Below are 57671 nucleotides of genomic sequence, written 5' to 3'. Positions count from 1 at the left end.
CGTTGACCGGCGCGGACTACGTTATCATTTCCATTCAGGTCGGCGGTTTGGACGCGTATGAGCTGGATATCGAAATTCCGCGCAAATACGGAGTAGAGCAGTGCGTTGGCGATACGCTCGGACCCGGAGGCGTGTTTCGCGGACTGCGGCACCTCGCGGTCATTTCCGATATTTGCAAAGAGCTGGAAGAGGTAAGTCCGAACGCCGTTATTCTTCAATACACGAATCCGATGGTCATCATTTGCCGCGCGCTTCAGGCTTCTTCGCCGATCCGCACTATCGGATTGTGCCATTCGGTCCAAGGCACGTCCGAAATGCTTGCCCGGTTCATCGGCGCGCCTTACGAGGAAATCAAGTATTGGGTGGCGGGCATCAATCATATGTCGTGGTTCCTGCAATTCGAATGGAACGGAAAAGACGCATACCCGCTGCTTCGAGAGAAGATGAGCGATCCGTCCGTATACGGGGAAGAACCGACCCGGTTCGAGTTGTTCCGCCATTTCGGATATTTCGTAACGGAATCGAGCGGCCACGCTTCGGAATACGTTCCGTACTTCAGGAAACGGCCGGAGCTGCTGGAAGATCTCGTCAACCGGTTCTCGAAGGACCACAACGCGTGGTTCGACTTCGGCCGGACGGGCGGATATTTGCGCCACTGCAAGGAGGAAGTGAAGAAGTATTTCGATTGGTTCGAGGAGCAGCTCAAACCGGAAACGGCGATAAACTTATGCCGGTCGCACGAATACGGCGCGCAAATCATTCACGGCATCGAAACGAACACTCCGTACCGCATCAACGGCAACGTCGCCAATAACGGCGTCATTACCAACCTGCCATATGACGCTTGCGTCGAGGTGCCTTGCCTGATCGACAGCACCGGCATTCATCCGTGCCATGTCGGCGCGCTGCCTCCTCAGCTGGCAGCATTAATCCAGACGAACTTGAACGTCCAGGAATTGGCGGCGCAGGGCCATATTCTCCGGGACCGGTCGTTAATCAAGCAGGCTATTAAGATGGATCCGCTTACGGCAGCCGTCTGTTCCTTGGACGAGATCGACCGGATGGTCGACGAACTGTTTGACGCACAGGCGCAGTGGCTTCCGCAGTTTAGTTCATAGCGAATTGCCGGATCCGGCCGCCGGTCACGCAATTGCCACAATATTCATCGTTTCGCCATAACTCCGGCTCCGCCGTTCGTATAAAATGGAATTAGAAAAATAAGGATGCGGAGAGAACGGTTGTTACTTTCTTCAGAGCGGAGTGTGTGGCGATGAAAAAAGCGGAACGGTTCGAAAAAGAGAAAAAACTGGAGGAGGCGCTTCGGAGTTCGGCGGGGCCCGATGTGGACAAGAGGGTGTCCGAAGACGCGGCGCGCACCATTGTCGGCGAGCGGCAGCTGCATCATTGGTTGGACGAGGCGTTCGCGGAATGCGAGAAAACCGGCGGCTTCGACGACCTGAAGGGTAAAGGGAAGCCGGTCGAGGTTCAGACAGGGAACGGGTTATACGGAATATTGAAAAATGCGAACGTGCTGCCGCAGTGGCTGCAGCTTCAGCACGAAATCCGCGACCGTCTCGTGCAGTTGGACGACTTGCTCGAGCTTGGGGTGGCAAACGGCATTGACAAGGAATTGGCGGAAGTCAACAAGAAGATTTCCAAATATAACGGCATCGTGCCGTCTCCGTTGTTCCAGAAGATGAAAGTATCCAAGGAAACATTGAAGACGCAGCTGCAGCAATGGATGTAATTCCCATCCGGCCTGGGTCTTGAAACGGTGGAGCGTGCGCGGGAATTGTGATACACTCGGTAGAACGACTTTCAAGAATCGGGCGGTTTTGCCCGCAGGGAGGGAGTCAACCGGTTTGTATAACGATTTCTTGCAGCTCAAGTCGCTCGAAGGCGAATTGAAATTGTCCCATAAGAAGAACGATTTCGGTCTCACCGTTTCAACGAAAGAACTGGTATACCAGAAGCCGCATGTGAATTACTATATCAAGCTCGAGGATATCGTAAGCATTATCCCTTACGAGACGGTCGGGCGGCCTGTGCGGATTGTGGCCAGCCGAAACTCGAACAACGAGATCGTGAACATGAACATCGGCCAAGATCGTTACCGCATCTTCACGAAAGGCGCCACTATGCACAGCCGGAGCGGAATATTCCGGATGGGGCCGACGGAGTTCGTTCTTCCCGTTCTCGCGGAGCTGCTGCATTTCATAGCTCATTACGGACAGTTGAAAACATTTTAATAAGAGTAAGCGGTATGCCTCTGTTGTCGCGGCATGCCGCTTTTTTATTTGCTTCTTTCTTGGAATATATGTCCAAATCGTGAAAGTACAATTATACTATAATTAACTACTGCTTAGGGGATAGAAGATATGCAATCAACGCTTGGAATATCTATGGTTTCTTTTTTCACTGTTACTCTATTGTGTCCTATACTGATCTGGGGGCTGCGGACGTTAAAGCTCACCCAGCCTATTCGCGCCGAATTGCCCGCCGACCACCAAGCCAAACGGGGAACGCCTCTAATGGCGGGGCTAATTCTATTCATCGGCGTATTCGCAACCACCATGTTAAAACCCGATCCGCTGACCATATTCCTGAACGTAACATTTATTCTGTTCAGTGTGATCGGATTTTTAGACGACTTCAAGAAGGCATACTTCCAAGACCCCTCCGGCGTGTCGGGAAGAACGAAGCTGATCCTTCAATTTGCATTTACCGGTGTGCTTTTGTGGTATCTAATAAATACATATTCCCTAAGTCCGAATATTTCCGTATTTCGCGATTTCGATTTGCAGCTGCCTCTAGCCCTTTATTTCATCGTCATGACATTATTTATTGTCGGTTCCGCCAATGCGATTAATTTCACGGACGGATTGGACGGCTTGCTGATCGTTGTTGCGATTCCGACATTTTTCTTCTTCTTTGTCATTTCAGAAAAAATCGGCGTTCAGATGTTCTCTTTGGTCATGATCGGCTGTTTGCTCGGACTGCTCCTTTATAACATTTATCCGGCAAGGGCGTTTATGGGAGACACCGGGTCGCTGGCTATCGGTGGCTCGTTGTCTTTCATGGCCGTTATCGAGAAGGTGGAAATACTCATTCCGGTCTTGTTTTCCATTTATTTGGCGGAACAGCTTTCGGTAATATTGCAGGTATGGTACTACAGAAAGACAAAGCTGCGGCTCTTTAGAATGGCTCCGATCCACTTCCATTTCAGTTTAAAATACGGCTGGTCCGAAAATAAAATAGTGATCGTATTCGGCCTCTTCTCTTGGGCGTCGGCGCTATTTTGCTGGATCATATGGAGATTTATACTAACATAAACTTTACGGGGTGACGCAGGTGATCATATGGATTAACGGCGCTTTCGGATCCGGAAAAACACAAACTTCCTATGAATTACATAGAAGAATCCCTGATTCCTTCGTATTTGATCCTGAAAATGCAGGCTACTATATTAGAAAAAACATCCCCCAGCAAGCGAAAAAGGACGATTTCCAAGACTTCCCCATGTGGCGCGAGTTCAACTATTCCATGATAAAATACATTGACAGCGAATATACCGGAACGATTATTGTGCCTATGACCGTAGTAAATCCTCAATATTTCGATGAAATCGCGGGCAGGCTGAGAAATGACGGAGTGACGGTTCATCATTTTGCATTGTGCGCCTCAAAGGAAACATTGCTAAGAAGATTGCGCAGCAGGGGTGACGGAGAAAGCTCATGGGCCGCGCAGCAGATTGACCGATGCATTGAGGGATTGTCGAACGAGATTTTCAGGCATCATCTGGACACGGAACATACGTCGATCGAATCCAATGCGGAAACAATAGCGTCCATGTTGAATATTAGCTTGCAGCCTGATGACAGAGGAATCGTTAAGAAAAAGATTGATCGATGGAAAACACAGATGCAGCATGTCCGTTTTTTCGGTTAGATTACAACAGTTCTGGAGGTGTGTCCGATGCAGCCAACCCTTGAAGACCTGCGCAAAGAACGCTTTCTCATTGTTAACGCCGACGATTTCGGCATGTGCAAAGCCGCGAACGATGCGGTCGCTCATCTGCTTCGCGAGGAGCTGATTTCTTCCGCAACGTTGATGACGCCGTGCCCGTGGGCGCCCGATGCCGCTTCGTTGTCGCGGGCTCACCCGGAGTGGGATATCGGCGTTCATTGGACGCTGACAAGCGAGTGGGGCGGTTACAAGTGGGGACCGGCGGCGCATGGAGCCAATGTCGGTTCGTTAGTCGACGGATTGGGTTACTTTCACGCTCAATCGGAAACCGTGGAGCGGAATGCCGATCCGGAGCAAATTCGCGTCGAGTTAAGAAGCCAAGTGGAGCGGTTTGAGCGGTTGGGATTGAAGCCTACGCACGCGGACAACCATATGGGCAGCATGTACGGTTTGCACACCGGTCGCGATTTTCTGCTTATCGCTCTCGAGCTGTGCGCCGAATACGGGTTGCCGTTTCGACTGCCCCGCCGTGCGGCGGCAAACCCCGATGTTCCCGAAGCGCTTAGAGCATTGGCGGCTCGTGCGGTAGCCGCAGCCGATCGTCTCGGCGTCGCAATTATCGACGAATTGGAAAACCCGCCATACGGGAAACAGCCGGGGGAGACGTATGACGACGTAAAGAATGACTTTGCGCGGCGGCTGAGCGGGCTTGGGCCTGGTGTGACGGAGCTAATCATTCACCCCGCTTTGCCGACGGAGGAGCTTCAAGCGATTACGCCCGACTGGGAGAAACGGTATTGGGATTTTCAATTGTTCGGCGATCCGGACATTCGAGGCGTCTTGCGCAGCGAGGGTATCCGGATGATCGGCTGGAGAACGCTGCAGTCGGTTCAACGCAGAGGCATATGATGCGAAGCGCAACCACAGAGCGAGTAAAGGGGGAGTATTTTCATGGGCGGTACACTGGACATTTGCAAAAACAGACTGCTCGAGCTCGGCATTGTTCCGGTGCATGCTCAACAGAAAAAGGGTCCATTCGCCGCGGCCATTATCGAGATCGAAGCGGTTCGTCCCGACGGCTCCGGTTCAAGGTATGTCTATAAAGAACCTCCGGCGGACCGCAAGTTCGAAATAGAGCTATTTCAGGCATTGGGCGGGAATATATCGGAATGGGCGCCGAAGGTCATCGCGTGTTTCACAGATGATCCTAAGGCGCTTCTTACCGAGTATGCCGGAGAGCCCGTATTGAACCAATATCGAACCTCCGAACGCGAAGAACAGAAGCGATGGCTGCGAAAAATCGTGCGCCGGCTCGCACGGCTTCATGCGGCGACGGCGCCGCACGCTTCCGGATGGTTGAAGTCGGGTGTGCTGCAGCCTTATCCGTTCAGCATGCAATGGCCAGAATGGGCGGGTAACCAGCTTCTCCGTCTGCATGAACGCCGGTTTCCGCTCGACACCGTTGCATTTCATAAGGAAACGATGGCGATCGCCGAATCATTTTATCCGTATTACGCCCCGTCTCTCCGCTGCCCGCTTGTGTTAACGCATGGGGATATGCATTTGGGGAACATTGTGGTAGATGAACGCCGCCTCACTTTCATCGATTGGGAATGGAGCAATGCGGCGACGCCGGTCAGAGATATCGCAATTCTTGTGCAAGACGTGGAAGACGATGAACTCGCGGATTACGCTTTAAGGATGTATATCGAAGAACTTCTGTCTCACGGGTATGAATCGGGCGCCGGCGATTTGATGCACGATTATTACCGGTCATTGCTTGACAATACGATCATGATGGCCGCTTGGGATATTGAACTGTTCTTTATGGGCGAGAAGAGCGAGCAGGAACTGGCGCGTTCCTTAACCGTCAAACGGATGCGCATCAAATCCTCTTGGGAACGGATTTGCGCTCCGGCCCCCGGCAATTTGCTTGAGTAACGGCAGGTTGTGTATACTGCAAACATACTGACACGGCAATGCTAAGAAAGTGGGTATTACTAACGTGAAACGCAATGCGAAGCATACGGCAACGATTTCGCTCGGCGTCATGGGGGCCGGTTTTTTGGCGACGTTCCCCATTGCCGGAACCCCATACGGAGTCGTATTGCAAAGCGGCTTCGAAGCGGGCTTGGCGGGCGGCTTGGCCGACTGGTTCGCGGTCACCGCATTGTTCCGCCATCCTCTCGGGCTGCCGATCCCGCACACCGCTCTGTTGCCGAAAAACAGGGAAAAAGTGACGAATGCGCTCGTTAACGCCATTCAGACGAATCTATTACATAAAGAGAGCATAATTGAGAAGCTGCAGGGCGCGAAGATTGCGGAGCGGCTTCTTGTCGCGCTGCGCGACCGGCTGCAAACCGAGGAGGTCGCCGCGTGGATAGCGTCCGCCGCGGAATCGCTCATACGGCAAATCGACCCGGCCGCTGCGGCTGATGCGATCGCGCCGGCCGTTAGAAACGTTATCCGGGATATCGACGAGGCGCATTGGATCGATAAAGCGGCGAAAGCCGCCGTTGAACGGAAATATGAAGAACGGGCATTCGATTTCGCGCTGCTGCAAGCCGAGAAGTTCGTGGTGCGCGAAGACACGCGCGCGCGTATGGGCGCCATGGCCGCCGGAGCGATCGGCAATTTGCAGGTCGGCGGTTTGATGGGCTTTGCGGTCAACGCGTTCGCCGGCTTTATGAGCGAAGAGCGGCTTGGCGCCATGATTCAGGAATTTTTGCTCGCCACACTGTCCGATATGCGTCTCGACACGCATCCGTACAGGCAGGCCGCGCTGCAATCGATTCGCGAAACGCTGCTGGGTCTGCATGAAAACCGGAAAGCGGTCGATGAGGTTTCCGCTTGGAAGCATCGCATCGCAGAAAGCCCCGCTCTCGAGACGGCGCTGGCCGAATGGTTGGCGAAAGTCCAAATTTGGGCCGTTGAAAAGGCGGCCGATCCGCAATTTATCGAGGAGCGTGTGCTGCCTTTCTTGAGAAACGCATTGGATCGGACGTTGGAGCACCCCGATGCGGTGGACAAGCTCGACGGCATGCTGCGCAGACAAATTGCGCAGCTGGTCGAAAACAATCACGGCGCGATCGGGAAGCTGGTCAAGGAAAATGCGGACAAGCTCGACACCGAATCGCTTATTGCGATGATGGAGGAGCATATTGGGAAAGATTTGCAGTGGATTCGGGTCAACGGCGCGATTTGCGGTTTTGCGATCGGTCTCGTTCTCGGTGTCATTCAACTGCTCGTGTAGTCTGTTTCACTAATTCAATCAAGACTGTTTCTTTTAATAAAGCTGCAAGCGTCATTCGCTTCGGCTTTTATTTTTGCATGTATATCGAATAAGTTTTTCTTATGCCCATTTAGGAAAAAAATTGTACGCAACCGGATGTTTTCCTGTTATACTATTTTAAAAATTGCTGTTTCAATAACGTTAACAGTTGGACAACAGGAAGGAGAGGGCGTAATGGCAGTTTTGCCTAAGGTGAACGAACTCGGTTTTTTTGAAATTCGCCTTGAATCGATCGGGGGATTGGGCGCCAACTTGGCCGGCAAAATGCTCGCGGAATCGGGCGTCGTTGGAAGCGGATTCAACGGAGTGAGCTTTTCGTCATACGGTTCGGAGAAGAAAGGCTCTCCTGTAAAAGCGCACATTCGCTTTTGCGATACGGATGCTGAAATTCGCGATACGACGCCGGTTGAAAGACCTCATATCGTCGGCATTTTTCACGAAAATTTGTCGAAGACGGTGAACGTCGTCAGCGGAATCTACGAGGACAGCACTGTGTTAGTCAACTCCGCGAGGACTCCGGAACAGTTGAAGGAGAAGATGAAGCTTGTCGGCGGAACGGTCGCCGTGGTGGACGCCACAGGGATCGCTCTGGAGGAGAAGAACCGCGCGAATATGGCAATGCTCGGCGCATTGTTCCGCCTTTGCGATTTCTTGGACGCCGATCATATGAGAGGCGTTATCCGCAGGTCGCTCGAGAAGAAATACCCGCAGGCGGTGGAGCCGGCGCTTCGCACGTTCCAGCGCGGATATGACGAAGTGCAGTTCCAGACGTTCGACCTTCCCGAGGGAGTCACGATGCCGCTGCCGAAGCGTTGGGACATTCCGGTGCTCGGTTACGAGACGCAGCCCATCGGCGGTTTGGTCACAAACCCCGGAAACAGCATCCTGAAAGATTTGAGCATTTCCCGCAACGGCATGATGCCGCATTTCGACGACGATAAGTGCATCCATTGCGCGGCATGCGACACGGCTTGCCCGGACTTCTGCTTCGTCTGGGATGAGCAGCCGGACAAGAAAGGCCGACCTCAAATGTTCCTTCAAGGAATCGACTATCAATATTGCAAAGGCTGCTTGAAGTGCGTGATTGCATGCCCGACCGAAGCGTTAAGCGCAGAGAGGGAAACGGACGGATACGGCGAAGCGAACCGTGTGCCTCACAAGTTTAATTTGGCGCAGCACGCGTAAATCAATTTGATTGGGAGATCAAGGAGGCAACCGAAGGTTGTCCGCGAAACTAATGATTGAAAGCTAGGAGAGGTGAAATAAAATGGCAATCGAGTATGATAAGGAAGTAGCGCGCGGTACCGTCGAGCAGCGTATCGTGTATGAATCGGGCAACGAGATGGCTGCATACGCCGCTCACCAAATCAACTACCACATTATGGGTTACTTTCCGATTTCGCCTTCCACCGAGGTTGCACAATTCCTCGATTTAATGAAGGCGAACGGGCAGCACGACATCAAGCTGATCCCGGCGGACGGCGAGCACGGCTCCGCGGGTATTTGCTACGGCGCATCGACCGCGGGCGGACGCGTATTTAACGCAACTAGCGCGAACGGATATTTGTACATGCTGGAGCAGATGCCGGTTCAATCGGGTTCCCGTTTCCCTATGGTAATGAACCTGGTATGCCGCTCGGTCTCCGGGCCGCTTAACATTCACGGCGACCATTCCGATTTGTATTACGCGTTGAATACGGGCTGGCCGATTTTAATGTGCCGCGATCCGCAAGCCGTATACGACATGAACATTATGGCCATTAAGCTCGCCGAGCACCCTGACGTGCGTTTGCCGGTCATCGTCGCTTCCGACGGCTATTTCACATCTCACCAGAAGCGCCGCGTTCAGACGTTCGCGAATCGCGAAGACGTGCATGCTTTCGTCGGAGAGCATCCTCCCGAAGGATATCTGCACGTGTTGGATCGTGAAAATCCGATCACGGTCGGACCTTACATGAACGAGCCGGATTACATCAATAACTGCTACCAGCAAACCGTCGCCATGTATAAAGCCGGCGAAGTGTTTGAGGAAATCAGCAAGGAATATGCAAAGCTTACGGGCCGCGAGTACCCGACGCTTGATCTGTACCGTATGGAAGACGCGGAAGTCGTTCTGTTCGTGCTTAACTCCGCCTCCGAAATTACGAAGGTTGCCGTCGATCAGCTTCGCGAGCGCGGCGTCAAAGCTGGCTTGATCGCTCCGAACATCATCCGTCCGTTCCCTGCGAAGCAGATCGCCGAAGCGTTGAAGAACGCCAAAGCGATTGTAGTAGGCGACCGCGCGGATTCGTACGGCGGCCACGGCGGCAACATGACGCTCGAAGTGAAATCCGCATTGTTTACTCACGGCGTGAAAGACATTCATGTCATCTCCCGCGTTTACGGCCTCGGCGGCAAAGACTTCTATTTGGAAGACGCGCACGCATTGTTCGAGGTTGGTTTGGAAGCGATCCGTAAGGGCGGCGTGGAGAAGCCGTTCGATTACTACGGCCACACGGCGGGCGATCCGGACAAGGCGCCGAAGCGCGTTGTCGAACCGATGGCGTACGAAGACTTGAAAACCGGATTGATCACGGTTAATAAAGATGAAGAAAGCGGACAGTTGAAGGTGAAAGTCCCGCCGCTCCGCCAGTTGACGAAGAAGCCGAAGCGGTTGGCTCCGGGTCACGGCGCATGTCCGGGCTGCGGTATTTTCTCCGGATTGGAGCTGTTCTTCAAAGGCATCGAAGGCGATATCGTTGCGCTGTACCACACGGGCTGCGCGATGGTTGTAACGACCGGCTATCCGTATTCGTCCCATAAGGCGACGTACATCCATAACCTGTTCCAGAACGGCGCGGCAACGCTTTCCGGTGTCGTCGAGATGTTCTGGGAGCGCAAGCGCCGCGGCGAACTCGACAAGTACGGTCTGAAAGACGACTTCACGTTCGTCATGATCACAGGCGACGGCGGTATGGATATCGGCATGGGTCCCGCCATCGGCTCCGCACTGCGCAATCATAAGATGATTATTCTCGAATACGATAACGAAGGATATATGAACACGGGCGCTCAATTGTCGTACTCGACGCCGCTCGGTCACCGCACGTCGACGTCCAACGTCGGCAAGCATCAAGGCGGCAAGCTGTTCCACCATAAGGACACGGCGCAAATCATGGCCGCTACGAACATTCCGTACGTATTCACAGGCTCCGAGGCTCATCCGCAGGACCTGCTGAAGAAAGCGGCGAAGGCGCAATACTATGCGCAGAACGAAGGCATGGTTTACGGCAAGATTCTCATCACTTGCCCGTTGAACTGGCTTTCCGAGGAGAAAGACGGTCAGACGATCATCGACAATGCCGTTAACTCCTGTTTCTTCCCGCTGTACGAAGTGGAGAACGGCGTGACGACCATCACGTACAACCCGGAAGAGAAGAACAAGCGGGTGCCGCTAAGCGACTGGCTCAAGCAAATGGGCAAGACGAAGCATATGACGAAACCGGAATATACGGAAGCTTACAAGTCGTTCGAAGACGAAGTGGAGCGCCGCTGGAGCCGTCTGAAAGCGAAGCACGAAAATCCGTTCTTGTAATTCGGGGACCCAATGCCTTACGTATTAAGACATCGAACAACGGGGGAAATATCCGCCGCCACGCTTCGGAACGTGTACGATTTCGATTATTGGGGGGCCGAATGGTGGGCTCATCAAGACGAGGCCGAGCGTGCGGCGGCGGAACGCCCCGATTGGGAACCACTGCAGGTGCCGGACTCTCGCCTTAAGTTATTCAACGTAAAGTTAAACAATGATCCGAACCGCAGGCTGTTTATGGACGACCAAGGTTCTATCAGCGTCAACACCGGTTCCGCCCGCTAAAGGCGGAACTTTTTTTCAGCAAAATACTTAGCGAGGTTACGTATGAGTGTACAATCGTGGTATGACCGTTGTTCTCCATCGCGCGAAGATGAGTGGAACGCGGTGAGGGAACATGTCGAGAAAGAAGGTTATGGGGCGTTTCGCGCCCTCGTGGAACAATTCAAGGAAGCGATTAAGAAAGCCGGGGATCAAGATGCGGATGCTGTGACGGCGCATATTGAAATCGCCGAGCGCCTCTTTCCCGAGCCGGCGAAGTTTAGCCCTACATGGCAGAAGGTTTGGCAGGAACTGAAGGACACGATGTATTGGAAAGCTTATGTGTACCGGTCCGTCTCTGAAGGGGAGCGAACGGGCGAGTGGCAAATTTTGATGGACAACCCGTTCACGAACCAGGAGGTCGTCTGTTATCCGGGACTGACGTTCGATCAAGCGGCCGATCTGTTCGGATATTTCCGTCCGACGCTCGTCAATAACGAATATTTGCGCTTGCAGAAGGTCGAAACGTCGATTACGGTTCGCGGGGCGATATCCCGCAATTGATAGCGTTTGCAAAAAATGTGTTGCCGGGAAAGCTTCTGTAGTAATACAATGAAAACAGAAGCTGCGACAAGGCGGTGAAGCGAAGATGAATCAGTCGATCGTCTCTTTCTTCAACAATTTGCCTCCGAAACAATGCAACAAGTGCGGCGCGTACATGCAAGAGCAGGCGGACTGCTATTGGAACCATTGTTTCGACTGCATGGAGTTGCACCTTGTTCCAATGACGCTCGCTCCGAAGCACAGCGTCATTCGATTGCTGCCGGTACATTAAAACACTTTAACGCCCTTTGCGCCTTCGCAAAGGGTTATTTTTTCGTTTGTTGATCCCTCAAAGAGAGTGACCGTCGGATGGTTAAACTTGACAATTCCCAATTATGTGCATATACTCGTAATCATGAACAATCATTCCATGGAACCGTTATCCGGTACGGTCAATTACGCCGCAGAATGCACATGCCTAAATCTTCGGAAGGCGACCAGGTATATTACCGGCTTGTATGATGAATGCTTAAGGCCGGTCGGACTGCGGGCTACTCAATTGCCCGTGTTGATGGCGCTTGCGCAAGCAGGGTCCGTAACCATATCGAGACTTTCTGAGATCCTGCTGATGGACCGGACTACGCTGACTCGCGACCTCAAGCCATTGGAGAGACAAAAGTTGGTGTCTATAACAACTGGGGAGGATCGAAGACGACGATATATTTCACTGACGCCAGCGGGTGAAGATCTCCTTGCAAGCGCTCTCCCTTTATGGGAACAAGCGCAGTCACGCGTTCGCTCCTGCATTGGCGAGGATCGCGAGAAAGCATTGCTAGTACAATTGTCGGAGCTCGTCAAGTTGGTTCGGTAAGTTCAACAGAACTTGTTATCTATAAAAGGTGTATATACACTTAAAATGGAAGGTGAATGCTATGACCGATTTGAACCGGCATCCGACCGTACTTCGTTACTATGAGACATCGATGCAATCAGCTCCTGAGGATACCGTGGCGCTAGACTACGATTGGCTGCGGGATTTGTGCTTGGAAGCGGGAGCCGACGATGTTGGAGTCGTATCAATTGAACGTTCCGAATTGGACGATCAAAGGGGCGATATTTTATCGGTATTTCCCCATGCCAAGACTCTGATCAGTTTCGTCGCCAGAATGAATCGGGAACCGATCCGATCGCCGGCGAGATCCTTGTCCAACATTGAATTTCACCATACCGGCGACAGTGTATCCGAATCGGCGCATCGGATCGTACACGCTCTGGAAGATCAGGGGATACGGGCTCTGAACGTGGCCGTCGGTTTTCCGATGGAGATGGATAAGTTTCCGGGAAAGACTTGGGTGATGTCGCTTAAGCCTTTGGCTGTTGCGGCAGGTCTGGGACGCATGGGGATACACCGAAATGTGATTCATCCGAAATTCGGCAATTTCATCCTGCTCGGCGGCATCATGATAGATGCCCGGGTAAATAAAGAAGATCGTCCCATCGATTACAACCCTTGTCTGGAATGCAAGCTCTGTGTGGCGGCCTGCCCTGTAGGGGCGATCAGTCCGGACGGCCAATTTAACTTTTCCTCCTGCTACACGCATAATTATCGCGAATTCATGGGCGGCTTCAGCGATTTTGTGGAAACGGTCGTGAGCAGCAAAAATGCCAAACAATACCGCAGCAAGATGCCGATTAACGAAACGGTATCCTGGTGGCAAAGTTTAAGCTACGGCGCGAACTATAAAGCCGCTTATTGTATGGCGGTTTGCCCGGCAGGCGAAGATGTGATCGGTTCGTATCTGAAAGACAGAAAAACGTTCATCAACGATGTGGTCAGACCGCTGCAAGCAAAAGAAGAGACCGTCTATGTAACTCCTGGCTCCGAAGCGGAAACGTATGTCCAAAAGCGTTTTCCCCATAAATCGGTAAAGCGCGTCGGCAACGGTCTGAGACCGGGCTCGATCCGGAGCTTGATCAATTCATTGCCCTATGTATTCCAACCTGCGCATTCGACGGGCTTAGACTGCACTTATCATTTTATTTTTACCGGGGATGAACCGGGAAAGACGACCATAGAAATTCGCGACCGTACGATCCGGATTTGCGACGGCTTGCACGGCAAGCCAGACATCCGAATTACAGCGGACAGTAAAACTTGGCTGGGAATCGCGGCGAAGGAACGAAGCGCGGCGGCGGCATTGCTGAAAAGAAAACTACGGGTCAAAGGGAACCCCATATTGTTGAAGAGATTCGAAAAATGCTTCAGATTTTAAATGTGCATATACACTATCAACCGGAAGGCGAGCCGCTATAGTCTTCCTACAGAAGCGGAATGGCAGTATGCATGCAAGGCGGGAACTGCCGGTTACCGGAATGGAGTGCTTGATAAAATAGCCTGGTATAAGGATAACTCTGTTTATTGCCTCTCATAGCGATATTTATGTATAATATGGTTATGATAATGCTATCGGAGGTGTTGATGTTTGAAGATAAAGCCATCAGCAGCCATTAGAAACAATTACAACGAGATTGCTGAATTCTGCAAGGAAACCGGCGAACCCGTTTACCTGACCAAAAATGGCGAGGGTGACCTCGTTGTCATGGATATCGAAGCTTTCACAAGACGTGAAAGCATGTTGAAACTCAGAGAGCAACTTGTCGCAGCAGAAGAAGATCGATTGAACGGAAAGCAAGGTTTTTCCGTTGAAGAAACTGTATCATTGATGCAAAAAGCAGTTCATGAGGTTATCGATGCTAAACGAAAATAAACGTCATGCTGTGATTGTGTCAGAAAGAGCTGCCGCAATGTTGGTCGCTCATGCGCGTTTTCTTGCGAATGTAAGTGAAGAGGCTGCTCATAATTTAATAAGTGATTTTCGTGTGGCGGCAACAACATTGGAAACCATGCCGGATCGAAACCCTTGGGTTATTGACTCGTCGTTACCATTTAACAAATACCGCAAGTTATTTTTTGGAAAGCGCTACCTGATCATTTATCAAATCAAAAACGATAATGTATATGTCGATTTTATTTTGGACTGCAGACAAGAGTATAGATGGCTTCTTTAAACAGGTGCAATATTTTATCTCTGGGGACTTCTCCATGTTGGATTAGGTATAACGATGATTTCAGGTCTGCTGTCGGATGGAATTCCCCTGGGCGACAAAAGCGATAGTGTGATGTTATTCAAGCGAATTATCGTTTTCGAGGAAGAAACAGCGCGATCACCAAACCGACTAACATGCCTAAAGCTGCAAGATAAATGGCCGTCCGCTCGCCCGAAGCCATAGCTTCAAGCAGCGAGTCGCCTGTCTTTCCCTGAATATTGGAGTTGGCAATAGCGATTAGGACGGCAAGGCCGACCGCGTTGCCGATGTTTAAAGTGGTCGACGCCATGCCGGATGCTACGCCTTGTTCTTCCTCCGATACGCCGCTTGATGCGGCAATCCACATGCCGGTCCAAGTAATACCCTGGCCGATGCCTGAAATAATAAGACCAGGTACGATGATAAGATAGCTGCTGCCGGTGTAGGCGCCCAAAGGAATCAGCATCGTCCCGACGATCCCGATAATCATGCCGATAAATAAAGTGCTGCGCGTCTGCAAACGGGTAGCAAGACGTTCTCCGAGTTGAGTGCCTGTCGCTATCGCCAATGAAGGAATGATGAAGGCAAGACCGGTTTGCAGAGCGCTGTATCCGTGAATGTTTTGAAATAGGATTGTCAGGAAATACGGCAATGCGCCGAATGTTCCCATGAAGATGAAAGTGACGGTCATGCCGATCACCAGACTTCGGTTACGAAATAGATGCACTGACATCAGCGGATCGACGGTACGGGTTTCAATAAGGGCAAAGATGGACAGGAGCGCCACGGAGAGTATGGCAGATATAATAATGTTAAGTGAACCCCAGCCGATTTCAGGTCCTTGTACGAGAACATAAACAAGGAGAGTAGCGCCTGCCGTCACCGTAAGAGCACCCGGTAAATCAAAATGGCGCTTCCCATGCCTGATCTCGTCACGCGGAATGATGAGCATGGCGGCTAAAGCGACGGCGCCCGCCAGCGGTACATTGACATAGAAGACGGCCTCCCAACCAAAGGCATTGGTAAGCAACCCGCCCAGTATTGAGCCGATGGTCAGCCCGCTGGCGCCGGCACCGCCCCACACAGCAAGCGCTCGGTTTCGCCGAGGCCCTTCCTCAAACAGCCGATTGATCAGCGATAATGTAGCCGGAAACAGCAAGGCGGCGCCGATGCCTTGGATTGCACGGGCTATGATAATGATCATTGTGTCCCATGCGAGGCCGCCTAATAGAGACGAAACCGCGTAAAGGAACAATGCGCAAATAAACATTCTCTTTTGTCCCAATAAATCGGCGGCACGCCCTCCAAGAAGCAGAAATCCCCCGCAGAAAATCGTATAAGCGCTGACTACCCATTGCAGCGACTGTTCCGAAAATCCCAGGTCGCGGCCGATCTCCGGCAACGCCACGAAGACGATATTGATATCAAGCGAGTAGATGAGCTGTGCCGTTGCAAGCAGAGCTAAACACCACCCCATAACACGCCGCTCGCCGGCAACCGTTCCCGATGCGTTGGATTGAAGGCGCGCGTTTGGATCCGTAGACATGGATAACATCTCCCAACATTTCAAATAATTTTGAAATGATTATATTTCAAAAACATTTGAAATGTCAATGCGTAAATGTTATATTCGATTTATGAGACAGCATAATGAATATGAAGTGATGGCCCAGGCGGCAAAAGTACTTAGCGATCCGATTCGGTTGAAAATATTGGCGCTTCTTAAAGAGGGAAGGCAGGACAGGTATCAGGCGCCTGTCTGTTCGGCATATTCGAATGCGGTTTGTCCTGAAGACCTCAAGCTGGGATTAGATGACATTTCGTCATCGAAGTTATCTTATCACTTGAAGGAATTGAAGGAGGCTGGATTTATTCAGGAGTGCAGAGAGGGAAAACGCATTTATTATGTTTTAAAGCCTGATCGATTCAAAAGCTTAATAGAACAGCTCAACTATTTATATTAAGCGAATCTCGTCGCAAGCAATAAGCATATTTCCAATTTGCGGAATACAATTATTCGCTTCCCGGTATATTAAAAAATGCGTTAGAATGGGGATCAAGACCGACATTCGGATTCCCAATGAACGAGAAGCCTGTTGCCATCATAGGCGCTAGTCGAGGGATGTTCGGGCCGGTTCGAAGCCATATGCATCTCAGAGATGTTCTTTTTGGTTGCAACGCAGCGCCGCTCAGCAGGCCAGAGGTTTACATAAACCTAGCCTCTACAAAGATAGATGCGAATGGCAATGTCACGGATGAAACGACGCTAACGTATCTCAAGACGGCGGTTGAAGAATTGACAAATAAAGTCTCGCCAAGAAATAGGTGAAGAAAAAGCGATGAGGATAGCGGTTCGTCCCCTTTGCTCCACCAATGCAAACAACCGATCCAATTTAGGGTCGGTTGTTTGCATTTGGTCAGCTTGTCATCAGGGAATTCGACTTGAACTTATTTGCTCCGCCAATAAATGCTGCAGTTGCTCTTCTGCCGCTGCTAATAACACAGACATTGAGCAGCGTGCCTCATAACTGTTTTCTCCAAGAATACGTTTAGCAATCTAACTCTCTGATGCCGGACCGCCGAGCGACCTTACTCAGATGGTTCCGTTCTTTTTAAGAACAGACTAATAACAAAAGCCGCGATTCCAATATATAGCGATAACCAAAATGCATTCTGAATGCCGCTGCTAAATCCGCTTATCTCTGTATCTTCCATTGACCGAACCTCGTTTCGAGTTCGAATTCGCCCTATATTGGAGACGCGATCATTCGCTTTTGTTGGTTGATCATTTTATCGATTGATGGTGCCGATTGAAGGAAAACAAGCTGTTGACCCCTCAGTCATGGGTGCATTTGCTGTGTTTCCGGTAACGAATAAGTCTGGCTGAATTTAACAAAAATAGATACAACTCACTGAAAGCAAGGAGCTGCGCTGCACAGTGGACTTACATTTCATATGGAAAGCGGCAGTTATCGTCTTTGGCGGCGTGCTGATCTTGCGCTTGGCCGGAAGAAAGTCGATTTCCCAACTGACGGTTGCCCAGACAGTCATGATGATCGCCGTAGGATCTTTAATCATTCAACCCGTAAGCGAACGCAATATTTGGATTACGATGGTAATCACTCTTTTGATGGTGATCACCCTTATTGGTATTGAGTATCTGGTTCTAAAAAATGACGCTCTCGAGACGCTTCTTTACGGAAAAGCAGTGTTGGTGGTCGAGAACGGGAAGTTAATCGAGAGCAATTTAAAAAAACTGCGGTTATCTGTAGATATGCTGGAAGTGCGGCTCCGGCAGCAGGGCATTCACATGATCAGCGACCTGCAGTGGGCCACCATAGAATCGAACGGACAGTTGGGGTATATGCTGAAGCCCGGCAAACAATATGCGACGAAAGAAGACATTGACATGCTGATGGCGGCGATTAAGGCGGGCATGCCCAATTTGTCCGTTCCCTCAGCGGAGTCCCGTACTGAGGGAACGGGACATCTTTTTGAGGAAGTCAAAAACAATCAACATGCAGAAGCGCCTCCAAACCGGCTGAAATGAGGATATAAAAATGAACGAGTTGATTAAGTATAAGCATGCGACTAAGGTTCTCGGTACATGGGTAATTTTTGGCGCAGCGATCGGTGCCGTTGTCGGCTCGGTGACTGCACTGCTATTGGAAACCAACGATTATTTGGGTACCGTCAGAGAAGAGAACGGATGGTTGATCGGACTGCTTCCTCTGGGCGGTATCGCAGTAGGGTTTATGTATATGAGGTTCGGAAAAGCCTTTATATACAATACGATGAGTGACAGCTTCCAGGGTAATAATCTCGTGATTGACGGGGTTCACGGCAAGAAGAAGGTTTTACGCAGAATGGGGCCCATTGCATATTTGGGAACGTTTATTACCGTTTTTTTAGGCGGGTCGACCGGCAGAGAAGGTGCCGCCGTCCAAATGGGAGCAAGTATTGCGGAAGCAGTCATCCAGTGGTTAAAAGTGAAAGCGGCGGACACGAAAATTTTGCTCATGAGCGGAATCAGCGCCGGATTCGGCGCGGCTTTCGGGACTCCTATAACGGGTGCGGTGTTCGGAATAGAGATGGCCGCCTTGGGGAAATTGAAGTTTGAAGCGGTCGTTCCTTGTCTCATAGCTAGCTTTGTCGGTCATTATGTAACGGAGAAAGTTTGGGGAGTCGAACATGAGAAGCTCGTCATCCAGACAGTTCCGGAGCATTCGCTGATTGTCTTTGCGAAAGTCGTGCTTGTATCCGTCTTATTCGGTTTGTTAAGCGTCGCATATTGCCAGCTCAGACATGCGATTCAAAAATATTCGGAGCGCCTGTTTAACAAAAACCATATGAAAAGAGCATTTGTCGGCGGGTTAATCATCGTCGGATTGACTTTATTAGCCGGTTCCCAAGATTATAACGGCCGCGGTCTGCAGATGCTTGAGCAATCCTTTAAAGAAGACGTTCCGCCTTACGCTTTCATGGCCAAGCTTGTTTTCACGGCAGTTACGCTTGGTTCGGGTTTTGTCGGAGGCGAAGCGATCCCATTATTTTTTATGGGGGCGACATTGGGGAATACATTGCATTCGTTTATAGGATTGCCGCTTTCGTTTCTAGCCGCTATAGGATTGGTCGCTGTATTTTGCGGCGGAGCCAATACGCCGATAGCCGCTTTTCTTTTGGCCATGGAGCTTTTTAACGGGAAGGGAACCGAGTTCTTTATTATTGCTTGTGTGGTAAGTTATATCGTATCGGGACATCATGGCTTGTGGCCCGCCCAAACCGTGTATGAGCCGAAGAGCCGCTTGTTTAACGTCTCCAACGGAGATACGATCGGCAAGATAGAGAAAGGGAATAATACCGGTTAATCGGTTAGGGCGGGCAATCCGCGGATCATCTTTTGTTGATTACTACATATATTCCTTGTTCCGGTCTCAGCGTAATAGACGGTTCAATAACCACTGAACTGCTTATATCCAGATCAAAGTGAAACTGCTGCATGATCGCCGCAAGCAATAAAACGGCTTCCATCATGGCGAAGTTATTTCCGATGCATATTCGGGGCCCTGCTCCAAAAGGAAAGTATACGTAAGAAGGCAATGATTCTTCAAACTTCCGGTTCCATCGATCCGGAATAAACGATGCAGGCTCTGTAAAATATTCAGGACGTCTGTGCATGACCCATTGGCTCAAAGCGATGTCGCAGCCGGCCGGTAAAAAGTAATCATCAAGCCATACGTCTTCCTTAGGCTCCCTGGAAATCCACCATACGGGAGGGTAGAGGCGCATCGATTCTTTAATAACGGACTGCGTAAAGTGAAGATGCGGGAAATGATGAAAGGCAGGCGCGTTTCCCTCCAGTACACGTCCCAACTCGTCAGCTAACTTTTCCTCCGCTTCGGGATGTCGGGCGAGCAAGTAAAACGTCCAAGACAACGCATTCGCCGTCGTTTCGTACCGGCAAGATATGGTCATGACCTCGTCTCTCAGCTGCTCGTCGGACATTCCGATCCCGTCGTCGTCCCGAGCTTGCATGAGCATGGACAGCAAATCCCCGCGATCCGCGGCGCTACTGCATTATTTCAACTTGGAACCAAACCGCTTCACTTTATTCAGCCAATTGGCACGCTGCTTCTCCGAAGACGGTCTAACCGGCCCGATTTCGGTAATAAGAACGGGGGTAATTCCGCAAAATTGCAAAATATTGCGTTTCATCACATTATGCCCGGCGTGCCTGTATATCCAACGATTATACCAGAGCGGAGTGTCCATCGTGACGATCAGACGAGCGGATTTTCCGGATAACAGCTTATCCCAAAGAGAGGAATTCTCCCGGAATTTATAAGCGAAGCCGGGCAAAAAGACGCGATCGAAAAACCCTTTCAAAATAGCCGGCATCGCTCCCCACCATGTCGGATAGACGAATACAAGGTGATCCGCCCACCGCAGCAAATCTTGCGCCGACCGCAAATCTTCTTCAAGCTCCATTCTTTGCCGGTACCCGTACTTTAAGTTCGGATCAAAATTGATCTTGCTTAGCTCAATCTGCCGGATCTGTGTGTTGCTGCCCGAAGCTCCTTCGATATAAGCGGCCGTTAAAGCCGAACAGTAGCTTTGCGGATCGGGATGTCCGTTGATAACGAGAATTTTCGATTTCATTTGCAATTCCTCCTTGAAAGACTACAATCATCATAGAATGAAGCGATCGGTAATTGAATGATGAAAAACGCAAAAAAATTGCTAATTTGCGCAAAGGAGGAACGCGGGTGAAAAGCGGCGGGGCGGCTATTTCCATGGTATATCCGATAATGAAGACGATCGTCCGCAAAGGGTACGATGTGGAGCAATTTTGCAGTTATGCTCCATTTGACGCCGGTCTACTGCAGGATGCGGAAGCCCGAATACCTGCGGAAGAGCTTGAGCGGTTAATGATAAAGGCCGCGGAGTTTACCCAAGACGGCTATTTTGGGTTGCACCAGGGAAAGAATATGGAGTTTGCCGATCTGGGGATTGTTGGTTATGTGATGATGCATTCCGGCAGCGTTGCCGATGCGCTTCAAGCTTACCGAAGATATTACGAGATTGTTTGCAGCGACTATATGTTGGACTGGGAAGAGGGCAGAGGGGAAGTAAAAATCCGGCTGTTTATGAAACATCCCGGACAGATGTCCCGTCATTGCGCGGAGGATATGGCTTGTTTGTTGTACCGATTGATCGGCAAGCTTAGCACCCGGCAAATTCCGCTAAGCGGGATTCAGTTTTCACATGATGCTCCGTCCGATGCGAGTCCGTATTTGACCGTCTTCGGGAGAATTCCCGAGTTTGGCGCGAAAGAGCATGTTCTGTGCATGAGCAAGGATGTGATGCGATATCCGGTGATGTATTCCGATCCGAAACTTCTGCAAATGTTTGAATCCGTTGCGAAGGCAACAAGAGATGGACTAATGCAGGCAAATACGTTGTCAGACCAGGTGTATCAATGGCTCAAACAAAGTCTTCCTAATTCATTCCCGACATTACGGCAAACGGCGGCATATTTCGGGGTCAGTGCAAGAACGCTGCAAAGTAAATTAAAAGAAGAGAATACTTCCTATAACGATTTGTCCGTCCGCGTACGAAAGGAAATGGCGGTCGACTGCTTAATGAAATTCGAGTACTCTGTCGGTGACATTGCCTATGTGCTGCATTTTTCGGAGCCTAGCGCTTTTCAGAACGCTTTCAAGAAGTGGACGGGATTAACGCCGGGGCAGTATCGGGCAAAAATCAAGGGAGAGCGTTCCGAGACTTCTGTTGTTTAGCATGGTCAAGCCGTTGATTCCGAAACATAGCAATCAAGAAGAAATTTGTTGTTTCGTTTCATGGTATCGTTAGCGTAGACTGGCATACCAAGGAGGAGTTAAATGAATTATTCCGATTTATTGATTGCAGAGCTTAAGCGGGAAGCGCAAGCGACACGCAGGGTGCTCGAAAGGGTACCGGAAGACAAGCTTTCCTGGAAACCGCATGAAAAATCGATGTCGTTGGGTCAATTGGCTTTGCACACCGCGAGCGTAATCGGAGGCGTTGCCGAGCTTCTGAACGAAAGTCCCCGCGAAGTGCCGGATGTACCGCTTTCCGAGGCGGCATCGCTCGGCGAGATACTTTCGGCATTAGATAAATACGCGGCTATCGCTGAAAACAAGCTTCTTGCATGGGGAGAAGCCGGTCTTATGGAGACATGGACGCTCACCCGCGAAGGCGTTCCGGTCATTCAGGTGCCCCGAATGGAGATGGTACGCACAATCATGCTCAACCATTGGTACCATCATCGGGGCCAGTTGACGGTATATCTCAGATTATTGGGGGTTCCGCTGCCGGGTATTTACGGTCCTAGTGCGGACGAGTTTTAACGGAAAGCCCAACATGCATGTGTGCAGGTTGGGCTTTTCTATCCTAATCTTCTTTGGAGGATTCGCTATACTTTTTAAAATTGTCCAGAATCGCCTGCCAGCCTGCTTGCTGCATTTCAACGGAATTGGTGGTTTCTGCTTCAAAAGTTTCAATTACCTTGGTGTCGTTTCCTTGGCTAATAAAAGTAATCGTAACTTTTCTTTCATCTCCAAGAGTGTAAGAAATAAGCTCGTTTATTCTGACTTCATCATAAACACCGCTAAAATCAAATCCAAAGCTGCCATCCTTAGCTTCCATTCTTGTTAGGAATTTCCCGCCAACCCTTAAATCATTTTCGGCATTTGGCGCATGCCATTCATCAGAAGCAGCACACCATTTTGTTATATGCTGCGGCTCCGTCCAATATTTCCACACTTCTCCAACCGGTTTATGTACTGTGGCTTCTACCGTTATTGTTACTTTATTACCTGTTTCCATATTAATTATCCACCTCGTTATAAAATTATCCTTACTGGGTTTCTGCGGAAGACTGGACAAATGCTCCGGAGATGCCTCTTGTCTTCGTGTTCGACGAACGTCATCGTTACGAGCACTCCTGCGTTCCGCATACGAATATGCTTTGAATCGAATTGCTTATAATGTGAACGGCCCTCCTCCCGTACAGTTCGAACACTTACAATGTACATCATCGGGAATATTCCCGTCAAGGAATTTTTCTGCGACCGATCCACCTCCTCTCCCCCTAGTAATAAAGTTATAGGTGGGGGAGGTTCACCCGAGTATAATCGGCAAATACACTGTGAACACCGATCCTTTTCCTATCTCGCTCTGAACTTCGATCCAGCCCCGGTGCGCAAGGATGTTTTGCTGCGCAATTGCCAGTCCGAGCCCCGTGCCGCCGCTTGGACGGGATCGGGAATGGTCCGCTCTGTAAAACCGGTTGAAGATATGGGGAAGATCCTCTTCTGAAATACCGACCCCGGAGTCTTCAATCTTAATAGAAATATATTCGTGCTCCAGGTCCGGCCGGTAAACCCGTTGCGCTTGAAGCCGGATTTGTCCGCCGTGGTTTGTGTAATGGATCGCATTCGTCAAAATGTTGTACAGAGCTTGAAGAATTCGGTTTTTTTCCATTGACACGTAAATGCAATCCTCTGCGATATTCATGGAAAACCGGATTTGCTTATCTGCCAACAAAAATTCGGTTTTCTGTTGTAAATTTTCCAAAACCTCAACAAGATTGCCCGGCCCGGGACGCAGATCCGTCATGCCCGCTTCCAACTTGGATAAATCCAATACATCGTGAACCAAGCGCGATAGGCGCAATACTTCATCAAGAATGGAAGACTGCTTTGCGGAAGATAGCGGGGCTCCTGTCTCTTGGACCAGTTCCAGCTCCCCTTGAATGATCATAAGCGGGGTCTTCAGTTCATGTGCGACATCGGACAGAAACTGCTTTCGGGTCCGTTCCGCGTTAGCAAGAGCGTCATTCATCTCCTGCAGAGCTGAGGAGATCGCCCCGAATTCATCCTTCCTTTGTACGGGAAGGGTCACGGCAGGCTTTCCCTTCTTGATGTCATTGATCCCCTTGATGATCTTGCGAATTGGACTCGTCATTCTCCAGGACAAAAAGAAGATGGTCAGAAAAGCGGCTATGCAGGTGAAAAGCAGCGAAGCTTTTGCGATATTCGGAACAATGGAGTACCACATCGATTTGAATTCGTATGTCTTAAGCTGCTTATCGTTCATGACAAATAATCTTCCGACCTTCTTCTGATCGGCGAAAAGCGCCAACTTATAACCTTCATTCCGAAGAACGTCGGCGCTTAATTGTCCTTGTTGATACACGGGTGTCCCGTTTGCGATCAGGACGATTGCGGGGAAGAAGCGGGAATGTACGAACTCGGCGGCATGAACGTTATCCCATGAATGGCCGTTGCTCGTATAATATTGCTCGAATTCCTCCCGCAACGATTCGAATGCCGCCTTTTCCTCAAGGTAAGCTAAATCGCGGTCAATATAAAATTGGACGTGCGTAACGCCAAGCAGGAAGAGCATGATGAATACGATCATAATGCTCATCGATAAAATCAGCTTGTTTCTAATTTTCATGTTCCGCTCCGAAACGGTACCCGAAGCCGTAAACGGTTTGAATGTAGTCGGATGGCCGGTTATCGCTCTCGATCTTCTTCCGAAGTTTACTGATATGGGAATCCACGGTTCGTTCGTCTACAACAAACTCTTCTTCGAACGCATGCTGCAGCAGTTGCATCCTGCTGTACACCCGTCCGGGCTTCGACGCCAGCAGATGCAGCAGCTTGAATTCGGTCGGTGTTAAATGCAGCTCTTGAGTTCCTTTGAAGACTTGCATGCTGTTTTCGTTAATTGTCAGGTCGCCTCTTCTTATCACGCCGGTTTGTTCGTCGTGCTCATTCCTATTCATTCTTCTTAATAGAGAGCGTATGCGCGCGGAAAGCTCCCTTAAGCTGAATGGCTTCGTCAGGTAATCGTCCGCCCCCATCTCGAGGCCGACGATTTTGTCGGTTTCTTCGGATTTGGCCGTGACCATGATAATCCCCGGCGCTCCGAGCTCCCTAAGCTTGCGGCAAAGATCCAATCCGTTCATTAGCGGCAGCATCCAGTCAAGTATAACAATATCCGGTTTGTTCCTCGCAAAGAGCTGCAGTGCGGTTGCTCCGTCCGCCGCGGTTTCGACTTCATAGCCTTCACTTCGTAGAAACGATTCCATCAATGACGAAATTTTAATCTCGTCCTCTGCGACCAACACTTTGATCCCCATACCCGTCCCTCCGAAACTCCACAATTCATATTTACCACTTTATAGAAAAATTGTTGTCGCCACAACCTCTCGATAGTTTCACCACAAGTTCGCAACATTCCGGTGATAGTATAACAGTCAAGAGATTGGAATTCCGATAATTGGAAGAATACAAGAGGAGTGGCATGTTCATGTTCGAGACCTTTGCAAGTATCATATTGACAATCACTATGACGGTATTATGGCTGTCGGCTAGTTTCGTGGTTACCGGATTGCCTTATTCGAAAAATTATCGGCTATTGAAAAGATCGCGAACCTTTCTGCTGTGGGTCAGCTGCATGGCGCTTATTATAGGCGTGCTTTGGTACGCGGTAATGATAAGCCTGTGGCTCCGAAACGGTTGGCTGTTCGTCGAAGGAACCTTCAAGGCGGTTATGCCTTTTATGTTGATCATGCATCTTTGTATTGTGATATCTGCATTGCCCAAAATAATAGTCTTACGGAATTCTCCAAATAGAGAAGAATTAACTCAGGATACATTGATCAAGATCACGCATCCCGCTCTGCCATTATCTTACTATGCGGCTGTATTAACGTCCGGCTTGGCAGCCTCCAGCAACATCTTTGCACAGCCGGTCTTGCCCGGACCGTTAGAAATCGTTCAAAGAATTATGCTGATACTTCTCATTCTGATCGTGCCAGCTCTCTTTGTAATTAGAAGACATCTTGCGGCCGCACGCGGCGGAAATATCCGGCGCAGCCTGGGATTAAGGCTGTTGAAGTTTATGCTCGCAAGCGTCCTTACGTCGGTTGTTGTGATCGCAGTCGTTGTAACGAATGTGTTGGCAGGCGTTCAGGCATCCAAATTGCCGGAAGCTTCCGACATGATGAACCACAACCGGATTGACGAAGGGGGCGGAACGTCTACCCTGATGGCTGATAGCCACAATCAGCACAATCACAATGATCAATCCAATACAGTGGAAGTGGCCGCTCTGACGGGAGATATTTCAGCGCCAGCAGACGTTAAGTTTGAACTGACGGCGCAGCGGACGGAAATCGAGCTCTCTTCCGGCGCCAGAATGGATGCCTGGACTTATAACGGAGAGATCGCCCCCGAGCTGCGGGTTCGTCATGGGGATATGGTCGAAGTGAAGCTGATCAACAAAGATATCGATAAGGGAGTCACGATTCATTGGCATGGCTATAATGTGCCGAATGCCATGGATGGCGTACCGGGCATGACGCAGAATATCGTGAAGCCGGGACAATCGTTCACATATAAATTTCGCGCCGAGCAGGAAGGGACCTATTGGTTTCACTCCCACCAGCAAGCCGCGGAGCAAGTGGCTAAAGGCCTGTTCGGATCGCTTATAGTAGAACCCAAGAATGAAACCGATACTCATAACGAAGAGATCACCGTTATCAACCATCGATGGAAGACGGACCAAGGATATAAACATGCTTTCGGAAACGGCGACGGCGAGCAATTAATTCAGGTAAGCCCAGGGAAGAAGGTAAAGCTGCGAATCATTAACACGCATAAGTCGTCTCAGAAATACCTGCTACAAGGAGTCGAGTATCGAATCGAAAGTATTGACGGCGTGCGTATTGAACTGCCCGGCCTGTTGTCCGATGAGACGGCATTCAGTCTCGGCTCGGGCGGAAGATACGACGTTACTTTTACGATGCCGGACCATCCGGTCTTGTTCAAGATGGGCGATTATAAGAACGATAATAGACCCAGTATTATCATCTATACAGAAAACCCGCCTGTGAATCCGAGCTTTAAAGCCGAGTCCGAACTGTTTGATCCGTCGAATTACGGGAAAGCCGTAGTAAATGAAGAAACCTCTCCGACAAGATTCGATAGAGAATTTCTGATGATCCTTGGGAACAGGATGGGGTTTTATAACGGAAAGTTTCATTTTCTATGGACGATCAACGGAGAAGTCCATCCCAACGTGCCGACTTTGGTCGTCAAAGAAGGCGAGAAAGTAAAAACAACATTTGTGAATAAAAGCCTTGCCGAGCATCCGATGCATCTTCACGGGCATCATATGACGGTACTGAAGAAGAACGGCAAGAAAGTGAAGACGTCATGGTTAACCGATACTTTAAACGTGCGGCCCGGCGAGACGTATGAGGTGGCATTTATCGCAAATAATCCGGGGATGTGGATGGACCATTGCCACAACCTCGACCATGCGGCGACGGGTATGATACTGCATCTCATGTATGATCATGTGCGTCCGTCATTTGAAGTGGGGACGAGATCCGGAAATTTGCCGGATTAATCGTGGTCAATCTTAGCAATATAAAAGAAACCGCAACTCATTATTTTATGGTATTATTTGGATTGAAAGATTACACGCGCGTATGGCGTAAAGTTAAAGGAGGAAAATTGATGGCGGACACGATTTCAAAGAGCAGGCTTTGGACGGCAAGAATTATGAGCGCGGTTGTAATTCTGTTTATGTTGTTAGACAGCATATTCAAGCTGATCAAACCCGCCCCCGTTGTGGAAGGTACGGTAACGCTCGGGTATTCCGAACATCATGTAATTCCTATTGGAGTGCTCGGTCTCATCTCAATAATTCTTTACGCCGTCCCTCGTACATCTTTATTGGGTGCGGTGCTGCTGACCGGATATTTCGGCGGAGCGATCGCTACGAACTTACGTGTGGATTCGCCGCTTTTTACACATATACTGTTTCCGGTTTATATTGCTATTCTAATGTGGGGAGCACTATGGCTACGGGATGAAGAACTGCGCAAGCTGCTTCTCCGCGGCCCGAAGCGGTACGGCCATCGCCGGCAGCAGCATGTCGCCGGACAGGGTGCGGATACAAATCAAACGGGGCGGTAAATAGCACCTAATAATTGTATAAGACGTTCACCCTTCAGGACATTCTGGAGGGTTTTTTATCGTTCGTTTTCGGCGAACATTATACAGTAGGCGTTTTCCGTCTTAACTTTTCCGCTCATTTATGGTATTTATTTATAGACATCTATTTCGGTTTGTCCGGGAAGGTAAGGAGGCGCTCTCGAATGAGAAAGCGGTTTGTCATTGAGGCTGTTATGGCAGCGATTTACGGAGAGTTGATGGTTCCGAACCGGCCCGTTGAGTACCTGTTCCCTTATTCGACGGTAATGGAATTGTACGAAATGAAAGACAGCAGCGAGCCTGTCATGCCGGAAGCCGGAGACGACGCGCACGTAAAGCAGAAGATAAGCGAAATGATTGCGTTCTTCGAAGAGCCGTTGAACCGCAAGAAAATCGAAAGAGCGTTCGGCGCGCCGTGGCGACTGAGTCCGCCGCTGCTCGTCAACGATAATGTATCTTTTGTTGTAGTCAATTCAATGGAGAATGCGCAATACGGAGAGACATTCGATCCGATCGAAACGGAGCTGATTCTTTCTTCGCTGCGCGAGCAGGTACCGATCTTGACAGACCAGCTCGATTTTATGGATCGCGTGATCGATACGGAAGTTCCGATTCAAGTGTTTGATATCGAGGATTTCGAATACGCTTTGGAAGCGGATGAAGCGCTGGGCGATTGGAAATCCCCATAATTGGAAACACCCGGCAGCTTCGGGTGTTTTTTTTGTTGACGCGCCTGCTGCAACAAATATAAAATATTTTTATGGTTTAAGGACAAGCCGCGTTATAAGTCTTTAATCGTGCAACGCGTTGGCGGCACAATGAAACAGGGGGAGAAACATATGGTTGTCAGTAAAAAATGGTTGGCGGTTATCGCCGCGACGGTCTTGGCCGTTTCCGCAGGATGCGGGCAGAAAAATCAGGATACGACGCAAGGCAGTGCGGGCGGCGGAAGCGAAGCTGAAGCTAAGACATATAAGATCGGCATCTCGCAAATTGTGGAGCATCCTTCGCTGGACGCGACCCGAGACGGGTTTCTTGCGGCTTTGAAAGACAACGGCTTGGTGGAAGGCGAGAATCTTGAGGTAGATTTGGGCATCGCCCAGGGGGAACAGGCTAACAATACGACGATTGCCCAAGGGTTTGCAGGCGGCAAGAAAGATCTCGTGCTCGGGATTTCCACACCTTCCGCTCAAGCATTGGCGCAGCAAATCAAGGACATTCCGGTGCTGTTTACAGCGGTTACGGATCCGATTGGCGCCGGACTTGTCGAGAATGCGGAAAATCCGGGCGGTAACATAACGGGAGTATCCGACACCCATCCCGACGAAATTGCGAAGCTGATGGAGTTTATCGCGTCGCAATTCCCGAATGTGAAGACGCTAGGCACGGTCATTAACGAAGGCGAGCAAAATTCCGTCGTCGCCATCGAACGTGCGGAAGAGGCGCTTTCCGCGAATAACATCAAAATCGTGAAAGCGGCCGTCGCTTCCAGCGCCGACGTAAAACAGGCAGCCGAGTCGTTAGTCGGACGAGTGGACGCCATCTATATTCCGAAAGATAACACGGTCGTCCCTACGCTCGAAACCGTTGTTGGCGTTGCCGAGAAGAACAAGTTGCCTCTGTTCGTAGGAGATGTCGATTCCTTAAAGCGCGGCGGTGTGGCGACGTTCGGCTATCAGTATTACGACATCGGATATACAACCGGCAAGCTGGCCGCGGATATTTTGCTTAACGGAAAAAATCCCGGAGACATACCGGTGATGTTCCCCGAACAATTGGACTTGTACTTGAACGCTACGGCTGCCGGGAAGCAAGGCGTGGAAATTACGCAAGCGATGAAAGATTTGCTCGCGAAACCGGAACATCTCATTGAACAATAATTTTTTATAACATAAGAGTGACCCGTATTGCGGGCCACTCTTCACTTGTACGGAGGTATTTATATGCTTGTCGCTTTGATCGGTTCCGTGGAGCAAGGACTTATATTTGCAGTTATGGCGCTGGGCGTTTACTTGACGTTTCGCATACTCAACTTCCCTGATTTGACGGTAGACGGCAGTTTCACCACAGGAGCCGGAATTGCGGCAGCTCTTATTGTTGGCGGAATTTCCCCTTGGCTGGCTACAGCGGTTGCTTTTTTCGGCGGGCTTGCTGCGGGGTCGGTAACCGGATTGCTGCATACGAAGGGTAAGATCAACGCTCTTCTATCCGGAATATTGATGATGATCGCCTTATACACAATCAACTTCCGCATCATGGGGCGTCCGAACATTCCTTTGTTGAACAAGGAGACGGTTTTCCCTGACGGGGAGTTAATTGCGTACGTGTCATACGCGCTCATTATTGCGCCTATCGTTGTTTTATTAGTTAAATTGATTATCGATTGGTTTCTTAAGACCGATTTGGGGATGGCCGTACGGGCGACCGGCGATAATCCGAAGATGATCAGCAGCTTCGGAGTAAACACGGACAACACGATCATCGTCGGCGTGAGCTTATCGAACGGGCTTGTAGCCGTCGCGGGGGCGCTTTTCGCCCAGTACCAAGGATCCGCCGACCTTCAGATGGGCGTCGGGATGATCGTGGTCGGGCTTGCTTCGGTCATTATCGGCGAAGTGATATTCGGCACCGGATCGATAGCCAGGGCAACGTTGGCGGTTGCGCTGGGAGCTGTCGTTTACCGGATTGTCATCGCCGTTGCGCTGCGTTACGGGTTAGAGCCCACCGACATGAAACTGATGACGGCGCTCATCGTTATCGTGGCGTTGACCGTACCGTTAATTCGCAAGAAGAGCAGGGAAAAGTCGATCGGGAAAAAACGCAGCGAACAAATCGGCGGGGAGGCGGTGTAGCACATGTTGAAGATGGATCGTGTCGTCAAGATATTCTACCCGTACACTCCGGATGAGAAGATTGCATTGGGCGGCGTTTCCCTTGAATTGCGGAAGGGTGATTTCGTAACCGTCATCGGGAGTAACGGTGCGGGGAAATCGACATTGATGAACGTCGTTTCCGGCGTACTTGTGCCCGAATCAGGCGATATTGAGATCGACGGCATTAACGTCAACCGAATGAAGGAACACGAAAGAAGCCGTTGGATCGGCCGTGTGTTTCAAGACCCGATGGCGGGAACGGCCCCGTCAATGACGATCCAGGAAAATCTGGCTCTTGCGTACCTCCGCGGACAGAGCAGAGGACTCGGGTCGGGAATCACCCGGTCGAAGCAAGCGATGTTCAAAGAACGTCTGGCCGGACTGGGGCTCGGACTCGAAGACCGAATCAATGCGAAGGTCGGGCTGCTTTCCGGCGGCGAAAGACAAGCGCTCAGCTTGCTGATGGCGGCGTTCACCGAACCGAAAATATTGCTGCTGGACGAGCATACCGCGGCGCTTGACCCGTCCCGCGCGGAGCTCGTAACGGAGCTGACGGAACGGATCGTTACGGAAACCGGCCTCACGACGCTTATGGTTACGCACAATATGGAGCAGGCGATTCGCCTCGGAAACCGGTTGATCATGATGGACAGCGGGAAAATCATCTTTGAGGTCGAAGGAGAAGAGAAGCGGCAATTAACCGTGCCGGCGCTTCTTGAGAAATTTGCCGCCATTCGCGGCAAGCGGTTGGCCGACGACCGCGTCGTTCTCGGATTATAATAAAATGCGACTCATCGCCCGGCTGTCATATGCCGGGCGATGAACGTTTCGCGGCTACTTCCGGCGGCGGAGCGGATGTAGGCTGCGACAGCCGGAATATCGATATCCGGCGGAAACACCGCGTCGATGCCTGCTTGAAGTAAAGGTGGCACGTCTTCCGCGGGAATGAGGCCGCCGGCGATCAAGAGCCGGCCTCTCCAACCGGCGGTGCGGAGCGAGTTCACGACACGGGGGAAAAGAGTGAGGTGCGCTCCGGCATGCGAAGAGAGGCCAATGCAATCGAACTCGCCATCTGCGGCCATCTTGGCGATTTCCTCCGGCGTTCGGCGGACTCCGCTAAATACGGCGTTCAGCCCTTGCTCGCGCAAACCTCGCGTCAATATGATCGCGCCGCGGTCATGACCGTCCAATCCGGCTTTCGCAATGAGCACTCGTAACGTCATATTTTCTTATTCCTCCCACTGTTCGCGGTATGTGCCGAATACGGCGGACAAACAGCCGAATATTTCGCCTACGGTGCAGCCGGACTGAACGGCATCGATGATCGAGTGCATTGTATTCCGCTCTGCTTCCGCATCCGACTGCAGTTGAACGAGCTTCCTGCGAACATCGGCTTCGCTCCGGTTGTTCCTTGCCGAGTCCAGCTCCGCAGCGCGAACGCGTTCGATATCCTGCGCAGCGTCTTTCTTGCGAGCAGCGAAGCGCAGTTCCGGTCCGTCGCCCGCAAAGAGGTTCACGCCGACGACCGGAAGCTGTCCGCTCGCCGTCTTAAGGTGCGTGCGGAATGCTGCGTCGCGGATTTCCCGCTGCACATACCCGCTGCGCAGCGCTTCAACGGCGCCTCCGGCCCGCTCGACCGCTTCCATGCAGGCGGCAATTTCCCGCTCCATCGCATCGGTCAGCGCCTCCACGGCATACGACCCGGCCAACGGATCGACGGTTTCCGCAACGCCGCTTTCGTATGCGATGATTTGCTGCGTGCGCAGCGCCAGCGCGGCGTTGGCTGCGCTCGGCAGACGCAGCGCCTCGTCTTTCGCGTTCGTGTGCAGGCTCTGCGCGCCGCCGAGAACGGCGGCCAGCGCCTGCAGCGCGACGCGCACGACGTTGTTGTCCGGCTGCGCCGCCGTCAACGCGGATCCGGCGGTTTGCGCATGGAACCGCATCCGCCACGAGCGCGGGTCCTTCGCGTCGAACCGCTGGCGCATGATGCGCGCCCACATACGCCGGGCAGCACGAAACTTTGCGGTCTCTTCCAACAGACGGTTGTGCGCAGCAAAGAAGAACGATATGCGCGGGGCAACCTCGTCAATATGCAATCCGCGCCGGAGCGCCTCTTCGACGTAGGCAATGCCGTTTGCAAACGCGAAACCCACTTCCTGCGCCGCCGTCGCACCCGCTTCGCGCATATGGTAGCCGCTGACGCTGACGGCGTTAAAGCGCGGCATGCTTTCACAGACGTATTGGATGACGTCGGCGGCGAGCCGCAGCGAAGGCTCGGGAGGAAACAGATACGTATTGCGGGCGGCGAATTCTTTTAAAATATCGTTCTGCACCGTTCCCGCCAATCGGCTGACATCGACGCCGGTTTGTCCGGCGACGGATGCGGCCATGGCGAGCAGAGCGCCTGCCGTGGCGTTAATCGTCATCGATAACGAGACGTCCGCAAGCGGGATGCCCTTCAGCACCGTCTCCATATCGGACAGCGTGGATACGGAGACGCCGGTTTTGCCGACTTCACCCTGAGCCGCCGGATCATCCGCGTCGAGACCGAGCTGCGTCGGAAGATCGAAGGCGAGGGAAAGGCCGGTTTGCCCTTTTCTCAATAAATACCGCAGCCGCCGGTTAGCCTCCCGCGCGGAACCGGCACCCGCATATTGCCTCATCGTCCACAGCTTGCCGCGGTACATGGAAGCATATATGCCCCGTGTGAACGGATACTCTCCGGGGCGGCCGATCCGCTCGACCCATTCGGCGGCAATGTCCGAATCTCCGTCCAAGCGGGGGGAATATACGGCTTCCAACGAGTCGGAGCCTTCTAAGCCGCCGCTATTAAATTGTTGAACCATCGCCGCTCACCTCCTTGCGCCGCGGTTACTCCGCTGCTGTTGACATGGAGAGTAATGCTTGCTCCTCTAGGGAAATACGTCTTTTCAGCACAATCATATTCAAAACCGGAAACAGCGCCGCGCTCCAATAACACCCGAAGATGAGCGGCAGGAACAGCAATTCCAGAGTAACGACGGCGTAATTCGGATGTCGGAGGAAGCGGTACGGACCTCTTCGCACCAACGGAGCGCCGGGAACGATAAAGATGCGCGTATTCCAATGGATGCCTAGAGAGCGGATACACCATATTCTTGCCGCTTGCAGCAAAATGAATATGGCGGAAGGGACGAGCATCCACAAAGAGAAGAATGGCCGCCGCAAGGAAAATTCCGTCAGCAGCGAGAGAAAGAAGGCCGCATGCAGCAGTACTAAATATTTGTAATGATCCGCCCCGATCTCGTATCCGCCGATACCGCGAATTCGTATCGCATTTCGCTTCGCCAGCCTCAGTTCCAACAAGCGTTGGGAGATCACCCCACTGAAAATCAACGCAAACCATAAGTTCATCGCTCTCGTCCTCCGTTAAAACTGTAACAACAACAATTCCGAACTAAACCCGGGTCCGAGCGCACCCGCCAGTCCTCGCGAACCCTTTTGCACCCCTCGGCGCAAAACTTCATCCAACACGAACAGCACGGTACAAGACGACATATTTCCGTATTTCCGCGATACCATCCGCGACGCATCCAGGCGGTCGGGGCTTACGCCCAACGACTCTTCATAAGCTTTCAACACCTTCATGCCGCCAGGGTGCAGCACATAATGTTCAATATCTTCGATATTCCATCCTTGACTGTCAATGAGCTGTGCCGCATTAGAGCGCATATGATTTTGGATAATCGAAGGAATGTCCCTGGAGAAGACGACCTTCAAACCCCTGTCCGTAACGTCCCATCCCATCACATCGAGCGAATCGGGCCAAGTGGTGCTTTGAGTCGCAATAATTTGCGGCCCTGCCTCATCTAAGCCCGGAGCGGCTGCGCTTCCGGCAACCAGTACCGCCGCCGCGCCGTCAGCGAATAGCGACGTAGCGACGATATTGCTTTTCGACACGTCGTCGCGTATGAACGTAAGGCTGCATAACTCCACGCTGATCAATAGAGCGAGGTCGCCGGGAAACGCTTTGACATACTCCGAAGCCCGGGATAAGCCCGCAGCGCCTCCCGCGCAGCCGAGCCCCCATAACGGGGAACGTTTGACGTGCGGATTGAAGCCGAGACGGTTAAACAGATGGGCGTCCAAGCTGGGCGTCGCCGTTCCGGTTGTCGTAACGAGTATGACGTGACCGACGTCTTGGGGTTCGGCGCCGGCTTTCTCGAGGCAGCTGCGCGCGGCGCGTTCCGCCAGTCCGGTCGCATGGATGATAAACTGCCTATGCTTCTCTTCCACCGTACGGGGAACCGCAAACCAATCGAGCGGCATGCAAAAATGTCTCGTTTCAATGTCGCTATGTTCGAAAATCGGCAAATACCGGTCAAAATTCGGCACGGAGGAGCCGAACATATGATGCACGGAATGCCTGGCTTCGTCTTGCGAAACCTGGTGTTCGGGAACGGCCGTTCCGATGGACACGATAGTGCCGATAAGCATACACCTCCCGGGCAAGGAAATGGTTTTCATAGTTTGCCACAACGGCATTCGATTCTATTCTGGTTTAATATTGTTGTATCGATTGAAAAATGGTTGCATTTTCAGTTGCCGATAATACATGTACAATAGGAATATCGTTGCATAATCCATAACAGTCTAAAGAGGTGCAGTCGCTTTGCAGAAATATATTTATACGCCGCCGGAGAACGGATATCCGGAATGGAACAACAACCCTGAAATTTTTCAATTGAACCGGATGAAAGCTCACGCCACGTTGATGTCATACCATACTGTCGAAGAGGCGCTCGCCGCGCACCGTTACGCTTCGGATCGATGCTTGCTGTTAAACGGCAGTTGGAAGTTTCGCTTTGCGGAGCGCCCGGAGGAACGCCATCCGGATTTTTATAAGACCGACCGCGACGTGTCAGATTGGAATGACATCCCGGTGCCGTCTCACTGGCAGCTGCAGGGCTACGATTATCCGCAATATATTAACGTTCGCTATCCTTGGGACGGGAAGGAACATATTCGTCCGCCGTTCGTTCCGGTCAAATATAATCCGGTGGGACAATACGTTCGGACGTTCAGCGTCCCCGGCAATTGGAAGGATCAGCCGGTGTATATTAGCTTTCAAGGGGTGGAGTCCGCTTTTTATGTCTGGTTGAACGGAGATCTTGTCGGGTACAGCGAAGACTCTTTCACGCCGGCGGAATTCGATCTGACTCCGTATTTGGTTGAAGGTGAAAATAAACTAGCCGTTGAAGTGTACCGCTGGAGCGATGCGAGTTGGCTGGAGGATCAAGATTTTTGGCGGATGAGCGGCATTTTTCGGGACGTCTATTTATTCACCGCTCCTCAAACGCACGTATATGATTTGGCGGTAAATGCGAAGCTTGACGATCGATATGTGAACGGCATATTGTCTGTAAGGGCGGCTGTCGTGAATGCGTTCGGGAAAGCTTCCGGCGAAATGACTTGGGAAGCGCAATTGTATGATAAGGATCGCAGGCCTGTGTTTGAGCTGCCTTTTGAAAGTACCGTAAATTTTAATGAGGGAGAAACGGAGACGGACGTGTTCGTATCCGGCATGGTGCGGCAGCCCGAACCGTGGAGCGCGGAATCGCCGTATTTATACACGCTTGTCGTTACGTTGAAGGATGCCGGCGGAGTTATTGCGGAAACGAAGAGCGTGCGCGTCGGTTTCCGGAACATTGAAATCAAAGACGGGATCATGCTGTTTAATGGGAAGCGAATTGTGTTTAAAGGCGTAAACCGGCATGAATTCGATTACCGGAAAGGCCGCTCGGTCGGCGTGGAAGAGATGGTCCGCGATATCAAGCTCATGAAGCTGCACAATATCAATGCGGTGCGCACGTCGCATTATCCGAATCATCCGGCGTGGTATGACTTGTGCGACGAATACGGGCTGTATGTAATCGACGAGACGAACTTGGAAACGCACGGCACCTGGATCTATGGATCCAAAGGAGAAGGCAACGCATTGCCCGGCAGCAAACCCGAATGGACGGATGCCGTTGTCGACCGGGCGAATTCGATGCTGGAGCGCGACAAAAATCATGCTTCCGTCGTAATGTGGTCTCTCGGAAACGAATCGTTCGGCGGCGAAAATTTTGTAAAGATGCGCGATTTGCTGAAGAGCAAAGACGCTACGCGTCCTATTCACTACGAGGGTGTGGTGCATCACCGGAAATTCGAAGACGTCACCGACGTCGAGAGCCAGATGTATACGCCTCCGCATAAGGTGGAAGAGTACGCGCGGTCATCTCCAAAGAAGCCTTTCATTTTGTGTGAATACAGCCACTCTATGGGCAATTCGACCGGGAACTTGTTCAAATATACCGAGCTCTTCGATCGCTATCCGGCGCTGCAGGGCGGGTTCATCTGGGACTGGATCGATCAGGCGCTTTCCGCCCGCGCGGAGGATGGAACCGAATATATGGCATACGGGGGCGATTTCGGCGACACGCCGAATGACGGCAACTTCTCCGGCAACGGTCTATTATTTGCAGACGGTTCCGTATCGCCCAAGCTGCACGAAGTAAAAGCGTGCTATCAGAACATCGTCTTCGAGGCGGAGGATTTGGCGTCCGGCACGTTCCGCGTCGTGAATAAGCATCTGTTTACCGATGTGTCCGCGTTCGAGTTGGTATGGGCAATCAACCGGGACGGTGTGCTTGTTTCCGAAGGACGCGGGCATTGCGAGGCTGCCCCTGGCGAAAGCCGCGTTGTGAACATTCCTCTGCCGGAGATGAACGGGGCGTCGGCGGGAGCGGAGTGGTGGCTAACCCTTAGCGCGGTAATGAAAGAGGATGCGAATTGGGCTTCGAAGGGGCACGAAGTTGCGTTCGCCCAATTTCGGCTCGCGGCGTTCGCCGCTGCTGACTCGTCGCTTGGCGGCGGTACTAGTAAAGCTCGGCCTCAAACTGTGCATACATCCGATGCGGTTACCGTGCTGTGCGGCGGGGTAGCCGCTCGATTCGACGCCGGCAGCGGTGTTCTATCCTCGTATTCCGTTGACGGAGTGGAGCGGCTGTCCATGCCGCTTGCGCCGAATTTCTGGAGGGCGTTGACGGATAACGACCGCGGCAGCCGCCTTCATGAGCGGAGCGGCATGTGGCGCGAAGCGGGGGTTAACCGTTCGGTGTTGTCTTTCGATGTGAACGAACGTTCCGACAGTGTCGTCGTTACATCGGTGTTCCGGCTGCCGACGACGCCGGTTTCCATATGTATGGTGGAATATACGGTGCTTGGCGACGGTTCGGTGAGCGTGGCGATGCAGCTAGTACCGGGAGAGCGTACGCCGGAAATTCCGGAAATCGGTATGATGTTCGCTCTGCGGGGCGCATACGACCGGTTGAAGTGGTTCGGCAAAGGTCCGTTCGAGACGTATTGGGACCGTGCGACCGGGGCGAAGCTCGGAATATACGAGGGTTTGGTCCGGGAGCAATTTACGCCGTACTTGCGTCCGCAAGAGTGCGGAAATAAGACGGACGTGCGTTGGGCGAACATTACGGACGGGAACGGTGCCGGTGTGCGGATCGAAGGGAAACCGGCGATCGAATTGAACGCTCTGCCGTGGACCCCGTCCCAACTGGAAGCGTACGACCACCCGTATAAGCTGCCGGTCAGCGGCCAAACCGTGGTCCGTATCAATTACAAGCAGATGGGCGTAGGCGGCGACGACAGCTGGGGCGCCCGAACTCATCCGGAGTTCACGTTATTAAGCAACCGCTCGTATATGTATTCGTTCGTACTGAAACCGTTGTAACGGAGTTATTGAGCCGGCTCTTTGTCCACGGACAGAGAGCTGTTTTTGTTGAGGACGTCAATTTCTCCGTAGCGACCCAATTTCCGGCGGTACAATAAGGTCAAAATTGACCCTATGTCTATGAATAAGCTCAAAAACTGGTCCTATACACTCGCAACGGTCTGATTCCCCGGTTCTACAACTATTGATCCTGGGCAGAATAAGGTCAAATATGAGACTGTCGAATAATTGTGAGCGATGTAACCGGAGTTTCTCCGGTTAGGAGGGTGCAACGGGCCGAAAATGAGCGATATAACCGGAGTTTCTCCGGTTAAGAGGGCACAAATGGCCGAAAATGAGCGATATAACCGGAGTTTCTCCGGTTAGGAGGGGACAAATGGCCGAAAATGAGCGCTGTAACCGGAGTTCTCCGGTTAGTAAGGCGCAGCGGGACAAAAGTGCCGGATACATGCGCTGTGAGTGAAAAATTCGGCTGCAAGTTCGTGTCATGACGTTATTTTCCCAAAACCAAAGGAGGGCGAGAATGAAACGAACCACAGTCGGATTGCTGCTGACGGACGGAACCCGGTTTCTCGCATGTCACTCCACCGGGAATCGCTTCTATGATTTGCCCAAGGGATTGCCTGAAGAAGGTGAATCTGCATTGGAGACGTGCCGCCGGGAAGTGAGGGAAGAGACCGGATTGGACATCTCCGGTATCGAATTGAACGACTTTGGCGTGCTGCCGTACACGAGAGAAAAAAACCTCCATTTGTTCGTATGGAGGACAAGCCAGCTTCCGGACACAGGAGGATTGGTGTGCACTTCGTTCTTCCCGCATCCGTACACAGGTAAATCGACGCCCGAAGTGGACGGCTACAAATATATCGATTTTCATGAGAAAGAGTTGTATTTGGCGAAAAGCATGGTTCGAACGCTTAGCATAGTTGAGGATAAGTTGCTTATCAGGTAAGCCGCTTAAGGCCGCAGCTAGGCTCTGTAACCCTCACTGATCAAGAATGTCATAATTCGGGTATACATACGGCGTATCCGGAGCCGGAATTTTCTCAATGTCGCCGGTTTCGATCGACACGATTTGAATCCCGTCCCAATCGGTCGAATTGATCGTTCCAGTCACCCGTACCCAGCTGTCTTCCGGATAGACGGCGGCCGATTTCGACAGAACGAGAAATCCGTACGGAGTCGAGTCCGCCGAACAACATTCCATTGCCATGCGGGCTACGACAAATTGATCGTTCGCCATCGTGTCCTCGCGGTACACAAACCCCTCGATTTGAATTTTCTTACCCGCAAACCGATCCATGAACAAGTCGATTGCCGTGCTTGCTTCCAAGAAGCTGCTCTCTTCTATAACGATCGTATCCTGTTTATATAGACTAACGGCGAAATTCGCATATTGATCGGTATAAGCATCCCCCGTCAAAAACATTTCTTTCAACTTCTCGTCAGTGGCAAGCTTCGGATCCAAAGTTTGTTCCGCAGCGGCCGGAGGTTTCGCTGCCTGTTTCGATTGGGAAGACACCGAATCGCCGACGCTTAGAACAATGCCTTTCTTCTCCGCCAACGCGCTTCCCAAAGCCGTATCCGGCAAAAAATATCCGAACAGCAGCGGAGCGATGAGCAATCCGTAAGCGGTAATATTACGCAATATAGAAGGTGAAGGAGTATGATCGCAATCGCAGTCGATCGCTTCGCCCCGGACTGCCGCAAACGCGGCAAACGCTTGGTAAACGGCGATCATAATTAATCCGACGGCCGCGATTCTGACGTACAACTCCATTCTGGGAGCGATATAATATTGCAGCAGACCGTTCTTTACCAAATATAAGATGTATATGGAAAAACCCGCGGATATTATTGCACGAATCAAATAATGCAGAGTCATCACATATTCCCCTCCAATCGATGATTACAAAACAAACCGCTCAACGATAAATGTCCCGGCGGACACGGACACGATCACAAGGACGGCAACAAGAGCGACAAAACGGGCGCGGAACGCGGACAGCATCATGAACGTGCTCTTCAAATCAAGCATAGGCCCAAAGACAAGAAAAGCGATCAGCGAGCTTGCGGAGAACGTGGATGCGAACGACGATGCCACGAAGGCGTCCGACGTAGAGCAGATCGACAGTACGTATGCGAAGCCCATCATGAACCACTGGGAAGCCCATTCGGACTGGCCGATCGACACGAGACTGCCCCGGTCCAAGAATGTTTGAATCCCGGCCGTCAGCAAAGCTCCGAATATCAAATATTTGCCCATTTCGAAAAATTCGCTGGAGGCGTGGTCGAACGTGGCGAACAGCTTGTTACCCCCGCTATGTCCATGATCGTGGCGGTCATGATGATTGTGTCCATGGGAAATGCCCGCGCTTTGTTTTAACGGATCCTTTTTCACCAATCGATATACCGCCAAGCCGACGACCGCGGCCACTGCAAACGCCAGTCCCATCCGTGTGTATGCGATTTCCGGTCGCGAACGGAACGCCATATATGTAGCAGCAAACACGACGGGATTCAAAATCGGACCTGCCAATAGAAAGACGATACCCGCATAGAGAGGAAGCCCCTTCTTCACAAGCCTGCGGACAACGGGGATCATTCCGCATTCGCATATCGGAAATACAATGCCCAGCAAGCATGTCACGGTAACGCCAAGCACCGGGTTTCGCGGGATGATCTTTTGGACGAAGCGGTCGGAAACAAACACCTGCAATATCGATGAAATGAAGACGCCGAGCAGAATGAATGGAAACGCCTCGAGCACGATGCTTACGAACATCGTTTTGAACGTCTGGAGGCTACCGTTCTGAAGCTCAGGCATGTTCCGAAACACTTCCGGATTCATTAACAACACAATGAAGAAGCTTAAAAATACAATACCGGCAAGAGATAACCCAAGCCGTCCGAGTGTAACGGGCATACGAATCCTCCGAATCAAAAAAAGATGTCCACATCACATTATATCATTTCTTAATCGTAATCTTTACTGAAAAACTGTTATCGAATGTGAAAAAAATTAGAATATTGACGCCGGGTGCAATATGTTTTATATTACTATTTGTCTTTCAAAATAGAATAGCGATTTCGATATCTTATCGAGAGTGGCGGAGGGACAGGCCCGATGAAGCCCGGCAACCGGTTCGCAGCAATGCGGACGTCCGGTGCCAATTCCTTCGGAGACGCGCGGCGTTCCGACAGATGAGATAGGGAACTGGATATGATGAGCCCCTATTTCACTTTGTGAAGCAGGGGTTTTCGTTTCAAGAGGCAACAGCAAGGAGGGATCGCGTGATTGATAGAAATTAGAAACATAAGTAAAACGTTCGATACGGGAGATCGCCAATTCGTCGCTCTCCGCAATATAAACCTGTCGGTCAAGCAAGGCGAAATTTTCGGCATTATCGGACATTCCGGAGCAGGGAAGAGCACTTTGCTCCGTTGCATCAATGCACTCGAAACACCGACGACAGGGTCCGTTATTGTGAACGGGACGGACCTGACGACGTGCGCACCGCATGAGCTCCAGCGGCACCGGCAAAAAATCGGCATGATCTTCCAGCACTTTCACTTGCTGTCTTCCGCAACGGTGTATGACAATATCGCATTCCCAATGAAGCTGGCCAGAGCCTCGAAGCGGGCAATAGACGCGAAAGTAAAGGAGCTTGCGGTCCTCGTAGGATTGGAATCTCACCTGGGGCATTACCCCGCTCAATTGTCCGGAGGTCAAAAACAGCGGGTCGGCATCGCCCGCGCGTTGGCCAACGATCCGTACGTGCTGCTGTGCGACGAAGCGACATCGGCGCTCGATCCTCAGACGACCGATTCAATATTGTCGCTGTTGCTCGACATTAACGAGAAACTCGGCTTGACCATTGTGTTGATCACGCATGAAATGCATGTGATTCGAGCCGTCTGCGACCGGGTCGCCGTCATAGACGGAGGAGACATTGTGGAGTGCGGCAACGTGGTGGACGTATTTTTGCGTCCTTCGCATCCGACCACGAAGCAATTCGTCTCGCAGATCAGCGAACCGGACGACGGTATCGCCGGCAACAATGCTCAATCCCGGGGAACCGTGCTTCGAATCACGTTCCAAGGCGATCAAACGTACGAACCCGTGCTCTTTGAGACCGTGAAGGAAACGGGGATGTCGTTCAGTATTTTGCAAGGCTCCATTTCGCGGATGAAACGCATTCCGTACGGTCAAATCATTGTCGAGCTGCACGGGGACCAACGGTCCGCCGCAATAACGATAGATGCTTTAAAGAGTCGCGGCTTGGAAGTGGAGGCGTTGAAATGAATGTGAAGACCGTTCCATGGGACGATGTGGCGCAAGCAACGGCGGATACGTTAACAATGCTCGGATTTTCCACCGTGTTTACCGTTGCCGCCGGTTTGCCGTTGGGTGTGCTCGTGTTTCTGTTTTCCAAAGGGCAGCTGCTTGAAAACCGGGCGCTGTATACGGCCCTTTCTTCGGTCATCAACTTATTCCGCTCTGTGCCGTTCGTCATCTTGATGATCGCGCTCATTCCGCTCACGCGGCTGCTTGTCGGCACGTCGATCGGCGTGCAGGGCACGATTCCGCCGCTTGTCATCGGAGCGGCTCCGTTCTTTGCGAGAATCGTGGAACAGTCGCTGCGGGAAGTCGACCGCGGGGTCATTGAAGCCGCACAAGCGATGGGAGCGTCCCCATGGCAAATCGTAACGAAGGTGCTTCTACCGGAGGCGCGACCCGGCCTGATCGGCGGCATTACGATCACGGCCATCGTATTGGTCGCATACACCGCGATGTCGGGGTTAATCGGCGGAGGCGGCCTGGGCGATTTGGCGATTCGTTACGGTTACAACCGGTTCAGAACCGATATCATGGTCATTACCGTCGCAATCCTTGTCATTCTGGTTGTTATTCTGCAAACGGCCGGCGACCGGTTGGTCGCGAAATATAGCCGTAAGTAGATATCAAATAAAAGATATATTTCGATTAGGGGGAAATGAGAAATGAACAAATGGTTGGTTGCAGCATTGGCGCTCGTATTGTCGGTGACAGTATCAGCGTGCGGAGGAACAAACGGCAGCACTGAAAACTCGGAGAAAACTACGCTTAAAATAGGGGCAAGTTCCGTGCCTCACGCCGAAATATTGAATTTCGTCAAACCGAAACTGGAAGAGCAAGGAATTGCGCTGGAAATCATCGAATTTGCGGATTATGTCCAACCGAACGTACAACTGTACGAAAAGCAATTGGACGCGAATTATTTTCAACATATCCCTTATCTCGAACAGTTCAACAAAGATCAAAATATGGATTTGGTGAACGTCGCGGGCGTCCACATCGAGCCGTTCGGCGCTTACTCCCAGAAAATCAAGAGCGCCGATGAGCTTTCTCAGGGGGCGAAAGTCGCGATTCCGAACGACCCGTCCAATGCCGGACGCGCGCTTGCGCTGCTTGAAAAGAACGGCCTTCTTACATTGAAAGACGGAGTGGGCGTTAGCGCGACGGTTAGCGACATTGTGGAAAATCCGAAAGGTCTGGAAATTCAAGAGCTGGATGCGGCAATGCTGCCCCGCGTGTTGCCGGACGTCGAGTTGGCGCTCATTAATACGAACTACGCGTTGGAAGCCGGTTTCAAGCCGTCGGAAGACTCGCTGTTCATCGAAGGCAGCGACTCCCCGTATGTAAACGTCATCGCGGCCCGGCCGGACAACAAAGATTCGGATGCGATCCGCAAGCTTGTAGAAGCGCTGCAATCGCAGGATGTGAAAGATTTTATCGCCGAAAATTACGACGGCGTAGTCGCGGCGTTTTAACGGCTGAAAAAAATCCCCCGGGAGATCTTAGATCCTTATCCGGGGGATTTTTCATTTGATTTGTCCCGCTAAGGGAGATATGATTTCTTTGTTGTAATTTGTAAAGCTTCTTATAGCTTTCTCACATATTCGGCAACCATCTCTTTGGTGACGATTTGGCGGGTCGGCGAAATGCCGTGTTTCGCGTGTTCGTTGATCTGTGCTGTGATCGCGTTGATCGCGTCCACATCGAACGGTTCGCCCTGCTTGCAGAGGGAGACGGCCGCGTCAATCGCCTCTTCCCGCAGACGATCGAGATCTTGAAACCGCGCCAGATGCATATATTGTTTACGTGAATGATCGGATATCGCTTGATGAACTTTCATGGGTATCCTCCGTTTGCCGGTAATATTTCAGATGTTACTATATTGCTCCGCATCACTCAACGTGTCAATGTCAGGGGGAGAAATAACATGCAAAGCGTGCTGCTCGGCAGCATTATATCGGCAATGGCGACCGGCATCGGCGCTCTTCCTATCCTTATGTTCCGTACTATGAGTCACAGGCTGCGCGATATATTGCTGGCATTCACCGCCGGGATCATGGTTTCGGCGACAATGTTCAACCTCATACCCGTCGCATTGGAAAACTCGAATTTGCTGACGGTGGGTATCGGCATATTGATCGGTACGACCGTTCTGAGTTTAATGGAAAGCAATTTTCCCCATATCGATTTGGACCATCGCTCGAGGCCTTCGGTTTCGTTCGACTCGAAGAGCATGCTGATCATCACCGCGATCACGCTTCACAATTTACCGGAAGGATTATCCGTCGGAGTTAGCTATGCATCCGAAAGCGAAGGTTTGGGTCCGTTAATCGCATTGGCGATCGGCCTGCAGAACGCGCCCGAGGGGTTTTTGGTCGCACTGTTTTTAACGTATCAGAAAGTAAACAAATTTACCGCCTTTCTCATCGCAACGATGACGGGAATGGTCGAAATCGTAACCGGCTTGCTGGGATACACGCTGACCGCCTACGTCGCGAGCCTTGTTCCCTACGGACTTGCTTTTGCGGCGGGGGCCATGCTGTTCATCGTTTATAAAGAATTAATACCGGAAAGTCACGGGGACGGAAATGCGAGCGCATCGACTTATTCTTTCATACTCGGCCTTATAACGATGATTGCTTTGATTGAATGGTTCGGGTGAGAGCGGAGGTACGGATGAATCCGGGTTTTGCAAAAATGTTTCGCATTTACTTGATTTTGTTCGGATTGTACGCAATTGCGATCGGGGCATACATATGGTTTGACGCTGCGCAGCCGACGGCCGCCGCGGACCGAGGGACCGCCGTCGATCCCGCGACCTTTATGCCTGGAGCGGACCTCGCGAAGATGAAAGAATATTCCGCTTTGCGGAATTGGCTGTTTTTTATCAGCTATCCGTGGGAATGGGGCATATATTTGTTTCTTCTGTTTAGCGGGGCGGCAGCAAGCTGGAGCAAGCGGTTTGTGTTCCCGGTCTTCATCTTCGTATTAACGGTTGCTGTTTTTGCGCTGCAGCTGCCGCTCCGAATCGCGGGGTATTCCATATCGAGGAGTTACGGTATATCCACGCAATCGGCGGCAAGCTGGATGCAGGACATGGCGGTAAGCTTCGGGATCCGATATTTAATGCTGCTGGCGATCGTGTGGGTCGTATACTTTGCGATGGGCAGGGTGCGGCGTTGGTGGCTTGCATTATGGCTGCTGTCGGTTCCATTTATAGTGTTTATGACTTATGTTCAGCCTGTCGTGATCGATCCTTTGTACAACACGTTCAAGCCCTTGTCGGATCCCGAATTGGAACGGCATATATTGGAGCTGGCGGATCGGGCCGGCATTCCGGCCGACAGAGTGTACGAGGTGAACATATCGGAAAAGACGAACGCCTTGAACGCATATGTTACGGGAATCGGACCGTCGCTTCGCATCGTGATATGGGATACGACACTTGAGGCGTTGAACGAGCGGGAGATTTTATTCATAATGGCTCATGAAATCGGTCATTACGTTATGCATCACTTGGAGTGGAGCGTTGCCGGTTCCGCGGGCTCGGCTTTGTTATTCCTATGGATCGGAAGCCGGCTGTACCGGTATTCCGTCGTCCGCTGGGGAGGTTTCGCAGGCATACGTAAGGAGAACGACCGGGCGTCGCTGCCTCTGCTGCTGCTAATCCTGTCCGTTCTCACTTTCTTGACTTTGCCGGCTTCGAATGCGGTCTCAAGAGAGGCCGAGCGGGCTGCGGACCGGTATGCCGTCGAGTTGACCGGAAGCGGGAAAGGGGCGGTCGGCATGTATCACAAGCTGGCGGCATCCTCTCTAAGCGATATCGATCCTCCGCTGCTCGTAAAGTGGTTTCGATCCACCCATCCGAGCATTAAAGAACGCATATTATTTGTGCAAAGCGTTGAGGCCCGAAAGTGATGAATGATGTAACGTTATGTTTCGCCGCGGGCTTCGCCACCGCTCCGAATTTCATGACCGAATTCGGAAACGAGCTCGCAAGAAGATTTGTACGATTGGGATTGCATCCGTCCGTCCGTCATTTGTTTCCGTACGGGGACTGGAGCCGTTCCCGCTGGCAGCAGCTGGCGGAAATCCAAAGCGATCTTGCAGGCGGCTTCTTCGGGCGTTTACGCTCGACTGGAGGAGGCCGCCTGGCCGATATGCTGCAGCCGGAGAACGGTACGGAAGGGGACCGAATTATATTGATCGGCCACAGCGCCGGAGGGATGGCAAGCGTTCATGCTGCGGGATTGCTGGCATCCTCGGGAGACCGGCGTACGATAAGCGTCGTACAGATCGGATCGCCCAAGTGTCCGGTTCCTCTCGGGATGCGTCACTCCGTATTGTTTGTGTATGCGGCCGACCGGTATGGGAAACGTTCCGATCCGGTAACCCGCCTAGGGAAGTGGGGGAGGTTCGCTCCGGCTTCTGTTGAGGGGATCACGATCGTAGGCGGGCATAAAGATTACTTTCGGAACGGATCCCTCTTCACCGATGAACAAGGCAGGACGAACCTGGATCATGTTGCGGAATGTGTTTGGTCTTGGCTTCAATAATAATTTACTTGACGAAAACAACAGGTTAAAATATACTAACTATCGTAAAGTAACTAAGTGAGAAACTATTATGAATAACAGGAAGGATGAAGAACGTATATGGCAACTGTTTTGTACATTACCGCGCATCCCGGAGACTCCACCCATTCTTACAGCTTGGCCGTGGGCGAACAATTCGTGGCAGCTTACCGGGAAGCCAATCCGGGGGATGAAGTCGTTCATCTTGATCTTTACAAACTCGATATCCCGCAAATTGACGCCGACGTATTCAGCGCTTGGGGTAAACTGCAGTCCGGCAACGCTTTCGATCAACTGAGCGGATCCGAACAAGCAAAAGTAGGGAAGCTCGGCCAACTGGTCGATCAGTTTACGGCCGCCGACAAGTATGTTTTCGTCAATCCGATGTGGAACTTCTCGTACCCTCCGGTCATGAAGGCTTATATCGATTCGATCTGCATTGCAGGCAAAACTTTTAAATATACCGAACAAGGGCCGGTTGGGCTGCTAACCGGCAAAAAAGCGCTGCACATTCAAGCAAGCGGAGGCGTCTATTCGCAAGGTCCGATGCAAGATATTGAAATGGGTCACCGCCATTTGAAATCTGTCCTGGCATTTATCGGCGTAACTTCCTTGGAAGCAATTTTTGCTGAAGGCATGGGTGCGGCGCCGGATCAAGCTCCCGCCATCAAAGCGAAAGCGATCGAAAAAGCGCGCGAAGCCGCCAAACATTTCTAATTGTCTTATAAGAGAACGGGCAGTCCTTCTTATGCAAAGAAGACTGCCCGTTTTTTATCGTTTGAGTCGAGAGTGTGTGTCAAGCCGGAATAGCATTAGCATTATTTCCTCTTGCGTACATAAGGTTTTCCCTGTCTTGCATTTCCTTCATTGCGCCTTCTCCCGTCATGCTTGCCGAATTTTCCGCCGCGGCGATCGTTCCCCGGCTTCGTCCGGCGTTCCGGACCCGCCGGACGTTCCTTCTCCTTGTTGCCGTGTCCGACCCCGAATTCGGACATATTGCTGCGGTCCAACGTCTTTCCGATTCCCCGTTCTATATGCTGCAAAGCCGCGCGGTCCTTCGGCGCAACAAGGGTGACGGCCATCCCCTGCTGTCCGGCCCGGCCGGTGCGGCCGATCCTGTGAATATACGACTCGGTATCCAGAGGAACGTCATAGTTAAACACATGGGTCACACCTTCGACGTCGAGTCCGCGCGCAGCCACATCGGTCGCAACCAAGATTTGCAGCTTCGCATCCCGGAACCGTTTCATAACCGCTTCCCGCTTCGCTTGCGTCAAATCTCCGTGCAGCTCGTCCGCTTCGTATCCGTTGGCGAGCAGCGCTTCGGTCAGCTTCTTCGCCCGAATTTTCGTTCTGCAGAAAACTACCGCAAGATACGGTCTGTATGTATCGATCATCCGAAACAGCGTCGTTGCTCTGGCACGGTCCGTCGTGTCGACGGCAAGCTGGCGAATATCTTCCAAAGTGATCTGCTTGCCTTGAATTCGCACATCCTTCGGCTGCTTCATATAATTTGCCGCCAACCGCCGTACAGGTCCGGGCATCGTTGCGGAGAAGAGCATCGTCTGGCGTCGGGGGGACATTTGTCGAATAACATCCTCGACTTCCGTTAAAAACCCCATTGCAAGCATCTGATCCGCTTCATCCAAAACAAACATCGTCACGTTCGAGAGTGAGATCGTTTCCCGGCGCAGATGATCGAGCAACCGTCCGGGCGTCGCCACGACAATATGCGTATCGCCCTTTAATTTACGGACTTGGGCGTCGACGTCTTGTCCCCCGTAAACGGCGAGAACGCCGGCTCCGACAACGGGCGCCAGCCTCTTCGCTTCCGCAGTGATTTGGATCGCCAATTCGCGGGTCGGAGTAAGAATGAGCGCTTGAACTCCCGGCTTTCGAGGCTCGACGATTTCCAGAATCGGTAACAAAAAGGCGAGCGTTTTTCCGGTACCGGTTTGCGCTTGCACGATGGCGTCGTCACCGGAAAGCAACACGGGAACCGCTTGTTGTTGAACAGGTGTGGGAACTGCGATGCCTTGCGATTTGAGCGCGTCAACGAATTCTTTGCGAATGCCCAATGCGGCGAAAGTGTTTGTAGTCATGGTATTTGTCCTCATCTTTCGGTATATGTACGAAAAGCTTCTATCCAAGCACATTCAATGAAGCGGGTACGTCCTCTAAAATCGTTTCGTCAAAACTTGTATATTCTAGAGTTATAATATAAACCAGTTTACCCCGAAAATGCTTCAAAAATCAAAAGGCTGCCGATCAGGCAGGATTTGTCGGCGGCAAGAAGAATTGGTAAACTTCGGTACATATCGATATGGAAGGTTGAGTGAGTTCAATGAGCTCGAACGAATTTCAGCGAAAGCTTGATAACTACATGGAGTTGGCCGTAAAGATCGGGGTCAATGTTCAGAAAGACCAGACGCTCGTCATTAACGCCCCGACGTCTGCATTGGAGCTCGTTAGAAAAGCTGCTAAAGCTGCATACGAAGCAGGAGCGAAAAATGTTCACGTGGAATGGAGCGACGATGTTTTAGTCCGGTTGAAATACGATTTGGCGCCGGATGAAGCTTTCACCGAGTTCCCGTTGTGGAAAGCGAAAGGTTTTGAAGAGATGGCTGCGGACGGCGCGGCGTTCTTGTACTTCATTTCGTCAAACCCCGACTTGTTGAAAGGCGTCGATCCGGACCGCATCGCGACTTCGAGGAAAGCGGCAGGCGAGGCCATGAGCGAATTTCGCAAATACGTCACGTCGGACAGAATTAGCTGGAGTATTCTCGCTGTGCCGACCGATGTTTGGGCGTCAAAGGTGTTTCCGGACGTACCGGCGGAAGAGAGGGTGGCAAAGCTTTGGGATGCTGTATTCAGCGCGACGAGAGCCGATCATGACGATCCCGTTGAGGCTTGGAATAAGCATCTGAGCAACTTGCGGACGAGGATGGAAACGCTAAACGCGAAAAAATATAAGGCGTTGCACTATCAAGCGCACGGTACGGACCTTACGGTCGAATTGCCTCCGGAACATGTTTGGGTAGCGGGTGACAGCGTGAACGAGAAGGGCGTGCCGTTCGTCGCGAACATTCCTACGGAAGAGGTGTTCACGGCGCCGTTAAAGACCGGAGTAAACGGCACGGTCCGGAATACGAAGCCGCTTAACTACGGCGGCAATGTCATCGACGGCTTTTCGTTAACGTTTCGCGAAGGACGGATCGTCGATTTTGCGGCGGAAACCGGTTATGAAACGCTGAAGAGGCTAATCGATACGGACGACGGTTCGCATTATCTTGGCGAAATGGCCCTTGTCCCACACCGCTCGCCGATTTCGGATACGAACCTCATCTTCTACGACACGTTGTTTGACGAGAATGCTTCGAACCACTTCGCGATCGGAAACGCATACTCGTTCTGCATTGAAGGCGGAAAATCGATGACGAAGGAACAGCTCGCGGAGCGCGGACTGAACGAAAGCATCACGCACGTCGACTTTATGATCGGCAGCGCGGAGATGAATATCGACGGAATTAAGACGGATGGCACAAGGGAACCATTGTTCCGAAACGGCAACTGGGCGGACTAAACAAATGAAGGGGCTATCCCGGTCATTCATAAGATGAAACTCCGGGCTAGCCCCTCGATCTACGGGAAGGTATGAACATTATGGCTTTCGGAATCGACCGGGAAGAATTAAACGAATGGAAACGGGAGGTTTCCAAAGGCAACATCGCTTTTCTCACGCATTATTGGCTGCATCCGCGATTCCCGGAAGTGAAAACCGTAACGAAAGTGGGATGCGCCGATCTCGAACGGTTGAAAGAGTGGCTCGTTTCTTACGGTTTGAATCCCGCATACATTCACGCCCGGGACAGGTACCCGCATTTCGATCTGATCGGCCCGAAACAGAAACAAATATTGATGCTGGAACAGCAATGGGATCAAATTAACCGGTTTAAACTTTAGTGTGACGAATAGTTAAAACACTTTAGTTGTCCACGTTTCGCAATTCCACAGGTCCGTCGTCACATCCCTGTAAAACTCCGGCTCGTGGCAGATGAGCAGCACAGTTCCTTTATACGCTTGAACGGCGCGTTTTAATTCGTCCTTTGCGTCTACGTCCAAGTGGTTGGTCGGCTCGTCGAGCACAAGCACATTCGTTTCTTTATTGATGAGCTTGCAAAGCCGGACCTTCGCTTTCTCGCCTCCGCTCAACACCTCGACTTTGCTTTCGATATGTTTGGTCGTCAGCCCGCATTTCGCCAATGCGGCGCGCACCTCGAATTGCGTGAAAGACGGAAACTCGTTCCACACTTCGTCAATGCAAGTGTTGTAGTTCGTCCCCTTGATTTCTTGCTCGAAATATCCGATATGCAGGTAATCTCCTAGCTCGACGGAACCCGAGATCGGCCGAATTTCTCCCAAAATGCTGCGCAAAAGCGTAGTCTTGCCGATACCGTTCGCTCCTGAAAGCGCGATTTTCTGTCCCCGTTCCAAACGAAGGTTAAGAGGCTTGGACAACGGTTCGTCATAACCGATGACAAGTTCCTTTGTTTCGAATATGACTTTCCCTGACGTTCTCGCTTCTTTGAAACGGAATTCCGGTTTCGGTTTCTCCTTGGCGAGTTCAATGATATCCATCTTATCAAGCTTCTTCTGACGGGACATCGCCATATTACGGGTAGAGACGCGAGCCTTGTTTCGCGCCACGAAATCTTTCAGATCGGCGATTTCCTGCTGCTGCCTCTTGTAGGCCGCCTCGAGCTGCTCTTTCTTCGCTTCGTGCACTTGCTTGAAATGGTCATAGTCGCCGACATAGCGGTTCAGCTCTTGGTTTTCCATATGGTAAATCAGATTGACAACGCTGTTTAAGAACGAAATGTCGTGCGAAATAAGGATAAAAGAGTTCTCGTATTCTTGCAGGTAGCGCTTCAACCATTCGATGTGAGATTCATCCAAATAGTTTGTCGGCTCGTCCAAGAGCAAGATGTCCGGTTTCTCCAGCAGCAGCTTGGCGAGCAGCACCTTTGTCCTCTGACCGCCGCTTAAATCGTGAACGTCGCGGTCCAACCCGATATCGTCCAAACCGAGCCCTCGCGCAATTTCTTCGACCTTCGCATCTATCACGTAAAAATCGTTGTTCGTCAAAATATCCTGCAGCGTGCCGACATCTTCCAACAGCGCTTCCATCTCTTCCGGACTTGCTTCTGCCATTCGTTCATAGGATTGATTGATTTTTTGTTCCATGTCGAACAAATATTGAAACGCGCTCTTCAATGCGTCCCGTATCGTCATGCCTTTTTGCAATACTGCGTGTTGGTCGAGATAACCGACTCTGACGTGTTTGGACCATTCCACTTTCCCGGCATCCGGTTCGAGCTTGCCCGTGACGATGTTCATAAACGTCGATTTTCCCTCGCCGTTCGCACCGATCAATCCGATATGCTCGCCTTTCAACAGCCGGAAGGATACATCATTGAATATAGCGCGGTCTCCAAAGCCGTGGCTTAAATTTTTAACGGTTAAAATACTCATCGCATACACCTTTTCTATATTTGCTGGTTCCGAATTTGATTATATTCTTGTTTTTCCGAGGAAACAATGAGTATTCATATGTCAATCAGGAAGGATGTTTCCAATTGATCACTTCTCGGTTTCCCTCATTAATATCCTTATATCCCAGTAGAAAATGTTAATATATCGCTAATTCCGGGCTTTTTTTATAATGTCAGGAGAGGGTGAAAGAAACATGCCATTCTGACAGGAGAGTGAGTCTTATGTCTAATCAACAGCTGCGGTGGGGGATTGTCGGCAGCGCGGCGATTGCGAAGCGAGCCGTCATTCCTGGAATTCAAGCGTCTAAGAGCGGCGTCGTTGCCGCCATTGCCAGCCGAACGGAGGACAAAGCGAAAGAAACCGCGGAATCGCTGGGCATTCCGACCGCGTACGGCAGTTATGAGCAATTGCTTCAAGACGATTCAATAGACGCGGTGTACATTCCACTGCCGAACCATTTGCATAAGGAATGGACGATTAGGGCGGCGGAAGCCGGCAAACATGTTTTATGCGAAAAGCCGATTGCATTGAACGCCAAGGAAGCTCATGAGATGGTGGAAGCTTGCGAAAAGGCGGGCGTCGTCCTTGCGGAAGCGTTCATGTACCGTCATCATCCAAGATGGGACCGGATCAAGGATATTATCGCTTCCGGAGAAATCGGCGACATTCGCGGTATTCACGGAACGTTCACCTTCAACAGCGCGGGGAATCGCGAGAACGTGCGGTTTCGGAAAGAGTGGGGAGGCGGCTCCGTATACGATGTGGGATGTTATCCCATCAGCGCAGCGCGCATGATCTTGGGAGCCGAGCCCGAAGCGGTAACTTGCCGTGCGTTGTTCTCGCCGGAGCATGACGATGTGGATATGATGGCATCCGGGCTTCTCGAATTTGCGGGTGACGTATCTTTGACTTTCGACTGCGGCATGTGGGCCGATTTCCGGAATACGCTGGAGATTCTAGGAACCGTCGGCCGTATTGAAGTGCCTTCCGCATTTATCGGAAATCAGAATTTTTACGTCATTGCGAAAGGACAGCGCCGGGAAGAAACGATGCCCGAGCTGAACACGTACTCGCTGCAAGCGGACGTCTTCGCAGAAAACGTGCTTCGCAAAACGGCACAAAAGTATCCTCCTTCCGACGCCGTGAAAAACATGACGGTTATCGACGCCTGTTTGCTGTCGGCAAGAGAACGCATTCGCGTTTCATTATAAGGAGGCAACCGAAGGTTGTCCGCGATATAAGGAGGCAACCGAAGGTTGTCCGCGATGACGAATATATGAAGCATAGGAGGCAGAGCGATGAAATACATTCAAATTCCGGGTTTAGAGCGCGACGTATCGCGATTGATTTTAGGAACGGACTATTACAAACCGGAAATTCTTGACCGAATCGGTCCCATTATGGACGCGTTCGTTTCGATCGGCGGAAATACGATAGACACGGCTGAAATATACGGCGGCGGGGAGAGCGAGAAGGCTCTCGGAATGTGGTTGAGGGAAAGCAAAAATCGGAACGTTGTCAACGTTTGGACGAAGGGAGCTCATCCTCACGGCAATTCGGGTCCGAGAGTGTATCCGCAGGCGATACGCGAAGATATCAGCGTGAGTCTGGACAGGCTTCAGCTCGAGTACGTCGATTTGTACGCCCTCCATCGGGACGATCCGGGCGTGCCGGTCGGACCCATTGTGGAGGTTCTTAACGAATTGATCGAATCCGGTCTCGTGCGCGCAATCGGCGTCTCCAATTGGACGCACCAGCGCATTCAAGAAGCGAACGATTATGCGAAAGACCATGGGCTTGTCGGATTTTCGTTCAGCAGCCCAAATTTGAGCTTGGCCCGTGCGAATGAGCCGTTCTGGACCGGCTGCATATCCGTAGATGACGAAGCGATTCGTTGGCATACGCAGAGTCAACTGCCGCTGTTGTCGTGGTCGGCGCAAGCGCGCGGATTTTTTTCCGGGAGATTCCGGCCCGACGTTCGCGATGACGCCAATATCGTCCGCGTATTTTACAGTGATGACAATTGGGAGCGATTGAGAAGAGCGGAGCAGCTTGCGAAAGAAAAAGGAATGACCACAATTCAAATCGCATTGGCATACGTGTTGAATCAACCGTTCCCGACGTGCGCCCTGATCGGTCCGGGGAACTTGGATGAGCTGCATTCATCCCATCAGGGCTCGCAGCTCGTTCTCACGCCTGAAGAGATGGGATGGTTGGATTTGTCATCCGGGAAATAAGATTGCCCGTATTTCCCGGGGAAGCGCATGTATCGACTGTTTCTATCGTTTTTCGACAATCGGAAGAAAATGACTTACGTCACTTTATTTGGGAGTATTTTCCCGCTGATGACCGAAATGAAGCAGGGTTTCAATATGTATTCTCGAAGAAGGTACTTACCACTTTGGGAGGCTGTTTTCTGGCTGCCGGATTGGCGATCGGAGCTCCTGTGGCGGCAAACCAAGATTAGCCGCCGACCGGCAACCGCCGACTGCCTTCTGAAATCGGTAGCCTCCCTGCATATTTGTCCGGCATATGAACGATGCTAAGGCGAGAGGTGATTGCGTTGAACAGAGCGGTAATAACCGGTATAACCGGTATCGCCTTGGCTCAAGGTTTGAAGCTTCCGCTGCGGTTTTTCCGGACGGGCAAATGGGAATGGGGAGCTTTGACCGATGCGGGCGGCATGCCGAGCTCTCACGCTGCAGGCGTTACGTCTTTAGCCACATATGTTGCGTTAAAGAAAGGCGTTTCGGCGATCGATTTTGCCATAAGCTCGATATTCGGACTTATCGTAATGTATGACGCGATGGGCATTCGCCGGCATGCCGGCGAGATGGCCGTAAAACTTAATGCGCTTGACGTACAAGTCGAGAAGCTTGCCGACCGGCAGCCGGGTGTATACCATGCCGAACGAAGGGAAGCTCTCGAGGAGCAGCTCGGACATATGCCTCAGGAGGTTGCGGCCGGGGCTTTGCTCGGAGCGGTTTGCGGGCTAGTAAGCCGCGCCATGGAAATAAGCAAACGCAGTAGATGAATGCGGCAGTTACAGTCCCGTTGAACGCGAACGGGGCTTTCTTTTTTGCTTCATATGGTAAACTGTATTTACAATAACATTAACATTTAATGCTGGGAGTGCCATTGAATCATGATCACCCGTACGGTTACCCCTTCCGAAAGCGGAAAACGGCTCCACCGCTATGTACGGAATTTAATGCCGAATTATCCTTTGGGACAAATTTATAAAATGATCGATCAAGGGAAAGTCAAAGTGAACGGCAAACGGAAAAAGCAGAATTATGAGATGGCGGCCGGTGACGAATTAACGATTTTTATTGACGACGAGACGTTCAAACAGTCAAGCAGGGCGGAAAAGAAAGTAAAATATTCGGGCATCCGAAGCGACATTGATGTCGTCTATGAGGACGATGAGCTGATGCTTGTCAACAAACCCGCCGGATTGCTCACTCATCCGGACCAAACCGAGCAGAAGGATACGATGATTACCCGGGTCCACGCTTATCTTTATAAGAAAGGATTGTTGGACAGCCATCTGTTTTCGCCAGCCACCGCCAATCGGTTGGATCGGAATACAAGCGGACTTATTCTGATCGGAAAAACGGCCGGCATGCTGCATCAATTGAACCAATGGATCCAAAAGCGCGAATTGGAAAAGTATTATGTAACGGTCGTCGAAGGCAAAGTGACGGGGAATGGGACGATTACCCGCGCCTTGGTGCGCGACGAGGGGAGAAATCGTACGATTGTTGTGAGCGGCGGCGGTTCGGGAAATTCTGAGGAAAAGGAAGCGACGACCAGATATCAAGCGTTGGAGTACGGGCAAGGATATACACTTGTAGAAGTTGAGCTGGTTAGCGGCCGGACGCACCAGATCCGCACTCATTTCCAAAGCATCGGTCATCCGCTGTTGGGCGATATTAAGTATGGTGGAAAAGCGGTGAACGGAGTAAACCATCAGCTGCTGCACGCTTGGAAGATCGTGCTGCCGGACGGCAGAACGTTTACCGCGCAGCCGCCTTCGCTGTTCCGAAAGGTGCTGCGACAGGCAGGCATTCGTTTATTGACGGGGGCGGTTGGAGAAAATTAGTGCTTGTACTCGGATTAGCAATCGTGATACATTGTAATTCCGGCCGCGAGATCGATCGGGTCTTGAATGAGACTTTTGTGAGAGAATGCAACGGTTGGGAAAACTTTCCGGTTGCAAGCCGCCGGGCAAATGTGATACATTGTATTTCCTGTCGCTTCGAGCGGCGGAGTTGAGCAAGACAAGCTT

General features: G+C 51.4%; 58 protein-coding genes, 2 pseudogenes and 1 riboswitch (1 of these 61 running past the window's edge). Of the genes and pseudogenes, 45 read left to right on the top strand and 15 right to left on the bottom strand.

The genetic code is table 11. The annotated features are described in order from the left end of the window. From melA to JET16_RS03930, 18 genes and pseudogenes are all read left to right on the top strand, one after another. A protein-coding gene (gene melA / locus JET16_RS04015; RefSeq protein ID WP_199614354.1) for an alpha-glucosidase/alpha-galactosidase crosses the window boundary here: on the top strand, nt 1-1118 show its 3' portion. 214 nt of this gene lie to the left of the window's left edge; the window shows 1118 of its 1332 coding nt (coding positions 215-1332); the start codon falls outside the window, past its left edge; its stop codon occupies nt 1116-1118. Nucleotides 1119-1270: 152 nt separating this feature from the next. Further along, nucleotides 1271-1747: a DnaJ family domain-containing protein gene (locus JET16_RS04010; protein WP_199614353.1), complete on the top strand. Its 477-nt coding sequence runs from the start codon at nt 1271-1273 to the stop codon at nt 1745-1747. A gap of 115 nt (nt 1748-1862) precedes the next feature. After that, nucleotides 1863-2249, top strand: coding sequence for a hypothetical protein (locus tag JET16_RS04005; RefSeq protein WP_199614352.1), 387 nt, complete (start codon nt 1863-1865; stop codon nt 2247-2249). A 129-nt stretch (nt 2250-2378) separates the two neighbouring features. Beyond that, nucleotides 2379-3332 carry a phospho-N-acetylmuramoyl-pentapeptide-transferase gene (mraY, locus tag JET16_RS04000; RefSeq protein ID WP_199614351.1) on the top strand — a complete coding sequence of 318 codons (954 nt, stop codon included), beginning with the start codon at nt 2379-2381 and terminating at the stop codon, nt 3330-3332. A gap of 19 nt (nt 3333-3351) precedes the next feature. Next, a complete protein-coding gene (locus tag JET16_RS03995) occupies nt 3352-3948 on the top strand; it encodes an AAA family ATPase (RefSeq protein WP_199614350.1) in 597 nt (198 codons plus the stop codon). A gap of 27 nt (nt 3949-3975) precedes the next feature. Next, nucleotides 3976-4875, top strand: a complete 900-nt coding sequence (locus JET16_RS03990; RefSeq protein WP_199614349.1) for a polysaccharide deacetylase family protein — start codon at nt 3976-3978, stop codon at nt 4873-4875. Between the two features lie 42 nt (nt 4876-4917). Beyond that, nucleotides 4918-5907, top strand: a complete 990-nt coding sequence (locus tag JET16_RS03985) for a phosphotransferase family protein (protein WP_199614348.1) — start codon at nt 4918-4920, stop codon at nt 5905-5907. 64 nt (nt 5908-5971) lie between these two features. Further along, entirely contained in the window at nt 5972-7219 is a 1248-nt protein-coding gene (locus JET16_RS03980; RefSeq protein ID WP_199614347.1) for a DUF445 domain-containing protein, read from the top strand. Nucleotides 7220-7432: 213 nt separating this feature from the next. After that, the gene (locus tag JET16_RS03975; protein ID WP_199614346.1) at nt 7433-8443 is read left to right on the top strand and encodes a 2-oxoacid:acceptor oxidoreductase family protein; all 1011 of its coding nucleotides are present in this window, start codon (nt 7433-7435) and stop codon (nt 8441-8443) included. Nucleotides 8444-8525: 82 nt separating this feature from the next. After that, the gene (locus JET16_RS03970) at nt 8526-10832 is read left to right on the top strand and encodes a thiamine pyrophosphate-dependent enzyme (protein WP_199614345.1); all 2307 of its coding nucleotides are present in this window, start codon (nt 8526-8528) and stop codon (nt 10830-10832) included. A 12-nt stretch (nt 10833-10844) separates the two neighbouring features. Further along, nucleotides 10845-11114 carry a hypothetical protein gene (locus JET16_RS03965; RefSeq protein ID WP_199614344.1) on the top strand — a complete coding sequence of 90 codons (270 nt, stop codon included), beginning with the start codon at nt 10845-10847 and terminating at the stop codon, nt 11112-11114. 42 nt (nt 11115-11156) lie between these two features. Then, nucleotides 11157-11654 carry a hypothetical protein gene (locus JET16_RS03960; protein WP_199614343.1) on the top strand — a complete coding sequence of 166 codons (498 nt, stop codon included), beginning with the start codon at nt 11157-11159 and terminating at the stop codon, nt 11652-11654. 85 nt (nt 11655-11739) lie between these two features. Further along, nucleotides 11740-11925 (top strand): protein YhfH, encoded by a 186-nt coding sequence (gene yhfH, locus JET16_RS30745; RefSeq protein WP_199614342.1) that lies wholly within the window; start codon nt 11740-11742, stop codon nt 11923-11925. Nucleotides 11926-12012: 87 nt separating this feature from the next. After that, nucleotides 12013-12504, top strand: coding sequence for a MarR family winged helix-turn-helix transcriptional regulator (locus JET16_RS03950; protein ID WP_233531064.1), 492 nt, complete (start codon nt 12013-12015; stop codon nt 12502-12504). Between the two features lie 61 nt (nt 12505-12565). Then, on the top strand, nt 12566-13906 hold the full coding sequence (locus JET16_RS03945; RefSeq protein ID WP_199614341.1) for an SCP2 sterol-binding domain-containing protein: 1341 nt from the start codon (nt 12566-12568) through the stop codon (nt 13904-13906). 33 nt (nt 13907-13939) lie between these two features. Next, nucleotides 13940-14047: pseudogene (locus JET16_RS03940) on the top strand (formylglycine-generating enzyme family protein); the annotation flags it as partial. Between the two features lie 69 nt (nt 14048-14116). After that, a complete protein-coding gene (locus tag JET16_RS03935) occupies nt 14117-14401 on the top strand; it encodes a type II toxin-antitoxin system Phd/YefM family antitoxin (protein ID WP_199614339.1) in 285 nt (94 codons plus the stop codon). Continuing rightward, nucleotides 14385-14702 (top strand): type II toxin-antitoxin system RelE/ParE family toxin, encoded by a 318-nt coding sequence (locus JET16_RS03930; RefSeq protein WP_199614338.1) that lies wholly within the window; start codon nt 14385-14387, stop codon nt 14700-14702. The genes JET16_RS03935 and JET16_RS03930 overlap by 17 nt, the downstream gene beginning before the upstream one ends. A gap of 127 nt (nt 14703-14829) precedes the next feature. Here JET16_RS03930 and JET16_RS03925 read toward each other — a convergent pair whose 3' ends face one another. After that, a complete protein-coding gene (locus JET16_RS03925; RefSeq protein ID WP_199614337.1) occupies nt 14830-16266 on the bottom strand; it encodes an MFS transporter in 1437 nt (478 codons plus the stop codon). A 91-nt stretch (nt 16267-16357) separates the two neighbouring features. On the opposite strand from JET16_RS03925, the gene JET16_RS03920 reads away from it, so the two are divergent. The 4 genes and pseudogenes from JET16_RS03920 to JET16_RS03905 all read left to right on the top strand — a co-directional run bounded on the left by JET16_RS03920 (nt 16358) and on the right by JET16_RS03905 (nt 19588). Next, nucleotides 16358-16684, top strand: coding sequence for an ArsR/SmtB family transcription factor (locus JET16_RS03920; protein WP_199614336.1), 327 nt, complete (start codon nt 16358-16360; stop codon nt 16682-16684). A gap of 50 nt (nt 16685-16734) precedes the next feature. Beyond that, a pseudogene (locus tag JET16_RS03915) lies at nt 16735-17049 on the top strand (NADPH-dependent FMN reductase); the annotation flags it as partial. Nucleotides 17050-17658: 609 nt separating this feature from the next. Beyond that, nucleotides 17659-18270, top strand: a complete 612-nt coding sequence (locus JET16_RS03910; RefSeq protein WP_199614335.1) for a DUF421 domain-containing protein — start codon at nt 17659-17661, stop codon at nt 18268-18270. 10 nt (nt 18271-18280) lie between these two features. Further along, nucleotides 18281-19588: a chloride channel protein gene (locus JET16_RS03905; RefSeq protein WP_199614334.1), complete on the top strand. Its 1308-nt coding sequence runs from the start codon at nt 18281-18283 to the stop codon at nt 19586-19588. A gap of 25 nt (nt 19589-19613) precedes the next feature. Here the strand turns inward: JET16_RS03905 and JET16_RS03900 are convergent, their stop codons facing one another. Continuing rightward, entirely contained in the window at nt 19614-20270 is a 657-nt protein-coding gene (locus tag JET16_RS03900) for a cytochrome P450 (RefSeq protein ID WP_267908655.1), read from the bottom strand. Between the two features lie 27 nt (nt 20271-20297). Then, nucleotides 20298-20879: an NAD(P)H-dependent oxidoreductase gene (locus tag JET16_RS03895; RefSeq protein WP_199614332.1), complete on the bottom strand. Its 582-nt coding sequence runs from the start codon at nt 20877-20879 to the stop codon at nt 20298-20300. 107 nt (nt 20880-20986) lie between these two features. Here JET16_RS03895 and JET16_RS03890 point away from each other — a divergent pair, with 107 nt between their 5' ends. Beyond that, nucleotides 20987-22018: an AraC family transcriptional regulator gene (locus JET16_RS03890; RefSeq protein WP_407673076.1), complete on the top strand. Its 1032-nt coding sequence runs from the start codon at nt 20987-20989 to the stop codon at nt 22016-22018. A 102-nt stretch (nt 22019-22120) separates the two neighbouring features. Next, complete coding sequence (locus JET16_RS03885; RefSeq protein ID WP_199614331.1) at nt 22121-22609, top strand: DinB family protein; 489 nt, start codon at nt 22121-22123, stop codon at nt 22607-22609. A 43-nt stretch (nt 22610-22652) separates the two neighbouring features. Here the strand turns inward: JET16_RS03885 and JET16_RS03880 are convergent, their stop codons facing one another. From JET16_RS03880 to JET16_RS03870, 3 genes are all read right to left on the bottom strand, one after another. After that, nucleotides 22653-23087: an SRPBCC family protein gene (locus tag JET16_RS03880; protein WP_199614330.1), complete on the bottom strand. Its 435-nt coding sequence runs from the start codon at nt 23085-23087 to the stop codon at nt 22653-22655. 294 nt (nt 23088-23381) lie between these two features. After that, a complete protein-coding gene (locus tag JET16_RS03875) occupies nt 23382-24722 on the bottom strand; it encodes a sensor histidine kinase (RefSeq protein WP_199614329.1) in 1341 nt (446 codons plus the stop codon). Further along, nucleotides 24712-25410 (bottom strand): response regulator, encoded by a 699-nt coding sequence (locus tag JET16_RS03870; RefSeq protein ID WP_199614328.1) that lies wholly within the window; start codon nt 25408-25410, stop codon nt 24712-24714. Before JET16_RS03870 ends, JET16_RS03875 begins: the two co-directional genes overlap by 11 nt. A 170-nt stretch (nt 25411-25580) precedes the next feature. Between JET16_RS03870 and JET16_RS03865 the strand changes: the two genes are divergently transcribed. From JET16_RS03865 to JET16_RS03840, 6 genes are all read left to right on the top strand, one after another. Continuing rightward, on the top strand, nt 25581-27686 hold the full coding sequence (locus JET16_RS03865; RefSeq protein ID WP_199614327.1) for a multicopper oxidase family protein: 2106 nt from the start codon (nt 25581-25583) through the stop codon (nt 27684-27686). 110 nt (nt 27687-27796) lie between these two features. Continuing rightward, complete coding sequence (locus JET16_RS03860) at nt 27797-28258, top strand: DoxX family protein (protein WP_199614326.1); 462 nt, start codon at nt 27797-27799, stop codon at nt 28256-28258. Between the two features lie 182 nt (nt 28259-28440). Next, nucleotides 28441-28965 (top strand): ADP-heptose synthase, encoded by a 525-nt coding sequence (locus tag JET16_RS03855; protein WP_199614325.1) that lies wholly within the window; start codon nt 28441-28443, stop codon nt 28963-28965. A gap of 150 nt (nt 28966-29115) precedes the next feature. Next, entirely contained in the window at nt 29116-30156 is a 1041-nt protein-coding gene (locus JET16_RS03850) for an ABC transporter substrate-binding protein (RefSeq protein ID WP_233531062.1), read from the top strand. A gap of 63 nt (nt 30157-30219) precedes the next feature. Then, nucleotides 30220-31128, top strand: coding sequence for an ABC transporter permease (locus JET16_RS03845; protein WP_199614323.1), 909 nt, complete (start codon nt 30220-30222; stop codon nt 31126-31128). 3 nt (nt 31129-31131) lie between these two features. Further along, entirely contained in the window at nt 31132-31929 is a 798-nt protein-coding gene (locus JET16_RS03840; protein ID WP_199614322.1) for an ABC transporter ATP-binding protein, read from the top strand. Nucleotides 31930-31940: 11 nt separating this feature from the next. Here JET16_RS03840 and JET16_RS03835 read toward each other — a convergent pair whose 3' ends face one another. Genes JET16_RS03835 through JET16_RS03820 form a run of 4 tightly spaced genes read right to left on the bottom strand, consistent with a single transcriptional unit; the run spans nt 31941 to nt 35625 of the window. Then, nucleotides 31941-32372 (bottom strand): cobalamin B12-binding domain-containing protein, encoded by a 432-nt coding sequence (locus tag JET16_RS03835; RefSeq protein WP_199614321.1) that lies wholly within the window; start codon nt 32370-32372, stop codon nt 31941-31943. Between the two features lie 6 nt (nt 32373-32378). Beyond that, complete coding sequence (locus JET16_RS03830) at nt 32379-33995, bottom strand: acyl-CoA mutase large subunit family protein (protein ID WP_199614320.1); 1617 nt, start codon at nt 33993-33995, stop codon at nt 32379-32381. A gap of 25 nt (nt 33996-34020) precedes the next feature. Beyond that, nucleotides 34021-34542, bottom strand: coding sequence for an isoprenylcysteine carboxyl methyltransferase family protein (locus tag JET16_RS03825; protein WP_199614319.1), 522 nt, complete (start codon nt 34540-34542; stop codon nt 34021-34023). Between the two features lie 15 nt (nt 34543-34557). Continuing rightward, nucleotides 34558-35625: a type III polyketide synthase gene (locus tag JET16_RS03820; RefSeq protein ID WP_199614318.1), complete on the bottom strand. Its 1068-nt coding sequence runs from the start codon at nt 35623-35625 to the stop codon at nt 34558-34560. Nucleotides 35626-35800: 175 nt separating this feature from the next. Here JET16_RS03820 and JET16_RS03815 point away from each other — a divergent pair, with 175 nt between their 5' ends. Then, nucleotides 35801-38914 (top strand): glycoside hydrolase family 2 TIM barrel-domain containing protein, encoded by a 3114-nt coding sequence (locus tag JET16_RS03815; RefSeq protein ID WP_233531061.1) that lies wholly within the window; start codon nt 35801-35803, stop codon nt 38912-38914. Nucleotides 38915-39437: 523 nt separating this feature from the next. Continuing rightward, entirely contained in the window at nt 39438-39866 is a 429-nt protein-coding gene (locus JET16_RS03810) for an NUDIX hydrolase (RefSeq protein ID WP_233531060.1), read from the top strand. A 33-nt stretch (nt 39867-39899) separates the two neighbouring features. Here JET16_RS03810 and JET16_RS03805 read toward each other — a convergent pair whose 3' ends face one another. Both JET16_RS03805 and JET16_RS03800 read right to left on the bottom strand, forming a co-directional pair. Next, complete coding sequence (locus JET16_RS03805; RefSeq protein WP_199614316.1) at nt 39900-40799, bottom strand: TIGR03943 family putative permease subunit; 900 nt, start codon at nt 40797-40799, stop codon at nt 39900-39902. 24 nt (nt 40800-40823) lie between these two features. Beyond that, nucleotides 40824-41840: a permease gene (locus tag JET16_RS03800; RefSeq protein ID WP_199614315.1), complete on the bottom strand. Its 1017-nt coding sequence runs from the start codon at nt 41838-41840 to the stop codon at nt 40824-40826. A 169-nt stretch (nt 41841-42009) separates the two neighbouring features. After that, a riboswitch (SAM riboswitch) is annotated at nt 42010-42125 on the top strand. Nucleotides 42126-42212: 87 nt separating this feature from the next. Here JET16_RS03800 and JET16_RS03795 point away from each other — a divergent pair. Genes JET16_RS03795 through JET16_RS03785 form a run of 3 tightly spaced genes read left to right on the top strand, consistent with a single transcriptional unit; the run spans nt 42213 to nt 44728 of the window. Further along, nucleotides 42213-43220, top strand: a complete 1008-nt coding sequence (locus tag JET16_RS03795) for a methionine ABC transporter ATP-binding protein (RefSeq protein ID WP_199614314.1) — start codon at nt 42213-42215, stop codon at nt 43218-43220. Continuing rightward, entirely contained in the window at nt 43217-43876 is a 660-nt protein-coding gene (locus JET16_RS03790; protein ID WP_199614313.1) for a methionine ABC transporter permease, read from the top strand. Before JET16_RS03795 ends, JET16_RS03790 begins: the two co-directional genes overlap by 4 nt. Nucleotides 43877-43918: 42 nt before the next feature. Then, entirely contained in the window at nt 43919-44728 is an 810-nt protein-coding gene (locus JET16_RS03785) for a MetQ/NlpA family ABC transporter substrate-binding protein (RefSeq protein WP_199614312.1), read from the top strand. Between the two features lie 110 nt (nt 44729-44838). Here the strand turns inward: JET16_RS03785 and JET16_RS03780 are convergent, their stop codons facing one another. After that, nucleotides 44839-45093: a YpbS family protein gene (locus tag JET16_RS03780; protein ID WP_199614311.1), complete on the bottom strand. Its 255-nt coding sequence runs from the start codon at nt 45091-45093 to the stop codon at nt 44839-44841. Between the two features lie 87 nt (nt 45094-45180). Here JET16_RS03780 and JET16_RS03775 point away from each other — a divergent pair, with 87 nt between their 5' ends. From JET16_RS03775 to JET16_RS03760, 4 genes are all read left to right on the top strand, one after another. Next, complete coding sequence (locus JET16_RS03775) at nt 45181-45915, top strand: ZIP family metal transporter (protein ID WP_199614310.1); 735 nt, start codon at nt 45181-45183, stop codon at nt 45913-45915. A gap of 14 nt (nt 45916-45929) precedes the next feature. Next, nucleotides 45930-47171, top strand: coding sequence for a M48 family metallopeptidase (locus tag JET16_RS03770; RefSeq protein ID WP_199614309.1), 1242 nt, complete (start codon nt 45930-45932; stop codon nt 47169-47171). Beyond that, a complete protein-coding gene (locus JET16_RS03765; protein WP_199614308.1) occupies nt 47171-47809 on the top strand; it encodes an alpha/beta hydrolase family protein in 639 nt (212 codons plus the stop codon). Before JET16_RS03770 ends, JET16_RS03765 begins: the two co-directional genes overlap by 1 nt. A 99-nt stretch (nt 47810-47908) precedes the next feature. Next, nucleotides 47909-48544, top strand: a complete 636-nt coding sequence (locus tag JET16_RS03760; protein ID WP_199614307.1) for an FMN-dependent NADH-azoreductase — start codon at nt 47909-47911, stop codon at nt 48542-48544. Nucleotides 48545-48645: 101 nt separating this feature from the next. Here JET16_RS03760 and JET16_RS03755 read toward each other — a convergent pair whose 3' ends face one another. Beyond that, a complete protein-coding gene (locus JET16_RS03755) occupies nt 48646-49929 on the bottom strand; it encodes a DEAD/DEAH box helicase (RefSeq protein WP_199614306.1) in 1284 nt (427 codons plus the stop codon). 242 nt (nt 49930-50171) lie between these two features. Here JET16_RS03755 and JET16_RS03750 point away from each other — a divergent pair, with 242 nt between their 5' ends. Beyond that, nucleotides 50172-51410: an aminopeptidase gene (locus JET16_RS03750; protein WP_199614305.1), complete on the top strand. Its 1239-nt coding sequence runs from the start codon at nt 50172-50174 to the stop codon at nt 51408-51410. An 80-nt stretch (nt 51411-51490) separates the two neighbouring features. Continuing rightward, entirely contained in the window at nt 51491-51790 is a 300-nt protein-coding gene (locus tag JET16_RS03745; protein WP_199614304.1) for a hypothetical protein, read from the top strand. Nucleotides 51791-51802: 12 nt separating this feature from the next. On the opposite strand, the gene JET16_RS03740 is transcribed toward JET16_RS03745, so the two are convergent. Next, nucleotides 51803-53359: an ABC-F family ATP-binding cassette domain-containing protein gene (locus JET16_RS03740; RefSeq protein WP_199614303.1), complete on the bottom strand. Its 1557-nt coding sequence runs from the start codon at nt 53357-53359 to the stop codon at nt 51803-51805. A 242-nt stretch (nt 53360-53601) separates the two neighbouring features. Here JET16_RS03740 and JET16_RS03735 point away from each other — a divergent pair, with 242 nt between their 5' ends. The 4 genes from JET16_RS03735 (at nt 53602) to JET16_RS03720 (ending at nt 57485) form a co-directional block, all read left to right on the top strand. Then, nucleotides 53602-54591: a Gfo/Idh/MocA family protein gene (locus tag JET16_RS03735; protein ID WP_199614302.1), complete on the top strand. Its 990-nt coding sequence runs from the start codon at nt 53602-53604 to the stop codon at nt 54589-54591. Nucleotides 54592-54678: 87 nt separating this feature from the next. Further along, a complete protein-coding gene (locus tag JET16_RS03730) occupies nt 54679-55617 on the top strand; it encodes an aldo/keto reductase (protein WP_199614301.1) in 939 nt (312 codons plus the stop codon). Between the two features lie 326 nt (nt 55618-55943). Continuing rightward, nucleotides 55944-56414 carry a divergent PAP2 family protein gene (locus tag JET16_RS03725; RefSeq protein WP_199614300.1) on the top strand — a complete coding sequence of 157 codons (471 nt, stop codon included), beginning with the start codon at nt 55944-55946 and terminating at the stop codon, nt 56412-56414. 111 nt (nt 56415-56525) lie between these two features. Next, nucleotides 56526-57485: an RluA family pseudouridine synthase gene (locus tag JET16_RS03720; protein WP_199614299.1), complete on the top strand. Its 960-nt coding sequence runs from the start codon at nt 56526-56528 to the stop codon at nt 57483-57485. Nucleotides 57486-57671 lie beyond the last annotated feature (186 nt).

Origin of the sequence: Paenibacillus alkalitolerans (genome assembly GCF_016482785.1) — a bacterium.
Lineage (GTDB): Bacteria > Bacillota > Bacilli > Paenibacillales > YIM-B00363 > Paenibacillus_AE > Paenibacillus_AE alkalitolerans.
This window is presented reverse-complemented; position numbering and strand designations above follow the sequence as displayed.

Bases quoted from the DNA above. Each gene is read 5' to 3' on its own strand.
- JET16_RS04010 (WP_199614353.1), top strand. From the start codon at position 1,271: ATGAAAAAAGCGGAACGGTTCGAAAAAGAGAAAAAACTGGAGGAGGCG.
- mraY (WP_199614351.1), top strand. From the start codon at position 2,379: ATGCAATCAACGCTTGGAATATCTATGGTTTCTTTTTTCACTGTTACT.
- JET16_RS03990 (WP_199614349.1), top strand. From the start codon at position 3,976: ATGCAGCCAACCCTTGAAGACCTGCGCAAAGAACGCTTTCTCATTGTT.
- JET16_RS03985 (WP_199614348.1), top strand. From the start codon at position 4,918: ATGGGCGGTACACTGGACATTTGCAAAAACAGACTGCTCGAGCTCGGC.
- JET16_RS03975 (WP_199614346.1), top strand. From the start codon at position 7,433: ATGGCAGTTTTGCCTAAGGTGAACGAACTCGGTTTTTTTGAAATTCGC.
- JET16_RS03970 (WP_199614345.1), top strand. From the start codon at position 8,526: ATGGCAATCGAGTATGATAAGGAAGTAGCGCGCGGTACCGTCGAGCAG.
- JET16_RS03965 (WP_199614344.1), top strand. From the start codon at position 10,845: ATGCCTTACGTATTAAGACATCGAACAACGGGGGAAATATCCGCCGCC.
- JET16_RS03960 (WP_199614343.1), top strand. From the start codon at position 11,157: ATGAGTGTACAATCGTGGTATGACCGTTGTTCTCCATCGCGCGAAGAT.
- yhfH (WP_199614342.1), top strand. From the start codon at position 11,740: ATGAATCAGTCGATCGTCTCTTTCTTCAACAATTTGCCTCCGAAACAA.
- JET16_RS03945 (WP_199614341.1), top strand. From the start codon at position 12,566: ATGACCGATTTGAACCGGCATCCGACCGTACTTCGTTACTATGAGACA.
- JET16_RS03930 (WP_199614338.1), top strand. From the start codon at position 14,385: ATGCTAAACGAAAATAAACGTCATGCTGTGATTGTGTCAGAAAGAGCT.
- JET16_RS03925 (WP_199614337.1), bottom strand. From the start codon at position 16,266: ATGTCTACGGATCCAAACGCGCGCCTTCAATCCAACGCATCGGGAACG.
- JET16_RS03920 (WP_199614336.1), top strand. From the start codon at position 16,358: ATGAGACAGCATAATGAATATGAAGTGATGGCCCAGGCGGCAAAAGTA.
- JET16_RS03905 (WP_199614334.1), top strand. From the start codon at position 18,281: ATGAACGAGTTGATTAAGTATAAGCATGCGACTAAGGTTCTCGGTACA.
- JET16_RS03895 (WP_199614332.1), bottom strand. From the start codon at position 20,879: ATGAAATCGAAAATTCTCGTTATCAACGGACATCCCGATCCGCAAAGC.
- JET16_RS03885 (WP_199614331.1), top strand. From the start codon at position 22,121: ATGAATTATTCCGATTTATTGATTGCAGAGCTTAAGCGGGAAGCGCAA.
- JET16_RS03880 (WP_199614330.1), bottom strand. From the start codon at position 23,087: ATGGAAACAGGTAATAAAGTAACAATAACGGTAGAAGCCACAGTACAT.
- JET16_RS03875 (WP_199614329.1), bottom strand. From the start codon at position 24,722: ATGAAAATTAGAAACAAGCTGATTTTATCGATGAGCATTATGATCGTA.
- JET16_RS03870 (WP_199614328.1), bottom strand. From the start codon at position 25,410: ATGGGGATCAAAGTGTTGGTCGCAGAGGACGAGATTAAAATTTCGTCA.
- JET16_RS03865 (WP_199614327.1), top strand. From the start codon at position 25,581: ATGTTCGAGACCTTTGCAAGTATCATATTGACAATCACTATGACGGTA.
- JET16_RS03860 (WP_199614326.1), top strand. From the start codon at position 27,797: ATGGCGGACACGATTTCAAAGAGCAGGCTTTGGACGGCAAGAATTATG.
- JET16_RS03855 (WP_199614325.1), top strand. From the start codon at position 28,441: ATGAGAAAGCGGTTTGTCATTGAGGCTGTTATGGCAGCGATTTACGGA.
- JET16_RS03850 (WP_233531062.1), top strand. From the start codon at position 29,116: ATGGTTGTCAGTAAAAAATGGTTGGCGGTTATCGCCGCGACGGTCTTG.
- JET16_RS03845 (WP_199614323.1), top strand. From the start codon at position 30,220: ATGCTTGTCGCTTTGATCGGTTCCGTGGAGCAAGGACTTATATTTGCA.
- JET16_RS03840 (WP_199614322.1), top strand. From the start codon at position 31,132: ATGTTGAAGATGGATCGTGTCGTCAAGATATTCTACCCGTACACTCCG.
- JET16_RS03835 (WP_199614321.1), bottom strand. From the start codon at position 32,372: ATGACGTTACGAGTGCTCATTGCGAAAGCCGGATTGGACGGTCATGAC.
- JET16_RS03830 (WP_199614320.1), bottom strand. From the start codon at position 33,995: ATGGTTCAACAATTTAATAGCGGCGGCTTAGAAGGCTCCGACTCGTTG.
- JET16_RS03825 (WP_199614319.1), bottom strand. From the start codon at position 34,542: ATGAACTTATGGTTTGCGTTGATTTTCAGTGGGGTGATCTCCCAACGC.
- JET16_RS03820 (WP_199614318.1), bottom strand. From the start codon at position 35,625: ATGCTTATCGGCACTATCGTGTCCATCGGAACGGCCGTTCCCGAACAC.
- JET16_RS03810 (WP_233531060.1), top strand. From the start codon at position 39,438: ATGAAACGAACCACAGTCGGATTGCTGCTGACGGACGGAACCCGGTTT.
- JET16_RS03805 (WP_199614316.1), bottom strand. From the start codon at position 40,799: ATGACTCTGCATTATTTGATTCGTGCAATAATATCCGCGGGTTTTTCC.
- JET16_RS03800 (WP_199614315.1), bottom strand. From the start codon at position 41,840: ATGCCCGTTACACTCGGACGGCTTGGGTTATCTCTTGCCGGTATTGTA.
- JET16_RS03790 (WP_199614313.1), top strand. From the start codon at position 43,217: ATGAATGTGAAGACCGTTCCATGGGACGATGTGGCGCAAGCAACGGCG.
- JET16_RS03785 (WP_199614312.1), top strand. From the start codon at position 43,919: ATGAACAAATGGTTGGTTGCAGCATTGGCGCTCGTATTGTCGGTGACA.
- JET16_RS03780 (WP_199614311.1), bottom strand. From the start codon at position 45,093: ATGAAAGTTCATCAAGCGATATCCGATCATTCACGTAAACAATATATG.
- JET16_RS03775 (WP_199614310.1), top strand. From the start codon at position 45,181: ATGCAAAGCGTGCTGCTCGGCAGCATTATATCGGCAATGGCGACCGGC.
- JET16_RS03770 (WP_199614309.1), top strand. From the start codon at position 45,930: ATGAATCCGGGTTTTGCAAAAATGTTTCGCATTTACTTGATTTTGTTC.
- JET16_RS03765 (WP_199614308.1), top strand. From the start codon at position 47,171: ATGAATGATGTAACGTTATGTTTCGCCGCGGGCTTCGCCACCGCTCCG.
- JET16_RS03760 (WP_199614307.1), top strand. From the start codon at position 47,909: ATGGCAACTGTTTTGTACATTACCGCGCATCCCGGAGACTCCACCCAT.
- JET16_RS03755 (WP_199614306.1), bottom strand. From the start codon at position 49,929: ATGACTACAAACACTTTCGCCGCATTGGGCATTCGCAAAGAATTCGTT.
- JET16_RS03750 (WP_199614305.1), top strand. From the start codon at position 50,172: ATGAGCTCGAACGAATTTCAGCGAAAGCTTGATAACTACATGGAGTTG.
- JET16_RS03745 (WP_199614304.1), top strand. From the start codon at position 51,491: ATGGCTTTCGGAATCGACCGGGAAGAATTAAACGAATGGAAACGGGAG.
- JET16_RS03740 (WP_199614303.1), bottom strand. From the start codon at position 53,359: ATGAGTATTTTAACCGTTAAAAATTTAAGCCACGGCTTTGGAGACCGC.
- JET16_RS03735 (WP_199614302.1), top strand. From the start codon at position 53,602: ATGTCTAATCAACAGCTGCGGTGGGGGATTGTCGGCAGCGCGGCGATT.
- JET16_RS03730 (WP_199614301.1), top strand. From the start codon at position 54,679: ATGAAATACATTCAAATTCCGGGTTTAGAGCGCGACGTATCGCGATTG.
- JET16_RS03720 (WP_199614299.1), top strand. From the start codon at position 56,526: ATGATCACCCGTACGGTTACCCCTTCCGAAAGCGGAAAACGGCTCCAC.